The following is a 57671-nucleotide window of genomic DNA, read 5'->3' on the forward strand; positions in this document are numbered from 1 at the left end:
TTGCCGGCCGGTGAGCGTCGGCGCTCGATCAGGACGCTCGAGCTTGTGCTCGACGCGGCCGGCGGAGTGCCGGACGGATTTGTCTTCACCGTTCCCAAACTGCGCGCGGTGGAGCAGGTCACGGCGACGGTGTTGCTCTGCGAAGAGCTGGAGAAGGCGCACGGACTCGAGCTCGGTTCGCTTCGGTTCGAGTTGCAGATCGAGAGCCCGCAGGCGGTCATCGCGGCCGACGGAACGGTGGCAGTTGCTCAGGCCATCCATCGCGGTGCCGGTCGTCTGACCGGTTTGCATTACGGCACTTACGATTACAGTGCAGCTTGCGGAATTGCATCGCGTCATCAGTCGCTCGAACATCCGGTGGCAGACCACGCAAAGGCTGTCATGTTGGCTGCTGCCGCGCAGACCGGCGTCTGGGTGTGCGACGGGTCGACTCAGGTCGCGCCTGTCGGGAGCGCCACGGCGATCCGCGACGCGATCACTCGGCACCATCGCCTCGTCACGCGGTCCCTGGAACGCGGTTACTACCAGGGGTGGGACATGCACCCCGGGCATCTGGTCACCCGCTGGCTCGCCACGTTCGGCTTCTATCGCAATGCGCTCGGCGCCGCTGCCCCGCGCATCCAGTCGTACTTGGGGCGCCAAGGTGGCGACGTGATGGACGAACCTGCAACCGCCCAGGCGCTCGCAGCGGTGGTACTGCGCGGGCTCGACGCGGGGGCTTATCCGGAATCCGAAGTTCTCCGGCTCGCCCCGAGCGCCGACACCAACGCACTCCGTCACCTCGTAGGACGCACCACACCGATCACAGGAGAACACTGACCGATGAGCACCACCGAATTCACCTTGCTGCCCGATCTCGCACTGCGCACCCTCGGCGGAGCCGTCATCTGGGCGAACGACGAGGCGTTTGCCGAGCGTGAGGCCCTGATCCGCCCAGGCAAGGCCGGGTACCAGCCGGCGACGTTCGGTCACAAGGGGCAGGTGTACGACGGTTGGGAGACGCGTCGCCGCCGGGTGGCAGGCCATGACGAGGCGATCGTTCGACTCGGTGTTCCCGGAGTGGTGCGAGGCGTCGTGGTCGACACCGCGTGGTTCAAGGGCAATTACCCGCCCGAGATCTCGGTGGAAGCAATCTCGGTCGACGGGTATCCGGATCCCGCCGACCTGGCCGGATCCGGCGAGTGGACAACCATCGTCGAGCGCTCGACCGTGCACGGTGACTCGGAGAATCCGTTCTCGGTGGCGTCGGAGGAGCGGTGGACGCACGTCAAGCTGACCATTTACCCGGACGGCGGCGTGGCGAGATTCCGTGTTCACGGCGAAGCGCGGCCGGACCCGCGTTTCCTCGATGCCGGGCCGTTGGACCTCGCAGCACTCGAAAACGGTGGCCGCGTGACCGATTGCTCCAACATGTTTTACAGCTCACCGCAGAACATCCTGTTTCCCGGACGCGCTGCTTCGATGGGTGACGGGTGGGAGACCGCCAGGCGCCGCGACAACGGAAACGACTGGGTGCAAGTACAACTCGCGGGTGAAGGCGTGCTGAGTTTCGTCGAGATCGACACCTCGTACTTCCTCGGAAACAGTCCAGGTGAGGGCGCTCTGACCGGGCGGACGTCGGAGGGGGAGTGGATCGAACTGTTGCCGCGCACGACGCTGCGTCCGGATACGCGCCATCGCTTTCCGATCGATTCCGAAGTCCAGGTCACCGATGTTCGTCTGGACATCTTCCCGGACGGTGGCCTGGCGCGGCTGAGAGTCTTCGGCGTACTCACCGACGCTGCTCGCGCTGTGATCTCCGGGCGCTGACGGTAAAGTTGTTGGCATGAGCGACTATCCGCGCGACGACTATCCCCGGGACATGGTGGGGTACGGCCCTCATCCGCCGCATCCGCACTGGCCCGGCGACGCGCGGATAGCGGTTCAGTTCGTGCTCAACTACGAAGAGGGAGCCGAGAACAACGTCCTGGACGGGGACGCGGCTTCGGAAACATTTCTGTCGGAAATGACTCCGGCAGAGGCATTTCCGAATCGACACATGAGCATGGAATCGCTGTACGAGTACGGCTCACGGGCCGGGTTGTGGCGTGTACTGCGAACCTTCGAGCGGCGAAACCTGCCTCTCACGGTCTTTGCGGTGGCGCGGGCGATGCAGCGTAACCCCGAAGCAGTCAGTGCTTTTCAGGAGTTGGGCCACGAGATCGCGTGCCACGGATTACGTTGGAAGTCTTACCAATCCGTGGACATCGAGCGCGAACGCGCTGACATGGCCGAGGCGGTGCAGATTCTGCGAGATCTGACGGGTTCGGCGCCTCTCGGTTGGTACACCGGGCGCGATTCACCGAACACCCGCGAATTGGTCGTCGAGCACGGCGGCTTCGTCTACGACTCCGATTCATACGCCGACGATCTGCCGTACTGGGTCGACGTTCCGCGTGGCGCAGAATCGGTGAAGCACCTGGTCGTTCCGTACACCCTTGACACCAACGACATGCGTTTCGCCTCTCCCGCAGGATTTCCCAGCGGTGATCAGTTCTTTGCGCACCTACGCGATGCCTTCGACGTGCTGTATGCGGAGGGGACGGCCGGATCGCCCAAGATGCTCTCGATCGGGTTGCACTGCCGCATAGTCGGCCGCCCTGCCCGTGCGGCCGCTCTCGAGCGATTTCTGGACCACGTGCAGTCACACGAGAAGGTCTGGATCGCGCGGCGCATCGACATCGCCGAGCACTGGAAGACCGCGCACCCCGTTTAGATCACGGTCGGTCGACAAAAGACTTCATTCGAGCAGTCCGGGTACTGGTTCGACTGCCGCGTATTCCGCCATCGAATTCTAGGCCATTGACAACTGGCACGGTTGTGGATGACTCTTTGGAGATGGAGAAACACACAGCAGTCGAAGCGTCTTCGAGGTGAGCCGACCGGTGCCGACCAAGAAACCGACCAAGAACCGCGGATCGAAGTTGTCCCACAATGCCCGCGCAGTGGTGACCGGCGCCGGCAGCGGAATCGGCCGTGCCTTTTCGTTGGAGTTGGCGCGCAGAGGCGGTGAGGTGATCTGCGCGGATATCTCGCTGGAACGGGCCAAGGACACAGTGGCACTCATCGATGAGATCGGTGGTACCGCGCACGCCGTCAAATGCGATGTGTCAATTCGTGAGCAGGTTCAGGACCTGGCGTTGTTCGCGGAACTCGAACTTGCGGGTCCGCTTTCGTTGGTGATCAACAATGCCGGGGTGGGTATCGGTGGAAAACCGGTGGGCGAGATCGGTTTCGACGATTGGGAGTGGGCACTCGGGATCAATCTGTGGGGTGTCGTGCACGGCTGTGAGATATTTGCTCCACAACTGCGTGCGAGCGGCGCCGGGGGATTCATCAACGTGGCCTCGGCTGCTGGGTTTGCGGCTGCGCCGCTGATGGCGCCCTACAACGTCGGTAAAGCCGCCGTGATGTCGCTCTCGGAGACCTTGTCCGCTGAACTTGCCGGTACGGGAGTGCGGGTGACGGTGCTGTGTCCGACCTTCGTCAAGACAAATGTTGCTCTCGACGGCCGAATCACCGCGGAAGCAACACAATTGGCGCAAGCGTTGATGCGGCGAACCGGCTTTTCGCCGGAGCGCATCGCCGTCACCACTCTCGACGCCTACGACAAGGGTCGACTCTACGTGGTGCCGCAGTTCGATGCGAAGGTGATCTGGCGACTCAAACGGTATCTACCCGTTGCATACACGTGGGGCTGTGGAGTTCTCAATCGCTTTGCACCGAAACAGAAGTCGGGATCATCTGGAACTTCGGCGGCGCCGGAGACGAACTCGCCGAGCACGAAAGGAGCGTGACATGTCCTTCGATTTCGACGGCATGCTGCACAAGATCAAGGACCGCCAATGGGCTCTGGTGGACATCGACTGGGATGCTCCGGGCGCCGAGACGATCAGTCCAGAGCTTCATGCGAAGCTGAAACCGTTCATGTCGGACCTGATGTGGATCGAGAACGTCGGTGCCCGTGGCTTCGCTGCGATGGCTCTCAAGGCGCCGACTGAAACTCTCCGAGACATCTATCGGCATTTCCACGCCGAGGAACAGAAGCACGCCAACGCCGAACTCGCGCTGATGCGTCGGTGGGGAATGCTGGACGGCGACGAGATGCCCGAGCCCAACATCAACGTCAAGCTCGTCATCGACTGGCTGGACAAGCATTCCGACGGTTTGTCGCTCTCGATTCTCGGGACCGTCATACCGATGCTCGAGGTGGCGCTCGACGGAGCCCTGGTCAAGTTCATCATGGACGAGATCGAGGATCCGGTCTGTCAGGCTGTGTTCAAGAAGATCAATGCAGACGAGTCCAGGCATCTGGCGGTCGATTTTGCGGTGATCGAGATGCTCGGGCACTCGACGACGCGCAAGCTCGTTGTCGAAACCGTCGGCGCCTGGTTGAATCCGGCGTTGATCATCGGGACACTTCGCTACATCCCGCTGCTGAACAAGATGCGCGACAACATCGTCGACATGGGAGTGAACGAGGAACGGCTCTACACCGCGATGAAGCGATTCAGGAACGTAGGCGAACGGAGTCCGGCCGCGCTCCGCGTCCCGATGTATCGGGTGGTGAAGTGGCACGGCAACATGGTCATCAATCGCAACCATCCCTACCATCTGCTTGCCGATCGGATGGTCAAGGTCACTGGCCGACTTTCCGGCAGCAGGCTCAATTCCGAGCCGACCTGGGCCAAGGAACTTACGTACGAGCCACTCGCATGAGTACTGCCGAGCCACTGTCAGTGGCGATCATCGGTGGAGGTTTCGCAGGAATCGGAGCGGCGATTCGGTTGAAGCAGAACGGTATCGAGGACTTCGTCGTTCTCGAACGCGGCACGGAGGTCGGCGGGACGTGGCGCGACAACACGTATCCGGGAGCTGCGTGCGACATTCCGTCCCGTCTGTACTCGTACAGTTTCGCCCCGAACCCGGACTGGTCGCACACCTACTCGGCCAGCGCGGAGATCCTCGGCTACATCCGAACGATGGTGAAAGAGTTCGGCCTCGAGCCGAAGATTCGGTTTCGGTGCAACGTCACGGGCGTCGAGTGGGACGAGCAGACAGGTGTCTGGGCGATCGCGCTCGAGGGCCGTGAAGCGGTCATTGCCCGGACCGTCGTCATGGCGTCCGGTCCGCTGGCGAACGTCAGCTTTCCTGCTGTTCCGGGTTTGGAGAGCTACGAAGGACACAAGATTCACAGTGCTCGCTGGGACCATGACTACGACTTCACCGACAAGCGGGTCGCAGTGATCGGAACCGGGGCCAGTGGCGTCCAGATCGTCCCTGAACTCGTGAAAACTGCACGATCAGTGAAGGTTTTCCAACGAACACCGGGATGGGCATTGCCGCGAGCAAACCTACGCACCCGATCTCGCACGAAGGATCTGTACCGTCGTCATCCGGTCGTCCAGACTCTGGCGCGTCGGGCTTGGTACTGGGGACACGAATCGGTAGCTCTCGGGGTGGTGTGGGAATCCCCGTTGACGAGGGTGGTGGAAACAGTCGGGCGTCTTCATCTGCGCATGCAGGTGAAGGACCCGTGGTTGCGGCGACAACTCACTCCCGACTTTCGGGCAGGGTGCAAGCGGTTGCTGATGACCAGCGAGTATTACCCGGCTCTCCAGCAAGACAATTGCACACTCGTGACCTGGCCGATCGCGAGATTGGCGCCACATGGCATTCGCACGGTCGAAGGGATCGAGCATCAATTCGACTGCATCGTCTTCGCCACCGGCTTCGACGTTTGCAAGACCGGAACACCGGTCCCGATCATCGGCCGGGACGGACGTGTGCTCGCTCAGGAGTGGAAATCCGGGGCGCGTGCGTACAAGAGCATTGCGGTATCCGGTTATCCCAACCTGTATTTCACCTTCGGACCCAACTCGGGTCCGGGGCACAGCTCCGCCCTTGTGTACATGGAAGCGCAACTCGACTATCTCGCCCAAGCGATCAAGATCGTTCTCGAGCGCGACCTCAAGGCACTCGATGTTCGTCAAGATGTCGAAGATGCGTACAACGTCGAGTTGCAGCGTCGGCTGTCGAAGACCACGTGGAACTCGGGATGTTCGAGTTGGTATCTCACCGACGAAGGATTCAATGCCACTATGTTTCCCGGTTTCGCGACCCAGTACGTGAACCAATTGAAATCGGTGGATCTTCGGGACTACACGAGCACGGTGCGCGAGAAAGACACCGCGCAGACCTGATCCCGGGTTCTGATCGGCCTGGTGTTGCCACTAAGTTGGAATCGTGACGACCGACGCGGCAGAGGAGACGAGGCGGTGACCGAGTACCGCATCGACGATCTAGCGCGCGCTGCGGGCACCACCTCGCGGAATGTACGGGCATATCAGGAACGTGGATTGCTTCCTCCGCCGGAGAAGCGTGGGCGGGTAGGCATCTACGGCGACGCGCACCTCGAACGCCTCAAGCTGATCGACACGCTTCTTCAACGAGGTTTCACCACTGCGCATATCGACGACTTCATCACCGGGTGGGAAAGCGGGAAAGACCTGACAGAGGTGCTGGGTCTGCAGCACGCGGTCACCGAACCATGGTCCCGCAGCGACACCGTGAGTATCGAGATGGCCGTCGTACGCGAGTTTCTCGGGGGAGATGCAGATGGTCAACTGCATCGTCTCGTAGATCTCGGACTGGTACAGATCGAAGGAGAGAACTGCGTTTTCACCGATCCTGCTTTGCTCAGCGGATTTTCGAGTCTCCTCGACTACGGTTTCACTCTCGATCAACTGGTCGATGTGCACGAAAAGCTTCACAACGCTGTGGACGGGATCGCCAAAGACCTGATTCAGGCGGCAAAGGATCGCATCGTCGATCAGCACGGGGTCGGTTGGCTCCCGGAGGGCGACGAGGTTGCCGGAACAGCCGAGATGCTCCAGACGATGCGTGAACTCGGTGTGGCGTCGGTACATTCGGCACTGGCCCGGGCACTCGACGCGAACCTTCAGCGTGAACTCGGCGACTATCTTGCCGCTGCGATCGGCTCGCGGAGCGACGCCGACGAGTCCGACTAGCAGCATCGATCACGTTCGGGATGTGCGGCCCGTCGCGGTGCGCTCAGCTCTTGCGTGCCTCGATCAGGAATCGACTCGAGTGCGCGACAAAAGATCCGTCGCGACGGATCTGCTGATCGAGTTCGCGGAGCCGGTCCCGATACTGCGCGACGGTGAATCCCGGAACCATCCAGATCACCTTGCGTAAGAAGTAGACAACGGCGCCGATGTCGAAGAATTCCATGCGCAGACGCTCGAAACGCAGGTCGACGACGGTGAGCCCGGCCTCAATCGCGTCGGCAGTTTCGTCCTCGTGGTGCCGTCCGCGACGAGCCTGCGGCTGAGGACCGAGAAAGTACTCGACCAGTTCGAACACGCTGGCGTGACCCACATGTTGAGCGAAGTACGTTCCTCCCGGTTCGAGTACCCGCGCGATTTCGGTCCACCACACCGTCGCTGGGTGTCGGCTGGTCACCAGGTCGAAAGCCGAATCGGCGAACGGTAGCGGCGGCTCGTCCGGATCGGCGACCACCACCACACCTCGAGGACGCAGAAGGGCGGTGGCCTTGGCGATGTTCGGTGGCCAGGATTCGGTTGCTGCCATCACCGGCGGGAGTGACGGTCCAGCGGCGAGGACTTCGCCGCCGCCGGTCTGGATGTCCAATGCGGCGCCGGCGCGGCCGAGACGTTCACCCATCAGCCTCTGGTACCCCCACGACGGACGCTGCTCCGTGGCGCGTCCGTCGAGCCACGAGAAATCCCACCCGTCGACGGAGGCGGATTCCGCTTCGGCGACAAGTTCGTCGAAACCTCGTGACATGCTCTGTGACTCGCCTTCAGGCGTTCCTTCCGACATCACATCATCATCGTCGCGGAGGGTCGACGGTGCCAGTTGTTTACGGCTACTTCGGGGTGGCGCCGAGCATCGGTGCGAGTTGAGTGGCAATCGGGTTCAGGTTGAGCTTGTCCGGGTCCACCTTGGGCTTGCCGTCCCACGGTTGCGAGGTGTTCGGGTCGGCGAACGCGATGCGGTTGGCGCTACGAACCCCCGTTTCGCTGCCCTGAGGTGCCTGGCAGTTGGCGGCAGTGTTCAACGGGAAGTTCTGCGTCGTGTCGTCGAAGTTCGGGTCCTTGCGCTTCATCTCGTCGAGGATCGCCATGGTCCCTTCGTAACCGACGGTGCACGAGAGCGGGTTGTTGGTCTCGAGTACCAAGCCCAGATGTACTGTGCCGTCTCCCGGTGCAACGGTGGGCGCCGCCCCGGCGAGCGCAGGCAGGAAGAGCAGGAATGGCTGCAGCGAGGGCAGTGTCGGTGCGGCTGCCGCTGCAACGGCGGAGAGGTTGGAGAGGTTGGTCGTGAGCGCGGGGCCGGCTTCGGTGACGAGAGAGCCGACTTGTTCGCTGGCCGGTATGCCGTTGTCGATCACGCGTCGGATGTCGGGGTCGCTGGTGCGCAATTGCGCCGTCAGTGCGTCGAGGTCGGTGCTGAACTGCTTGATCGCCGACGATTGATCGGACTGGGTCGTGAGCACCGTCTGGCTGTCGCGGATCAGTCCGAGGGTCTGGGGAAGGGTGTCGAGGCCCGACTGGGAGATCCCCGACAGCGAGTCGGCAAGTACCTGCAGATCTTCGCCCTTGCCGTTGAATGCCGCGCCGAGTTCTTTCGCGACGGTGTGGAGTGCGTCGACCGGAACGGAGTGCACCAGACCGTTGGCGCTGGTCAAGACATTCTCGATCGGGATCGGCGTGGTTGTGTCGCCCACGGCGATCACCGAGCCGTCTTCGAGGAACGGGCCCTGGTCGGTATCGGGCTGAAGGTCGACGTACTGCTCGCCGATGGCTGAGCGATTGGCCACCACGGCCCGCGCGGATGCGGGAATCTGCGGAGCACTGCTGTCGATCAACAGGTCGACTTCGATTCCGTCGGACGTGAGCGACATGTCACCGACGCGTCCGACGGGTACACCGCGATAGGTCACTTCGGCGTTGGTGAAGATGCCACCGGACGTCGCCAGTTCGGTTTTGACCGTGTATTGGCCGAATCCCAGAAGATTGTCCAGCCGTACGTATTTCGCTCCGACATAGATCAAGCCCAGGAGTGCAACCACGACGAGGGCGACCAGCTGCCATTTGGCGAGCTTCGACATCACCATGAGGTGACGACCCTGAACTGATGCGGTGTGTTCATGGTTCGACTCCCGAATGACAAGCCGGGTACGGCTGGTGTTGAGCGAATTGTGTTCACCCACGGACGTTCTGAGGTGAACCGGAAACTTCCGGCAATTCGTTGTTGGCGATAACTATAAACAAGTCGTCACAGATAGAAAGTCGACGCTGAGATTTCCGCAGGTCGTCGAAACGTAAGTGTCGCAGCTCACTTCGAATGCTTCGATGTGATGCAGACGGCTTTCGGTCTGAATCGGGCTTGACTTCGCCCAACATATCCATAAAAGTAGATGCGTTCCGGTTGTCGTGCAGAGGGGTGTGGTCCATGGATGCTTTGGCGATCTTCAAGGCGCTGTCCAACCCGACTCGCCTGCAGATCATGGAGTGGCTCGCGCACCCGGCGAAGTATTTCGACGAGGACTCGTATACGCAGCAGGATCTCGGGTTTCACATCGGAGTCTGTGTCGGTGACATCCAGGGGCGATCGGGACTTGCCCAGTCGGTGATCTCGGGGTATCTGCAGGGCATGAAAGACGTGGGTCTGCTCGAGTCCGAGCGCATCGGGAAGTGGACGTATTACCGACGAAACGAATCCGTGATCGGCGAGTTCAGGGAATTCGTTCGCGAAAAGCTGTAGCGGCCGAATTGCCCTCGTCGGTCGGGTTGTTCAACCCAATATATCTACATATATAGATATGTAACTGTCTTGTGTGGCGAAGTAGTGAGGAGTGTGTCGTGAAGTCGAAATTGTTGATACCGGTTCTGGCGTTGGGTGTATTCGGAATCATCACTACGGAGATGGGCATTATCGGGGTTCTGCCTCAGATCAGCGAAAAGTTCGGTATCACCGCGTCGACTGCCGGATGGTTGGTCGGTGTGTTTGCACTCGTCGTGGCGGTGACCGGTCCGTTCACAACGCTGATCACCTCGGGAATCAACAGGAGAACCGTTCTGTTGGTAGCGATTGCAGTCTTTGCGGTCTCCAATGTGGTGTATGCGACCACATCGAGTTTCGAGGTGATGTTTGCATTTCGGATCATCCCCGCCGTGGTTCATCCGGTCTTCTTCGCTGTCGCGCTTGCAAGTGCGGTTCGTCTGGTATCGCCGGAACAGGCGACCGCCGCGGTGACCAAGGTATTTGCAGGCGTCACAGTCGGATTCGCGTTCGGCGTGCCCTTGACGTCCTATTTGGCCGAGAACTTTTCGGTGTCGACAGCATTCGTGTTCGGCGCCGTGGTCAACGTTCTCGCGTTTCTCGGGATTGTCGTACTTCTGCCCTCGGCTCCTGTGACACAACGCCTGTCGTACGGTGCACAGGTCGGGATACTTCGCCGGCCGCGCGTGTGGTTGACCATTCTTTCCGTCACCTTCGTCTTCGCAGCCATGTTCTCGGTGTACGGATACTTTGCCGAATACCTCGGCGAAGTGACCGGCATGAGCGGATCGTGGATCAGCGCGATGCTATTGGCTTTCGGTGTCGTGATGATCTTCGGCAACTTCGTCTTCGGGGCTCTGCTCGCCAAGGGGGTGGTGCGCACGGTTGTGGCTTTTCCCTTGCTGTACATCGTCGTCTACGTGATGCTCTATCTGGCGGGCCCGTACTTCGGCGCGATGGTTGTAGCCGTGTTGGTTTGGGGTGTAGTGCATTCCGGTGGACTGGTGGTTTCGCAGAGCTGGATGGGGCGAGATGCAGTCGACGCGCCTGAATTCGGCAACAGCCTTTTCATCTCGTTCTCCAACCTGGGGATCACGCTCGGCACTGCGGTCGGTGGACTGTTTCTCGCGCATTTCGAAACCCGCCAATTAGTCTGTGCTGGAGTATTGTTCGCGATCCTGGCGCTGCTGGTGACAGGTGTTCGACTCTCGCTCAGGCACGCTCACAGCGAGAACGGTGTCAGTGTACCGGTGTAGTTCTTGGGAAGTGGGCGTGCGAACTCGCCGCGCGAACTGGTCGACAGTCCGAGGGTGACCAACGACTGAACCATCGTGACCCCAGCGGCAACGCCGTCGACTACCGGGACACCCAGTTCGTCGGACAAGTCCTGGCACAGGTCCGCCATGCCGGCGCAACCCAGCACGAGGACGTCCGAGTCGTCTTGCTCCAATGCGTCGAAACAGGCTTCCAAGATCACCTTTCGCGCGTCGGGATCACGATCGAGTTCCAGAACCGGAATCTCGCAGGAGTGGATACCCCGGCACCGAGCCTGCATGCCGTACCGGTCCACCAGATCGGCTGCGCGGCCGCGGGTTCGACCGAGAGTGGTCACGATGCTGAATCCGCGACCCAGGAAACTTGCGTAGTTCATGGCCGCTTCGGCAACAGCTACGACGGGGCCCTTGGCCAACTCTCGGGCTGCATCAAGACCTGGGTCACCGAAGCAAGCGATGACGTAGCCGTCGACTTCGTTCTTTTCTCCGGCGGCGATCTCGGTCAGGATTCCGGGGACGCTGAGAGCTTCGTCGTAGTGGCTTTCGATCGACGCGGGACCCATGGCAGGGCTGACAGCCTCGACGAATGTGCCCGAGCCTGCGACGGTCCGGGCACATTCCTCGATCTTGGCGGTCATCGCCCACGTGGTGTTGGGGTTGATCACCTTGATTCTCATGACGATCAGTCGACCGTCACAGTGTCGGGAGAGGAAGCATTCCGGACAGCTGAGGAAGAGCGCGCGGCGAGTAGGTAATAGACGGTGAATCCGAGCCCACAACCGATGAACCAGCTGTACTGCGCTGCGGTGTACATCCCGGTGAGGTCCTTGCCCAGGACCGGGACCATCGCGACGACGGCTCCCACCACGGTGGCGGTCACTGCAGCAGGGTTGTATCCCTTGCTGTACCAGTAGGTTCCGGTCGGCGACATGCTGAACAGTTCGTCGACGATCACCTTCTGCTTGCGCACGAGGTAGTAGTCGGCAATCAGAATTCCGAACAGCGGACCGATGAAGGCTCCGAGGGTTTCGAGTGTGTAGTGAATGACGTCCGGATTGTTGTACAAGTTCCACGGCGTGATGAGGATCGAGCCGATCGCTGCGATCATTCCGCCGGCGCGCCAGCTGATCTTCTGCGGACTCACGTTAGAGAAGTCGAAGGCCGGGGAAATGAAGTTGGCCACGATGTTGATGCCGATCGTGGCGATGGTGAAGGTGAGTGCGCCGAGAACGATGGCGAAGGTGCTGTCGATTCGTGCAACGGTCGCAACGGGATCGGTGATCAGTTCGCCGTACACCGGCAGCGTCAACGATGCAGTGACGACGACCAACACCGAGAATACGAGGAAGTTCAACGGCAAACCGAGGAAGTTGCCCTTCTTGACGGCAGCGAACGACTTTCCGTAGCGGGAGAAGTCGCCGAAGTTGAGCATCGGTCCGGAGAAGTACGAGACAACCAGAGCGATCGCACCGAGCATGACCGGCACGGCGTCGAAACCCGAGTACTTGACGTCGCCGAGCGTGAGATCGATGGCGCTCCAGCCTGCCTTGTAGATCAGGTAGCCGCACAGCATGAACATCACGACATACACAGCCGGCCCGCAGAAGTCGATGAAGCGGCGGATCGATTCCATGCCTCGCCAGAAGACACAGGCCTGAAGTACCCACAGGAGCATGAAACTTCCCCAGCCCAGTGCGGAGAGTCCGGCGAATCCGTAGTCTTCGACGACGGCATAGGGCGCGAGTGACGGAAAGAGTTTGATCAGTACGACATCGAGGGCTGCTGAAGCGAGGAAGGTTTGAATTCCATACCAAGCCACGGCAATCAGGCCACGAATGATTGCCGGGATGTTCGCGCCGAGGACGCCGAACACGCTGCGGCAGATCACCGGATACGGCACGCCGGTAACTTGGCTGGGCTTGGCGACGAGATTGCAGAAGAAGTAGACGATCGTGATACCGACCAGCAGGGCGACGAGTACTTGCCAACTGGCCAATCCCAGTGCGAAAAGACTACCGGCAGTGACATATCCGCCGACGCTGTGTACGTCGGACATCCAGAAGGCGAAGATGTTGTACGACGACCAGGTCTGCTTGCGAAGCGGCGCCAAGTCCTCGTTGGTCAAACGAGGGTCGTAGCCCGGCTTGATCAGGCCGCTTCCGACAGGGTGACCCGCGGCTTCGACAAGGTCACCCGATCCGGTTTCCTTTGGGGGAGTGGGGGTAGTGGTCGTTCGGGACGGAAGAATGTCGGTCATGACAGCTCCTGTGCATCAGTGCAGGAAATCAGCGGACGGTGCCACGAGCTCTCAGCGTCAGTGATGAAAACTGTGTTGAGAGAAAGGTATCGATGCTGTGTTGCACGACTATTGCGTGATCGGTATATCTTTTTCGGCCAATAGACCGGTGTCTGTCGGTAGAGTCGCGATCACGGTATCGAGTCGGCGATGATGGATTTCGGAAGCGCTCAGAAGTGCGGATGCGTCCCGACGCAGGAATGCGTCCAGCATCGCGGTGTGATCCGAGTGCAGAACCCGGCGATCGACGCCGGCAACATGGACCATCGGCTGTACTGGTTCGGTGATGTTCCAGGCAGCTTCGAACATGTGCAGCAGTCGAAGCATCTGAGACGGTCGGGTCAGTGCGAGATGAAAGTTTCGGCTCTCGCAGTGATAGGACTGAGAGTCGTCGTAGCGCAATGCGATCTCCAAACGGGAGTTCACCTCGACGGCGTGTTCGTGATCCTCTTCGGTTGCCTGCTCGACGGCGACGGCCAATGCAGCTGATTCGAGAGTTTCGCGGACGATGTACATCTCTCGCAGTTCTGCCGGCGTCAGCTGAGCAACGGTGTAGCCGAATTGATGTCGATGGTCGACCAAGGACTCTCCGACCAGTGTTTTCAGTGATTCCCGCACAGGTATTCGACTGACACCGAACACATCAGCCACGTCGCCGAGAGGAATCGGGGTACCCGGAGGCGCCGAACCCGACAGAATCACTCGCCGCAGTTCGTCGAGGATCGTTTGTTGTGGACTTCCGGGAGCATCGATTACCAGTTGCGTCAGCAGTACCGATCTACGGCGCGGCGGCATGTCGCTCTCCCTTCGTCTGTCTGCCAGAGTAGGAATACGTTGTTTCGTCTGCGTGACACCGGTGTGGCCGTCGTGCATCTCGCACTCGGGGGAGAACAAGTGGGCTCCGATCACATGCTCGCGTGAGTGCTGCTCGGGAGGCCGATCGTGGGGGTAGCGTTGTTGTGTAGTGGTATGGCAGAAAGCGAGTCGGTCGATGGCATCCGCTGTGCGCTCAGAAGCCGACCAGCGAGTTGTCGGCAACCTGCCCTTGGAGCTGACGAGTTTCGTCGGTCGTCGGCGTGAGTTGGCCGACGCCAGGAGATTGTTCGAGACGTCCCGTTTGTTGACACTCACCGGGATCGGTGGCGTGGGCAAGACACGGCTCGCGATCCGACTTGCGGGCGCGTTGCAAAGGGTGTTTCGAGACGGTGCCTGGTTGGTGGAACTGGGGGAGCAGACAGATTCGGATCTCCTCGAAGATCATGTCGCCGTGACCCTTGGTGTCCGGTCGGTCTCGTCGGCGGACCCGCTGCAGGCATTGATCGACTACTGCGCCGATCGGAGTCTGCTGTTGGTGCTCGACAACTGTGAACATCTGGTCGATGCCGTCGCTGTGTTCGTAGGCGCGATCCTACGGCGATGTGCCGGCGTCAAGATCCTGGCGACGAGCCGCGAATCGCTGGGCCTGGGCGGTGAGGTGACGATGCGCGTTCCCTCACTCACCACACCGCAGCAACAGCCGCCCGAATTCGAGGGAATTGCCCAGTACGAATCGGTGTCGTTGTTCACCGAGCGTGCGGCTTCCGTCGTACCTGGTTTCACCCTCACCGAGGAGAACAAGCGCGCCGTTGCGCATATCTGTCACGACTTGGATGGACTCCCACTTCCGATCGAACTGGCGGCAGCTCGCCTGCGTGGTATGTCTGCTGAGCAGATCATGAACAGGCTCTCGGATCGATACCGACTTCTTACAACGGGTGGACGCGACGTTCCGAGTCGTCAACAGACGCTGCGATTGTCGATCGATTGGAGTTACGACCTCTGCTCGCCAACCGAACAGCAGTTGTGGGGGAGGTTGTCGGTGTTCTCGGGTGGGTTCGATCTCGATGCCGCTGAGGGCGTGTGTGGGCAGGACATGAATTCGACCGAAGTGCTCGATCTCGTCACCGCGTTGGTCGAGAAGTCCATCCTGATTCGTGAGGAAACCGACGGGGATGTTCGGTACCACCTCCTCGACCTACTCCGGGAGTACGGACATGAAAAGTTGGAGTCCGCCGGTGAGTATTCCGCTCTGCGTCGAAGCCATCGTGATTGGTTCGAGGCACTGGTCGTTCATGCGGAAGCCGAGTGGATCAGTGGCCGGCAAGCTGCCTGGATCGCAAGGCTCGGTCGTGAACAGCGCAACGTCAACGATGCGTTGGAGTACTCGATTTCCACTGCCGGAGAGGCGCGATCTGCAACGCGAATGGTCGGTGCGTTGTACAGATTCTGGCTTGCAGGTGGATTACTTGTGCAGGCGCGTTACTGGACGGATCGAGCCTTGAATGCAGAGGATCGAGAGCTGGATCCGTTCCGAGTGGATGTCTTGGCCATCGACGCCGTGAATCACGCGATGCAGGGGGAACTCGAACGGGCAGAAGAGTTGGTCGACGAGAGTTGGCGCCTGGCAAACGACTTGGCGGATGTGCGCTCGCGCGGCTTGGCGACGTGGGGAGACGGATACGTCGATACCTTCAGAGGTAACTTCGATACCGCTACAGCCAAGCTGGAATCCGCGTTGACGCTGTTTCGACTCGACAAGAATCTGCTGCATGTTGTGATCGGCCTGGACACCTTGGGAGTCGCGTACTTCCTGTCCGGCGCTCTTGATCGCTCTGTGGAGTGCAACGAAGAGATTCTCGCGATCACCGTGCCCGCCGACGAGATGATGTTCCAGGCATTTGCGCTGGGAACTCTCGGGCTCGTGAGCTGGCTCCGAGGTGAATTGGATGCCGCAAGTGACTATTTGACTCGAAGTCTGAGAATTCTCGATGCCCCGATGAACTCGGCGTGGTGTATCGAGCCGTTGGCGTGGATTGCTGCAGCGCAACGTGATTGGAAGCATGCAGCGGTTCTGCTCGGCGCGGCAGCCATGTATTGGCAGAAGGTCGGGGGACGGCTGGCGGGCCTGCCGGGTTTGTCAGCTCATCACGACACTGCTGCAGAGACTGCTCGCAAAGCCATGGGTGACGATGCTTTCGACAAGTCGTTTCGCAGCGGGTTTGCGATGTCCGAGGGTGAAGCTGTCGCATATGCGCTCGACAAGCGCTCCAGTGTCACGACTGCGTCGTCGGCTGAAGGGCCTCACCTCACTCCTCGTGAGCAGCAAGTTGCGGAACTGGTTGCCCAAGGGTTGACCAATCGCGCGATTGCGGAGCACTTGGTAATCTCGCTGCGCACCGCTCAGGGACACGTGGAACACGTACTGACAAAACTGGGATTCAGTTCCAGAGCGCAGATCGCAGCGTGGTACGTCTCGACCGCGCAGGAGCGTGACTCGCGTGAGGTCAATGGCTCAGCAGGCCGGAGTTGACGTCCGATAGCAGTTCACCACGGTCGTCGCCGCACAAGCAGAACACCGGGTAGCGCTTACCTTCTTCACGCCCCTGAAACGACACTCGTAGCGGTCCAGGCGCATCCGCGCGAGGGGATTCGGTGAGGAAAGTGTACAGCCACGGCCCCTCGTCCAATTCCACGATGGCGAGAACGGTCGAGGGGTCGCCGTGAACCGTTCGCCAGGACACGACAGTGCCGTCTCCGCAACACCGCGTCACGTCCAACCGCGCCCCACGGCACCTGGCGCAGACCGCGCTCGCGGGCGAGAGGATGACATCACATTCCGCGCAATGGGGGAGTGTCAATCGTTCGGCTCGCGACGAGCGATTCGAATATCGCCGCGATACACGCTGTTTCATCGAGCTTGCGGGATTCATGTCAGTAACGTCGGGCGAGGTAGTACGGCATCGAGTCCACGGGTGCGCGTTCGACCGACTCCCCGGACGTCGGGGCATGAACGATCTCACCGCCTCCGGTGTAGATCCCCACATGCTCCCCGCCGTAGTACAGGACCACGTCACCCGGCTGTAGATCGTCCCGGGAAACTGGAGTGCCGCCAACCGCCTGGTCGTAGCTGGTTCGCGGAATCGAAACGCCCGCTTGTGCATAGGCCCATTGAACGAGACCGGAGCAGTCGAACGAGTCCGGCCCGGTCGCGCCCCAGACGTACGGAGCGCCGATCTTGGACTCTGCGGCTGCCAATACGCGGCCTGTATCCGAGGAAGCGAAAGCTGACACCTTCGCCGGATTCGTGTCGACGGAAACTGCGGCGATGTTCCAGTCCCGAAGCACGGGGGCCTGAGCGTTCGCGGTGTCGATACTCACGGCAAGGGTTGTCAGGGAAAGAACGCCGACGACAAGCGCTCTTCCGAGTGCATGCTTCCTCGTGCGGGGGTCGGTGAATCGGTGGTGCGACATTTCTCGTGTTGCCTTTGCGTCGATGCGTCCCGAAGCAGGTGTCCAGCTGGGTGTGATCGGGCTTCGGCTTGCGACACTCAGCCTGGTTGCGCCTCGACGTGTTCGCATCGGTCAGTTGGACGGGGTGCATACCTGTTTCGAGCGGCATTGTGGGTGCAAGGCCTGTTGATCGATCGCGAGAACTTCGACGGACTTTCGTGATCCGAATCAAGGAGGGCACGGCGGCCGGCCTCACCCCGGCTCCGGTCAGGCGATTCGCAGCGGGAGCGCCGAACGCTCAACAGTGGCACGGTCGGATGGACCACGATCCTGCGCACAAATGGCTGCGCGAACAAGTACGTGAGGCAAGCGTCTGGCTGGATTCGGCGGACGTTCTGTACTCTCGCAGTCATGCAACAGCGGAGCACAGGAACGGTGACACGGTCACTGTTGCTGCTTCTGCTGCCGTTCATCGCTCTTCTCGCAGTGCCTCCGCTTGGTTCCTCGGGTAGCGCCGCGGTGCTGGGAACTGCGATTGCCGTCTTCGTGGTCGCTGCGCTCGCAACTTCCTCGAAGTACGAACTTCTGCAACTGTGCGCGGTTTCGACCACTGGCCCGTCTGATGACGAACGCTGCCTGCGTGGTGCTTTCCGCAGGCAGAGCAGCCCGGACGCGCCCGGTCGTCCGCAACCTCGAGCTCCGGGAATCGGTCTGTAGATCGGCAGTCGGCGGGTGTGAACTCGTCGTAGGTCGGTCAGACGTCTTGCGTCCACGACCATTCCCGCGCTCTCATCTCTCTGAGCGTGCCTTTCGGTGAGGTTCATTCGTCATGCTCGATTTTGTCTACTACCCCGTGTCCGGAATCCTCTGGTTCTGGCACAAGGTCTTCTCACTGGTCTCCGGATCACCCGACAACGGCGTCGTGTGGGCGTTGTCGGTCGTATTTCTCGTCTTCACGCTCAAAGCCCTGCTGTTCAAACCCTTCGTCAAGCAGGTCCGCACTCAACTGGTGATGCAGAAGCTGCAACCTCAGATCAAGGCGTTGCAGAAGAAGTATTCGGGTGACCGGCAGAAACTCACTGTAGAGATGGCCAAGCTGCAGAAAGAACATAATTACAGTCCGTTGCTCGGCTGTCTGCCGATGCTGGTTCAGGCACCGGTGTTCATTGGTCTCTATCACGTCCTGCGATCGTTCAATCGGACCGGAGCGGCATCGCACGTCCCGTTTCTGAGCCCGACCGAACCGATGTCGGTGGCGGACAACGCGAACACGGCCAACTACTTCTTCAGTGCCTCGGACGTGCAGTCTTTTCTCGACGCCAAACTGTTCGGCGCACCGTTGTCCGCCATGATTTCGAGCCCGGCAGCACAACTGGAAGCATTCGGCGACGTAAGCCGTATCTCCATCATTCTGGTAGCGGTACCGCTGATGATATTCGCCGCCGTCGCTACACATTTCACATCGCGGGCATCCATCGCGCGCCAAGTGGACACCGGAACCGTCAACCCTCAAACAGCGATCATGAACAAGCTCGCATTGTGGGTGTTTCCGGTGGGGGTGATCGCTTTCGGTGCGTTCGCGCCCGTGGCGATCCTGCTGTATTTCGTGAGTAACAACTGCTGGACGCTGGGACAACAGCATTTTGTGTACGGACGCATCGCTGCGGAGCAGAAGGAAGCCGAATCGTCGCCGACTCCCGGAATGACCGCGCCCCCGTCGCCCAGAGTGGCTGCACCGCCGCTGCCGGGCGCCAAGCCCATCCGCGCCAAGCGCAGGCGATGACGGAAGGCGACCCCTCCCTACCGGCGAGTAAGGCACGTACGCTGGAAAGCATGACCAAATGGACCGCAGAAGACGTAGTCGATCAGACCGGCCGCACATTTGTCGTCACGGGGGCGAACAGCGGACTGGGTGAGGTAGTCGCACGAGCGCTGGGCAAAGCCGGGGCCGACGTCGTCCTCGCCTGTCGTGACACTACGAAGGCCGACGCCGTAGCCGCCGAGATCGGGCCCAACGCGGTTGTCCGCAAATTGGACCTCTCGGATCTGTCGTCGGTACGAGCCTTCGCCGACGCAACGGAGAAGGTCGACGTCCTGGTGAACAACGCCGGCGTGATGGCGGTTCCGTTCCGCCGGACGGTCGACGGATTCGAAATGCAGATCGGCACAAACCATCTCGGACACTTCGCATTGACCGGATTGCTGAAGGACAAGCTCACCGATCGTGTCGTGACGATGTCCAGTGCCCTGCATCAGCTCGGAACTGTCGATCTGGACGATCTCAATTTCGAGCGTCGGAAGTACAACCGATGGTTGGCCTACGGGCAGTCCAAGCTTGCCAATCTGTTGTTCACGTACGAACTTCAACGCAGGTTCGCGGCGTCGGGATCTTCGCTCAAAGCGCTCGCTTCGCATCCGGGATACGCGTCGACGAACCTGCAGGGGCACACCGAGTCGATCCAGGACAAGCTGATGGGAATCGGCAATTCGATCTTCGCGCAGTCCGCGGAGATGGGCGCCCTTCCCGAACTGTGGGCGGCAACCGCGCCGGATGCCTTTGGCGGCAGTTACATCGGACCGGACGGTCCGTTCGAGCAGCGAGGGTATCCGAAGGTCGTGGGGTCGAACAAGAAATCACACGATACGAATACAGCCTCGGGTTTGTGGACACTGTCGGAGAAGTTGACCGGAGTCTCGTTCGGGATTTGATTCAGATATGAAGGTGGCCGCGAACTTCGAGAAGTTCGCGGCCACCTTCATATCCGTTCGAGCTAGATGTTGTTCGGGTTACAGCGTGACAACCATCTTGCCGGTGTTCGCGCCGCGCATCAGGTCGATGAACGCTTGCGGTGCATTCTCCAGGCCTTCGACGATGGTCTCGTCCCACTGAATCTTGTTGTCGGCGAGCCACCCTGCCATGTGGGTGCGGAATTCGCCACCGAGGTGACGGTAGCCGCCCACGAGGAATCCGCGCAGTGTGAGCTGCTTGCCGATCACCAGTGCCAGGTTGTGGGGAGCGGTGGGCTTCTCGGTGGTGTTGTACTGAGCGATGGCTCCGCACAGGGCAATCCGGCCACCCTGGTTCATGGCATCGATGGCGGCTTCGAGATGCTCGCCACCGACGTTGTCGAAGTACACGTCGATGCCGTCAGGGGCGGCAGCGGCGAGTAGTTCGGTGATCGGGCCGTCGTGATAGTCGAATGCCGCATCGAATCCGAGTTCGAGAAGTCGGGCAACCTTCGCCGGTGAACCGGCGCTACCGATTACTCGCTTCGCTCCGAGCAACTTGGCGATCTGACCGACGAGCGATCCGACGGCACCTGCTGCGCCGGAGACGAATACGGTATCGCCTTCCTTGAACTCCGCAACCGCGGTGAGGCCGGCATACGCGGTGAGGCCAGTCATGCCGAGGGCACCCAGGTAGGCCGTCGCCGGCGCGATGGACGTGTCGGCCGGAGTCACTGCGGATCCGTCGAGGATGGCGTATTCACGCCATCCGAGGCCGTGGACGACAACGTCGCCCACGGCGCGATCAGCCGACTTGGATTCGACGACCTCGCCGATGGCACCACCGTCGAGCGGCGCACCGACCTGGAACGGCGGAAGGTAGGACTTCACGTCGTTCATTCGGCCGCGCATGTACGGGTCGACGGAGATGGCGATGTTGCGGACCAGGATCTGGCCGTCTTCGAGTTCGGGGAGTTCTACTTCGGCGGTGGCGAAGTTCTCCGACGTGGGCCAACCGTTCGGGCGTGAAGCGAGACGGATTTCCCGGCTGACAGTGGTAGTGCTCATTCGTCGTCCTTACTTACTTCGAGGGTGACCTCGATGTTGCCGCGAGTTGCATTGGAGTACGGGCACACCTGGTGTGCCTTCTCCGTCAGCTCGACGGCCTGATCATGAGGTAGATGGGGGAGTGAAACCTCCAGCGTCACAGCGAGTCCGAAGCCTCCTGCACCGTTGGGGCCGATGCCGACCCGCGCGCCGACTGCGGAATCAGCCACGTTGGCCTTCTCGGCACGGGCGACCATCTGCAGAGCGGAGTGGAAGCATGCTGCGTATCCGGCGGCAAAGAGCTGCTCGGGGTTGGTGCCTTCGCCGCTGCCACCCATTTCCTTGGGAATGGCGAGGCCGAGATCGAGGCGTCCGTCCGAGGTGCGAGCGTGACCGTTGCGGCCTTCGCCGGTGGCAAGTGCTTCTGCGGTGTAGACGATGTTCATGACTTCTTCTTTCCGTCGGAGTGGGCATTGGATGCTTGGAGCGACTCGCCGAGACGAGTGAGAACGTCTCGAAGTTCGGTGAGTTCGTCGGTGCTCAGACCAGTGGCACCTGCGAGTTTGGCTGGGATGTCCTCGGCCTTGCTGCGCAGGGTGGAACCCGCCTCGGTCAGGTGAATCTCGACGCGACGCTCGTCGGTGGTGAGGCGTCGGCGCTCGATGAATCCCAGACCCTCGAGCCTCTTGAGCAGCGGCGACAGAGTTCCGGTATCGAGATCGAGTGCCTCACAGATCTCACGCACCCCGCGGCCGTCTCGTTCCCAGAGTGTCAACAGGACGAGGTACTGGGGATACGTGATTCCCAGGTCGTCGAGCATCGCCCGGTACGCGGCCGTCGTGGCCCGCGACGCCGAATAGAGGGCGAAGCAGACCTGGCGTTCGAGAGCGAGTGGGTTGGTCACGAGAACAACTGTAGCGCACAGTTAAGTTGTGCACAACAAAGAAGTGTCAAATAGATCTACGGATAGGCGGCCGTTCGTCTACGGCGTCGACAGGATCTCGGAGACATGCGAGAGGAAGGTGTGCACTGTCCGGGCAGCGGGCGCAGGAAACCTGGTCCGCACTGCCAATCCGTCGTGAGTTCGTGAGAACCAGAACTGAACGTCGTCGGCGTTCGAGACGCGACTGAGTTGCTGCGGATTGATCGGCGCAGGCTGTGATTCGCTGGACTTTGATTTACGGGGGCGAGATCCACCGGGCATGGTTCGGTAGTCGGCGTAGGACACCGAGAAGATGTCTCTGCGAGTGGGCGAAACCTCGGGCCCCAAGCTCCGCAACACCTGCCTCGACGAGACGGACGACAGTGAAAGTGACTCGTGGAAAGCGAGATTGACTGCCCGGGCAGTGCTGTGAAGATTGTCCATGCTCGTCACGGTGATGGGCGCATTGGCTACCAGCCATCCGAAGGTGTGGTTGTGTCGCGGTTCCCGACGCGTGTGAACAGGGAACAGTAGGTGCGTGTCCCTCTTGCCGGTCAATTGTGTTGTGGCCAAACCGATCGACGCAAGAATTGCACCGAACGACGAGTGCCGATGATCGGCGCAGTTCTGGTCGAACAGCTCGGCTTCGTCGGCGTCGAGGAGCATTCGGGTGTCTGTGCCCTGGGGCGACATCGCCCCGGCGGGCAGTCCCAGATCTACGGGAAAATGGGGAGTGTCACCCCCGCATGCTCGGAGGAAGGACCGCCAACCCGCAATCCGGTGGTCGCCGGGCTCTGGATCCGCGGTTGCCGATTCCCGGAAGCAGTAGTTGAGGAAACTCCCGGGCTCCGGAAGGAGATCAGACGCGATCGGATCACGGTCCGCCCGCGTGTATTCGCGATACAGAGTGCTGATCTCGGTAATTGCGATGCTCATGGACCAGCCGTCGCAGATGGCATGGTCGAACCCGCAGATCACTGTCGACTGGTCCTCGCGGGTGATGGCACCGAGAAAGTACGCGGGAAACGCGAAAGGATTGCACCATCGATCCAAGCGCTCGCCCAAGAGTTCTCGCACCTGCTCCGGTGTTCTCGCGTCAGCCACTGTTTCCTCACGCAGGCGCAGATCGCCGACGTCGGCGACGTCGACGAACAGTGCCGAGGATTCACCCGATTCTTCGGCCTGGGAGAACGAGCACGACAGGGCGTCGTGACGGGACGTCCATTCCTCGAAGCTGGCCTTGAGTGCGTCCGTGTCGATGGGGCCGGGAACGTCGAAAGTAGCAGCGAGCCAAGTCGTATCGCCGCGGCTGCCGGCAAGATGCAGCTGCTGATTGGAGGTCGGGGGAACCGGATACGTCGTTCCGGTGGAGATTTCGCTCGGCGTCCACTGCAGAATGCGGCCCGGCCGTGCCTCGAACCTGTCGAGAAACGTGATGTGCATCAGGCGGTCTCCACTTCCTGACGTGCATCCGCCTGACGCACGACACGGTAGTCGCCGGTATCAGCGACCGTTCTCAGGACGTTGCGAAGGTGTCGTAGGTACCGATTCACCGATGTGTGCGCCTGCTCGGTGTCCGGAAAACTGACCATCACGTACGTACGGTCTTCCTTCCGGTTGATCCACATCGACAGATCACCCGTCGTTCCTGGCCCACCCAGTGCCCGCGCCTCGAGTTCGTCATGGTGCTCGGCACCTGGAATCAGGCGCATGTCGATGTACGACACCATCGGCGGGACCGAGGTTCCACCGATGTCGGATCCGGTCAACTTCGACACCTGGGCGATCACCGAGTGAATGGACACGTCCGCGACTCCCTTCACCGCAGCGCGAGCAGCGTGGGCAAGGGGGAGTGCATCGGTAAAGTTCGTGACACCGCTCAGCGTGAACGAGACCGGGACGAGATTGATGAACCAGCCTTGGGAATAGAGGTATCTCGGATCGGAGCGAGTGCCGACTGCGTTGAGCGCGAAGTAGTTCGCTCGATCCGCAACTTCGATCTCGGTGAGGGCGAGGGCTGCGAAGATCCCCGTGGAGAAGCCGACGCCATTGGACTTGCACAGCGCTGCGAACGCGGCTGACTCGTCGCTGTCGAGAACGTCGATGTGTGTGCGGGTCGACCGGGCCTGTTCGCCCCGCGCGACACCGAGGTCGAGGGGGAACGTCGGGAGTTGGCCGGCGTTGGCGGCGAGAATCGAAATCCACTGCTGCACAGGCGCCGCGGCCAGGTCGAGGTTCCCCGCGGATGTCCGTTCCTCGCCGCTGTACTCGACGTAGCTGCCGGGAGAGGGAAGTTGAGCCTCGATGCCGGCGCTTTCGGCGATGTACAGCGCACGAAGTTCTTCGACGCCCAGCATCAACGACAGGCCGTCGGTGTGCGAGTGATCGACGCCGTAGTAGACGGTGAAGCCGGCGCCGTGCTCGACGACGCCACTGATGAACGAGGGCCATTGCAATGGGCTGGTATCGCCGGCGAAACTTCGGCTCACATGCTCGCGAACCGCATCTGTCGTGTTCAGAGAACCGACGCTGTGCGGCGTGAGTTCGATCGTCGACGCATCCACCACGTGACGGTCGATGACCCCGCTACCGTCGGGATCTTCGGATGATCTCACCTCGAACCAACTGTGCAGTGTGTTGTGCCGCAGGACAAACGCCTGGACCGCCCGACGCAGTGCCTCCCGATCGAGATCACCGGGCAGAGTGAACGTGAATCCGATCCACGGTGACCAGTCGACGCCTTGTGCGCGCTTGTGATCGGCGGTACGAATGTGTCCTTCCTGTAGGAACGAGAGCGGTTGGTCGCTCCGTGGTGCCCCGGATGCCGCCGCCAGGGATTGTTCAGTAGGCCTGAACTCGGTGAGCGTCCCGGCTTTCGGTGCCCAGAGATCGATGGGTGTCATTTCCATGAGAGTTCTCCTCGATCGGTACAGCGGTATTGATCGGTACGGCGGTGTTGGTCGGAGGTGCGAAAGTGTCGGTCGAGAAGGCAAAGTCCTCCATTTCGCGGCGTAGGAGTCCCGCGAACTGATGGATGTGGCGGCTCGTGCGCGCGTTGCCCGGGTGGCGTATGGCCAGATTGAGCCCTTCGGGAGTCCGCGTGAGCCAGATGTAGACGTCGGTTCCCGAATGATCTCGACTACGAAGGCCCCTGGTCTGCCAGCTCGTCCATTGCTCGGCACCAGGAACGTGACGAACGTCCATGTACGAGAGCACGAACGGCAGGTGCTGCGGGGAGTCGATCAGCTCGCACACTTTCGAATACGGCAGTGCCGCGGCGGGGCGGACGCGCCGTATCTCCGTGCCGGCAACCTTGGCCAGATCGCTCACGGTTGCGGCGGGGGCAATCGGAATCCTCACCGGCACAACACCGATGAACCATCCCAGCGACGCGGCCCATCGAAGCTCCGAACGGGTGTGTTGCGGCACGACGACGCGGAATTCGTCTGCACCGGTGAGATCGCCGGTCACCTTGGCCGCGCACGCGAGTATCGCGGCCAGGAATCCTTGGTTGCTGCGCTTGCTCGCTTCTGCCAGGCGTTCGGCTCCCCGGGCGCTCAGAAGCCAGGCAGACAGGCTCTGCTGAGGGACTCGGCGTCCGGTGACCGGTTCGGGTAGCGCTGGAAAGTACGGAGCCTCGCCCTGCGCGTAGAACTCGCGCCACGTCTGCACTGCCGGGTGAGAGCGGTCCGCGTGTCCCACGAGATCTCGTTCCTTGGTGCCGAAGTCGATGTAGCTTCCGGTCTCCGGCGGCGAGGGAGGGCTTCCCTCGCTCAACGATCGGTAGATCGTCTGCAGTTCGTGCGCGGTCAACGCCACCGAATATCCGTCCAGCAGAGCATGATCAGCGGCAAAAACCACGGTGAAGTGGTTGGGGCCTTCGATCGTCGCGAACTGATACGCAGGCCAGACAAGTGGATCGGTCGATCGGTCGAGCAGTTGCTGCAGATGCGTGAAGACAGACATCGAGGACGCAAGGTGTCCGACCTCGGTGCCCAGAATCCGGACGTCTCCAGACGCCGCGGTGCGTCGGACTATCGTTTCGCCCTCCACGGCGACGTGTGTTCGGAGCACTTCGTGGCGATCGATCCAGTGATCGAGAGCGGCCGCCCAGGTCCTTCGGTCGAGTCGGTCGTGGATGCGAAACGAGGTACCCAGCCACGACGGAGTGCACACGTCGGTCTGATGGTGCACCTGCCGTTTCGCCTGCTGGGCATGTTTCAAGTGTGCCTCGTGTATGTAGCTGGCGGGACGCTGGTCGACAGGCCACAGCTCGGGCGGATTCACCGCGGCGGGAGTCCACTCGGTGACGGTCCCTGGAGGTAGGGGATAGTCGGCAAGTTCCGTGAATTCCATTGGGAAACCTGATCTCTCGAGATGGCGAAAGGTGGGGATCGTGAACGGGGCGGATGTTTGTAACCGAGAGTGACAGATGATTAGTCAAGGCAAGTAGAACGCGGCCCGAGGCTCCGCGCAACTGCTTCGGTGCGGGATGTGACGAGGAACATTCCGCTCGTTATTTCGGACAATTCGAATACTGGACATCCGGTTTACGGCCCTGGTCACCTGTCAGTTGATCGATCAATCACTCTGTGGTGAAACAAATTTCAACAGACCGTTGTGAATTCCGCCGGCGACGAAGCATGTGCGCATGCGAACGTCGGAATATGTTTATGTGTAGCAAGTTTCGTATGGATTCGGCTGTATCTCTTTTAATTGCAACAGGGTTCGTGTACTGCCGTCGTGTCGTTTCGGCGCGCGGATTGTTCACCGAGTATTGACATGCTCGGCATCTGCCGGTCGTATGCAGACGGTATTTCTAAGCGATGACTGATCCGATGGAATACGACCTGGTTGTGATCGGCTCCGGCCCGGGTGGGCAGAAGGCTGCCATCGCGGCGGCCAAGCTGGGTAAACGGGTAGCGATGGTCGAGAAGGGCAACATGCTCGGGGGAGTGTGCGTCAACACCGGCACCATTCCGTCGAAGACGTTGCGTGAGGCGGTTCTCTACCTCACCGGGATGAACCAACGCGAACTGTACGGCGCGAGTTACCGCGTCAAGGAGAACATCACTCCGGCCGACCTGCTGGCGCGAACCCAGCATGTCATCACCAAAGAAATCGAAGTCGTTCGATCTCAGCTCCTGCGCAACCGCGTCGAATTGTTGATAGGGGTCGGCTCGTTCGTCGACGAGCACACCATCCTCGTCGAGGACGCCTCGCGCGGAGACAAGATGACGATCACGGCGAAGTTCGTCGTGATCGCGACCGGAACGTTGCCTGCTCGCCCGGCGGGGGTGTCCTTCGACAGTCACCGGGTGCTCGACTCCGACGGAATCCTCGATCTGACCTCCATCCCGACCACCATGGTCGTCGTGGGCGCGGGAGTGATCGGTATCGAGTACGCATCGATGTTCGCGGCACTCGGCACCAAGGTCACCGTCGTCGAGAAGAGGACGTCGATGCTGGACTTCTGCGACCCCGAGGTCATCGAATCGCTTCGATTCCATCTACGCGATCTGGCGGTCACTTTCCGATTCGGTGAAGAAGTGACGGCCGTCGACGTCGGAGCGAACGGAACGCTCACGACGCTGCGCAGCGGCAAGCAGATTCCAGCCGAGACCGTGATGTACTCGGCTGGACGGCAAGGCCTCACGGCGCCACTCGCGCTGGAGAACGCCGGGCTCGAAGCCGACGAACGTGGCCGTATCTACGTCGACGACAATTTCCGCACCAAGGTCGAACACATCTACGCCGTCGGTGACGTCATCGGATTCCCGGCGTTGGCGGCGACGTCGATGGATCAAGGTCGACTCGCGGCCTATCATGCCTTCGACGAACCAGGCGCGAAGCTGATGGATCTGCAGCCGATCGGCATCTACTCGATTCCCGAGGTGTCGTACGTGGGCGCCACCGAGGTCGATTTGACCAAGGAATCGGTGCCGTACGAGGTCGGGGTTTCCCGATACCGCGAACTCGCACGCGGGCAGATCGCAGGCGACACCTACGGGATGCTCAAGATCCTGGTGTCGACGGATGACCTGAAACTGCTCGGTGTTCATATCTTCGGCTCGGGTGCAACGGATCTCGTGCATATCGGCCAGGCGGTGATGGGGTGCGGCGGGACCGTCGAATACCTTGTCGACGCCGTCTTCAACTATCCGACACTGTCCGAGGCGTACAAGGTGGCGGCGCTCGACGTCATGAACAAGATCAGGGCTCTCAAGCAATTCCACTAGGGGTCGGGGTGTCCCCAGGTACCGGTCAGGGTCGGTCGGTGTACTTCTCGGGTAGCACTTGTTCGAATACCTGAGGGTGATGTCAGGCCTGGGGAAATAGGGCAGGGTCTATCTCTATGACCATTGCCCAGGAACTTCGTGTGGAATTTCGATGCTGATCGGACTGATTGCCGCGATCGTGGCATGCGTCGGGTACGGCGTTGCATCCGTGCTGCAAGCCTACGGCGCGCGCAAGTCGGCAGCTGCCGCCGAGCAGCGTGGCGAGGCCGGACACGTGACGGCGTCGGGTGGCCCGACCTTGCGTTCGACGTTCGCGGCCGCGCTGACGGCGTCGTTCATCCTGGGCACCGTGCTCGATGCGGTCGGATTCGCCGGAAGTGCCATCTCCGCGAGGCTCATTCCACTGTTCTTGTCGCAGACAGTGGTCAGTGCCAATCTCGTCATCACGGCAGTGCTGGGGACCGTGGTCCTCGGCATCCAGTTGCATCGTCGCGACTGGTTCGCGATCGCTGCGGTGATCGGATCGCTCCTGCTGCTCGGATTGTCGTCAGGTCACGCGGGCGGTGGGAGTTCCAACGACGTCGTCCATTGGGGTGTCCTCGTGGGCTCGGCGTTGATCTTGCTGATCGGCATCGGTTTGATCCGATGGTTGGGCTCACGCGCAGCAGTTGTCGCCGGGTTGATCTCGGGTGTGCTGTTCGGCTGTCTGGCCATTGCCGTACGCGTGGTCTACGGAATCGATCCGTTCGAAATCGGCACCATGCTCCGCGATCCGGCAGGCTGGGCGATCCTCGTCTCGGGCCTGGGCGGCTTCTATCTGCATACGGTGGCGCTGCAACTGGGATCCGTCAACGGAGCGACAGCGGCTCTGGTTGTCGGCGAGACGGTGGTTCCGGGAATCGTTGGCGTCGTGGTGCTCGGCGACGCGTCGAGACCGGGCCTGGAATGGCTTGCCGTCGTCGGCTTCGTCGGGGCAATCGCGGGTGCCGTCGCCGTGGCCGTCTTCGGCGCGGCGAGCCACGAGGAGAAACCGGTCGAAGAAGTTACCTTCTGATCCGGTAGACGAAAGTGTCCTCGAAGACACGACGGCGAACACGACTACAGACGTGTTAGAAAGGCAGTTCAGGCCGATCTCGGAGGGGTAGTCATGCAAGGGGCAGCAGCGAAGCACGAGGCCGAAGCCATCGCCGGAAATAAGGCAAATTGGGACGATCGCGCCGATGTGCATGTGCGCTCCGAAATGTATGACGTCGGCGGGTTTCTCGCCAACAGAGCGACCATTTCCACAGTTGTGCAGAACGACTTGTCGATTCTGGCCCCGCATCTGCCACAGTCAGGAGTGCAAGGTCACTCGCTCCTGCATTTGCAGTGCCACATCGGGATCGACACGATCTCCTGGGCGCGTCTTGGTGCGATCGACGTACACGGGCTTGATCTGTCACCCAACTCTCTGCACCACGCTGCTCGTATCGCAAAGGCAGACAACCGCGAGATCACCTGGGTGGAAGGTGATGCGCGATTCGCCTCGACGCTGATCGACCGACGTTTCGACGCGATCGTCACCAGTGCCGGAACAATCGTCTGGTTGCCGGAACTCACCGCTTGGGCTCAGTCGATCCACGACCTCCTCGAGCCTGGTGGGGTGTTTCAGATCCGGGACGATCATCCGATCCTCGGCGCAATGGCGTTCGAGCCGTGGATGATCACCGACGACTACCTCTCCGGAGGCGGCATGCGATCGTACGAAGACTCGGCGACTTACACCGGGACCTCCGATGGGCAGATAGCGCACACTGCCAACCACGAATGGCGCCACGACCTAGGCGAGGTCGTTGGTTCCTTGCTGGATGCGGGTCTTCATATCGAATCAGTTTCGGAACTTCCCTATATGGACTGGCCGGCCTTCCCCGAACTCGTTCCATGCGCCAACGGATGGACTCTGCCGAGCCACTCTCCGCGGATACCGTTGAACTTCGCCATCGTCGCCAGGCGAAATCAGCGAAGTGAGTGAGCAGAGCCGATCCCTTGGAAGACTTCGAATTATTCCTCGAGCGGCGTGGCCGTATTTCGTGCATGATCGTCGGATGGCTTTGTCCCGGTTGTTGCCTGTCAGCTCGCCCTTATCGCAAGTCGGCGCGTCTGGTGTGGTGCGTCCAGGAATCGAGTTAATCGTAGTTCTTTCGAGCTAATACTTCTGGTGGATAGTGCTTTTCGCTCGAACTCTGCTCGGCGTTGTTGCAACCGTTCGGCGAAGTTGCAGTATCAGGTTCGAATGAACCTGCGTCGCTGTTCGATCGGTCAATTGGTAACGGAAACCGCGTTCTCGCAGATAGTTCCAATGCGCCCCAATGTCCCGCTTACGTTGTGCGTCACGGGCAGCGGGACGAAGAACGGAGGAAAGTGATGAGCAGCTTGGATATTCAACGCTGGTCGAACGACTTCACCGCGCTGACCAAGGTCATATCGGAAGGCATCGAGCAGTTTGTTCTCCGGTTCATTTCCAGCTGAAGTGATCTGAGCTCGTTGCCGGGTGCGGATAGTTCAGTCGTCGCTTCCGCGGTTCGAGTGATGAATTGCGATGAAATAGAGGTTCTTACGGCGTCTGGGAGACCTGGGCGGGGGCGAGCAGGTAGGAGAACACGTACGTAACTGCGGCGATGACCGCCAGTACGATCAAGGACATCGGGAACCCTGCGGAATCTCGCACCGGGTCACCAGTAGCGACGACAGCCGCCATGGACACTCCGATTACCAGCAATGTCACCGCCAAGGCAGAGCACGCAGCGAACCGATGCTTCCAGCAGCAGACTGTGCGCGCCGGCCATGTGTGGCTTGTTCTCAGGGCGCAGCGCCCACCTGCAACAGCGCTCGAGCCGACAATCAGCCCTGCCAGCGCTCCGATGAAGGCGGGTATGAACAGTCCTACCCAGGACCAGGCTCCATCGCCGACTATCGGGATCATCACGGCGACACCTGTGACCGCACCTGTGAGCGCAGCCAGACTCAGTTCCTTGTCGACCCAGCTCATGGATCAACTAGAACACAGGCACGCTCCCGAGGCTGTGGAGTATCTCGGATTCAGGGGCTGAAGAACTCGAGTCGGCGGTGCAGGCGTGCGATCGACGGGTCCCCGATCGTGCGTCTGCCGTCGGTTCGGGCTTGGCTCGGGGTCATCCCGTAGAAGTCCTTGAACGCTCGCGCCAACTGGGATTTCGAGGTGAAGCCGCATCGCAGGGCCAACGCTTCGATCGTTTCGTTCGGCATCTCGGTTCTGGTCAATTCGCGGTAGACGAGTTCGAGACGCTTCCGCCGAATGACAAGAGCTATTCCGCCGTCGGATGCGAATGCGCGATAGAGCTGTGCCCGGGAGACGGACAATGCTGCGCACATGCTCGTCGGGCCGAGCCAGGTCTCCGAGAGATGCTCGGCGATGTGGGCGTGCGCACGATCGCGGAGAGAGTGATCGGGCCGCGGCGACAGATCAGGTTCGGCGATACCCAAACTGACACGAAGGAGGGACGCGACGACGTCCTCGTAGCCGGCCGCAGCATCGGGATCGAGATGCGGTAGCGCGAGTACGACCGATTGCATGCACTGAGCGAGCAAGACGGCAGGAACTCCGCGCAGTACCGTCCCGTGTAGAGAACGACCCTTCGACTCGGCCTCGACGAGGGAACGCGGTGCGAGGAGCGTGATGGTGCGCCCTGTCGATTCCGCCTCCGCGTCGGCGGTCCAGGTACGCCCGAGGTCGAAGAATGTGACATCGCCTGGACGTGCGACGAAATCGACTCCGTCGGCGTTGCCGCTCAACTGCCCGTCGAGGACGACCTGGACCATGTATTCATCGTCGAGTCCGCTCTCGGCGATCAGCCGATTGTTTCGGGTGTACTTCTGTGTGTTGAAGGTAGTTTGACCGATCAACGAGGTTCCGATGGAAAGCGCTGTGATCGAGCCTTCGAGAGATGTGTCAGGGTCAATTCGGTCGGTGACGAAGAACGGACGTGTGACACTGCGCCAGAAGTCGTCGGCGTCCGCAGGATCGACCGATCGGGTCGACACGCGGATGCGGGCGGATTTCATCGACACGCGGGCATGATATGTCAGATCCCGCAGGTCGCAGTCACTCTCCCGCAAATAGACGTCAATAGTGACCGAGCCCACATAATGAGACAAATCGGGCGTATTTGTGAGACGGCCAGTGCTCGCGTGTCGCGGCGAAGCTGTCTATGTTGTTCGTTATGGGTGGACAGGTTGGGAGTTCGATGCTCGAACGAAATCTCGAGTTCGGCGGGGATCGACTGCTCGTTCGTCGGCCATCATGAGGTCCACTTCGAATCGATCGCAGCTATCTCGAGCAAAGCGAAATCCTCGAGGAAGGGGCACGCTGCAAAGGCGGCTTGCCGGGCGTGGAGCCACGGCGATTCGTCCCCGCCTCCTCGGATTGATGGAACGCTCGGCGGGATTGACTGTCATCGATTCGCCGCTTGGGTTCGGCAAGACGGAACTCGCCGCGTTGTGGCTCACGACTCTCGGGCAGGTGCCGAGCAGACCGGTTGTCTGGGTGCCGGCGCCATCGCATCGGATGACCCCCCTCGAGTACTGGAACACCGCGCTCGCAGTAATTCAGGATTCGCTGGAATCACTCGAGGCCCCGCCACGAATGCGCGAGGATCCAGTGGGCGCGATCGAATCACTCCTCGACTCGTCGCCCGCACCATTCGTGTTGGTGTTCAACCGCATCGACCTGGTTGAGGGTGACGAGGTGGGACGCCGAATCGTGGATCTGATCGTGCGGCTTCCCGGATTGAAAGTAGTCGTCACGCTGCAGGATCGGTCTGCGACGGACTTGCTCGAAGACGTCCGCGTGGACGAGTACCTGTGCGCGAACGACCTCAGATACACACTCGACGAGTCCACCGTTCTGTTCGCGGAGGCAGGGATCCACCTTCCCTCGGGCATCGTCCATTCGATCTGTGAACGCGTTGCCGGCGTTCCCGTGCTGATGAAGGTTGCTCTGAGTGCGGTTGCGGGGCTGAGTGAACCGAGCCGTGGACGCGAACGCGTTCAGCAGCGAGTGGACCAGGCGATCCACGCGTACGTCAGTCGGACCGCTCCTCGGTCGGGCAAGTCGCTCGAGTTGTTCGACTTCGCGACTACGATCGCCGCTGCCCGCACGGTGACACCAGAGATCGCTCGTGTCTTGTCCGACGATCTTGACGTGGAGGGCAAACTGGACTTGCTCGAGTCTTTCGGTCTGATCTTCCGGAATGGTTTCGAGGGAGAACCGTCCTGGTACTTCGCGCCGTCAGTTCGACTGGCATTCATACAGATACGGGCCGAACAAGGGGATGGATTCGAAGATCCCTTCCAGGTACTCGTCGATCACGCTCTCGGGACTTCGGATATAGCCGGTGCCGTTCACTACGCCTTGGACGGACGCAAGTGGACCAGGGTGCTCGACATACTCGAGCGCCACTGGGCTGATCTTCTGGTCGATCACACCGGATTGGTCCGGACTGCGTTGCAATCCATACCCGATGACGTACTCAGTTCGAACCCTTCGATTCTGGTGGGTCGTGACCTGCTCGAATCACGTCTGCGGCCGCAGTTGATCAACGGCGATTCATTACCGACGGAACCGGCGGAATTGCGTGCGATAGGTGGTAGTCCGCATGCGCACAGCTTGTTGAACGTCGGAACTGTCCAATCGGTGGTGCTGAGAACATCCGGTAAGTACCAACGCTCTACCGAGATCACGCGCAAATTGGCGCACGTCGTGTACGGACTCGGCGACGAGTCGTTGGGCGCGTTGGGGTCTCAACTGCCCGCCCTGCGGCTGATCTGGGGGGTCTCGCATCAATTGACCGGTGACCTCGGTGATGCCGCGGTGGAATTGCGACTCGCCTATCAAGGTGCGGTGCAACATGGTCCGGAGTTCGTCCTGCGTCACGCCGCAGGCAATGCCGCGCTCAACTCCGCGCTGATCGGGGACGTCGCGCACGCGACGGACTGGCTGCACCTGGAAAGCACACACCCGGACGTTTCGGGATGGTTGGGACCGCCCTCGCACATGGGGGGAGCGATCGCGCGGGCACTGGTGGCGTGCGACAGCGTGGACCTGCACGCCGGAGCTGCCGCGATGGACGCACTCGCCGAGGTCACACCGCCGGGCGACCTGTGGGCGTTCGCGGCCTACACTTACACCAGATTTGCACTGCTGCAATCGGACCCGTTCTGGGGGCTGATTTCCCTCCAGCGCGCAGTGGCAACGCACGGGCACGTGAATCCGTGTGAACGATCGCTCGGTGACGCGCTTCTCACCGCGGCACGTATCGATCTTCTGTTGGCGTCCGGGGAGGGTACCAAGGCGCTGGAAGAATCAGTCGCTGCGCCACATACGTTTGCAGTTGTCACGGTCTCCGTGGCGCGGGCGCATCTCCTGACCGGGTCGCCGTCCCAGGCATTGGAATTGTGCCGCGAAATCGACTGGAGCGGGCAGTATCTCACGAGGTTTCGGCTCGAATCCCTGCTGATCGAATGCGCTGCTCTGTGTGAACTGGGCAGGATCCCCGCTGCCGCGAGTACATGGGAGGAAGCTCGCAGACTGCTCGAAACCTCCGGTGTCCTGTCGGCCCTGGCGACGATACCGCGTGATCTGATCAGGCAACTCGAAGATCGGGCCGAGGGCTCGAGCAGTGCCGTCGCGACCTTTCTCGAATCCGAAGCGGCGCAGATGTATCCGGCGGCCATCGTTCGGGTCCAATTGACGAAACGGGAGATGGACGTTCTCGTGGAACTGGGTCTCGGCATTCCGATCGGTGAGATCGCGCGGCGGTTGTTCGTATCCAACAACACGCTGAAGAGTCACCTCCGAGCCTTGTATCGCAAACTCGGTGCGCATTCCCGGGAAGAGGCTGTCGCGGCAGCGCACCGACACAACCTCCTCGGCAGTGGGCAGGACTGATCGACGTCAGTGCAGATTGCGCTCGGCGTAGACCTTCATCGCGTCACGGACCAGCGAAGCAGTGCCTTCTCCGTACTTGTCGTAGTTTGCAGTGAAGCGGGGATCGTCGACGTACATCTGGCCGAGCCCGGTGAAGGCGTCGGCGCTGGGAGTCCTTCCCTGCCAACCGATCTTTATCCACTCGAACTGTCTTCGGGTAATCGTCTGGACGTCGTCGCTTTCCGCGGACAGCCCCGCTGTCAGTGCTTTTCCGAATGCCGCTGCGATGTCGGCTTGAGATTGCAGATGAGCTTTACGGTCCTGCTCCGACATCGACCGCCACCAGTTGTCGCCGCTGGTGTAGGCGTCCTTGCCCCAACGCTCGATGACCTCGTCCTTGTATCGGGTGTGGTCGAACCCGTCGAAAACATCTTCCGGCATGAGTGATTCACCATTCTTCGTCTTGTTCAAGGTCCTGTTGACCGATTCGATCTGTCTCGAGATCCGCGTGCGCTCTTGCTCGAGGAGTTCGAGGTGCGTACGCAGTGCGGCGGCCGTATCGCGTTCGCCGGTGAGGACTTCGGCGATGGCCGGCAATCCGAGTCCGAGTTCCCGAAGTAGAAGGATGCGTTGCAGTCGCACCAGGGCGTCTTCGTCGTAGAAGCGGTAGCCGTTGGCGCCGATGCGACTCGGTTCCAGGAGTCCCAAATCGCCGTAGTGACGCAGCGTTCTGCTGGTGGTACCTGCGGATTTGGCGAGTTCTTGGATGGACCATTCGCTCACGTGGAGTTCCTACTCTCGGATCGGTTGTGCTCATTCAGCATGCAAGTTGACGTTGCGTCAATGTCAAGAAAGTTCTCGGTGTGCATTGTCGGGAACGTTTTATGTCCGTTTCGCCGTATCGCCACGAACGGGTCTCCAACTGATTGATTCGATGACCTAGGTCACGTGATTTGGCTCACAAATTGTCAATTTGAATAGTTGAACAAGCCTCTGTTGACGCTTTCACATACCTCGACCACGATCATCTGAACAGATCGAGTTACGCGGTTGTTGAAAATGCACGGTAGTTGAAATGCACTGCAGACGGAACGGTGGTCCACGATGACTGAACTGGTGTCGGGCGTAGCCCAGGCCAAGCCCTATGACCTCGATGATCGGTACCGGTCGGGATCGGGACCGGTGTTGCTGACCGGTGTTCAGGCAATTGCACGCGGCTTCGTCGAGCAGCACGTTCGCGACATTCGGGCAGGTAAGCGTATTGCCACCTTCGTCTCCGGTTACCAGGGCAGCCCCCTCGGTGGCGTCGACAAGATGCTTCACGGCATGCCCAAGGTTCTCGCCGAGCACGACATCACCTTCATCCCTGGCTTCAACGAGGAGCTCGCCGCCACGGCGGTATGGGGAAGCCAGACGGATCTCCCTGCCGGAACCGCGACCCACGACGGCGTGACCGGCGTCTGGTACGGCAAGGGCCCCGGCGTCGACCGCGCTACCGACACCATTCGCCACGCCAACATGTACGGCGTGAACCCCAAGGGCGGCGTCGTCCTCCTGGTGGGCGACGACCCCGCGTCGAAGTCCTCCACGGTTCCGGCCGTCAGCGAGCGCTCGCTTGCCGCGATGGGCGTGCCGGTTCTCTTCCCACGCAATGCCGAAGAGATCATCACGATGGGTATGCACGCCGTTGCTCTCTCGCGTGTCTCCGGTTGCGTCGTAGCGCTGAAGATCGTCGCCGACGTCGCAGACGGTGCCTGGACGATCGACGGCAGCATCGCGGACTTCGACATCGTGGTTCCGGAAGTGCAGTTCGAGGGCAAGCCCTTCGTCTACAAGCAGCGTCAGATGGCCGCGCCGCCGGACAGTGTCATCGCCGAGGCCGATCTGTACGGCCCGCGATGGGATCTTGTGCACGCGTACGGAACTGCCAACAACCTCGATGTGATCGAGGTCAACCCCTCCGGTGCGAAGATCGGTATCGCCGCCACCGGTACAACTTTCGACTCCGTCCGACAAGCTCTGGCAGACCTCGGCGTCGATGATGCCGCGCTGCACCGCGCCGGGATCCGTCTCCTTCGCATCGGAATGTGCTACCCCGTCGTGGGCGAGAAGATCAAGGAGTTCGCCGAAGGTCTCGAGCAGATCGTCGTGGTCGAGGACAAGACCGCGTTCATCGAAGCTCAGATCCGGGAAGTCCTGTACGGCACCGACGATGCCCCTCGCATCATCGGCAAGCGTGACGGCCAGGGCCGTCTGCTCATGCCTGCCAGTGGTGAACTGACCGCAGGCCGGCTGCTCGCCCCGTTGCGCCGCGTACTGAAGCCGCACGTCGAACTCAAGCGCACCCTCCCGGCCCCGCTGTCGCTCAACGTGCTCTCCGCCAAGCGAACCGCGTACTTCTGCAGCGGGTGCCCCCACAACCGTTCCACCGCTATTCCCGAGGGTTCCATCGGCGGCGGCGGAATCGGTTGCCACACACTCGTCACCATGTCCGGCCGTGAGGACAGCGCTGTCACCGGCCTGACGCAAATGGGCGGCGAGGGCAGCCAGTGGATCGGGCAGGCACCGTTCACCGACGTGCCTCACCTGTTCCAGAACATCGGCGACGGCACCTTCTTCCACTCCGGTCAGTTGGCTGTCCAGGCATGCATCGCCGCAGGCGTGAACATCACCTACAAGTTGCTCTACAACGAAGTAGTAGCGATGACCGGTGCACAGGACGCGGAAGGTGCCCTCTCCGTTGCTCAGCTCAGCCACAAGCTGACCACCGAGGGCGTCAAGCAGATCATCATCTGCGCCGACGAGCCTTCGCGTCACAACAAGCGCGCTCTGGCCAAGGGCACCAAGCTCTGGCACCGCGATCGCCTCGACGAGGCCCAGAAGGAGCTTCGCGAGATCAAGGGCGTCACAGTGTTGATCTACGACCAGCACTGTGCGGCCGACGCTCGTCGCCAGCGCAAGCGTGGCACGCTGCCCACTCGCAACACTCGCGTCGTCATCAACGAGGCAGTGTGCGAAGGCTGCGGTGACTGCGGTGTGAAGTCGAACTGCCTCTCGGTCCAGCCCGTGGACACCGAGTACGGCCGCAAGACGAAGATCGACCAGACGTCCTGCAACACCGATTACACCTGCATGGACGGCGATTGCCCGTCGTTCGTGACCGTCGAATTGGTACCGGGCAAGAAGGCTCCGAAGGCCGCACGTCCCGTCCCGCCCGTCGTCGCAGACCCCGATTTCGGACCGCTCACCAGCACGCAGAACGTTTTCCTCGCGGGCATCGGCGGCACCGGCATCGTGACCGTCAACCAGGTGCTCGCAACGGCTGCACTGCGCGCCGGCCTCGAGGTGGAGAGCCTTGACCAGATCGGACTGAGCCAGAAGGCCGGACCGGTTGTCTCGCACCTGCGTTTCAGCTCCAGCGCGCTCGAGCCGTCCAACCGCCTCACTCCGGGCAGCGCGGATTGCATCGTCGCCTTCGACCTGCTGACCGCGACGGACAACAAGAACCTCGACTACGGCAACGCCGAGAAGACGGTCTCCATCGCCTCGACGTCTCAGACGCCGACCGGAGACATGGTCTACGACAAGGCTGTTCGCTACCCCGAGGAGACGTCACTCCTCGCCCGTCTCGACAAGGTGTCGCGCACCCTGCGTTCGTTCGACGCACTCGCCGCGGCACAGGAGTTGTTCGGTAACACCGCAGCAGCCAACTTCCTGCTGATCGGTGCGGCCTACCAGAGCGGCGGACTTCGTCTGCCGGCAGAGGCCATCGAAGAAGCGATCGGCATCAACGGCGTTGCCGTGGACGCGAACATCGCGGCATTCCGTTGGGGTCGTGCAGCAATTGCCGACACCGCAGCGTTCTCGGCCGTCACCACGCCGGCCAAGTCCGTCCGCGAACCCGTTGTCGCACCGGCTCACATGTTCGCCGGAACCACCTTCACCGGTGAAACCCTGCGACTGGTGGAACTGCGTGCGGCGCAGCTCATCGAGTTCCAGTCCGTCAAGATCGCCCAGCGTTACATCGATCAGGTTCAGGCAGTCTGGACCGCCGAACGTGCCGCAACCGAGCGGACCGATTTCAGCGAGGCTGTTGCCCGCGGCCTGTTCAAGTTCACCGCGTACAAGGACGAGTACGAAGTTGCTCGTATGCTGGTCGACCCCGCATTCCTCGAGGACGTCAAGTCTCAGGTGCCGGCCGGGGAGAACCTGACCTACAAGCTCCACCCGCCGATCCTTCGAGTGATGGGCCGCAAGAAGAAGATCGGTCTCGGACCCAAGTCGCATGTTGCACTGAAGGTTCTGGCCAAGGGTAAGAAGCTTCGCGGTACCAAGCTCGACCCCTTCGGCTACATGCACGTCCGCAAGGTCGAGCGTGAACTGCTCGCCGAGTACGAGGCCATGATCGCTGACCTCTCTCGTACGCTCGCAACCGACGGATACGATCGCGCCGTCGAGATCGCGGCACTGCCGGACGTGGTTCGCGGTTACGAAGACATCAAGCTCGGCAACATCGAGCTGTACAAGACTCGCCTGCGCGAACTCGGTGTCGGTGAGTAGGAGCGCCGGCGAGTAGATCGAACAAGACTGTGCCCCAGTGACCGTCGTCGCTGGGGCACAGTTGCATTCAGGGCATACTCGGACCCAGGCAGGTTCAGGAGGGCGGGAACTGGCCGTCGGCAACCACGGCGCTGCCGTTCCACGTGAAGTTCACTATGTTCGGTCCGCCTTGGGGACAGCAGAATGCATCGTCGTCCAGCAGCCAACGGTATTGGACGGATACCGAATCCTTGTTGCTGTCGATGACGTGTGTGTACGAGTACGGCTCACTGGTAGCCGTGCCCAGGTATGTTCCGTCGTGGAAGAACAGGACGTGTGACTGGTAAGTCGCATCGCCGACGCCGTCGCCGTCCACCGAAACCCAGAGCAGGTCAGGACAATTCCCGATCTGTTCTTCGCTCGCGGATCTCGGTATCCAATTGCCCCCGTTGATGTCGGTGCCCAGCGTGCCGATGGCGTCGGTGACGAGCGAGGAGCCGACGTCGAGACAGGGACCCGAAGCGGGGATTGCTGTCGTAGTCGCCGTCGTGGATGCATTTGTGCGGGTGTTCGATTGTGGCGGGGGAGAGCTCGCTACCGTCGTCTCGGTTTCGTTTGCCGTCGATGTCGCCGACGCCGTTGAACTGGCTGCCGTGGAACTCGCCGCCGCTTCAGGTGTTCCTTCGGTCGACCCACAACCGGCGACCGTCAGGGCAGTGGCCGTCACCAGTGCAGCGGCTGCGACGGCGGCCGAAATCGGAGCTTTCCTGCGCATGCGTCCTCCAGAGTGTATGGGTTCACGTGTTCAAGTCCCTCCTTCGTTCTGTCGCCGGGCCGCATGCGTGCGTTATCGAACAACCGGTAACGATCAGCTATCGGACTCGGTGTTCCGTGCTTCGGTGCTCTTGGCCCCGGCCGCGTCGTATCGCACGGATCCAGCAACGACGGTCATCGCAATCTCTGTGGTCAGGAGAGAATCGACCCCTTCGGTGAACGGATCTTGTTTCAGTACGACAAAATCGGCTGCTTTACCCCGAACCAGCTGGCCGGTCACATGTTCCCACCGGCACGAGTAAGCAGCGTCGCGAGTTGCGTGAGCCAGCGCATCCGCGAGAGGTAGAGCGTACTTCGGCAGATTGGGTGCCAGCGACGGATCGATTGCGGATCGACGGGTGGTGGCTGTGAACATGTTCGGCAGCGGCGGGTGGGGAGCGGTCGGAGCGTCCGAACCCAAGGCCAGAACCGCTCCGGCCTCGGTGAATTCAGGCCAGGGGTACGCGCGATTCACCCGGTAGTCGCCGAGCATCGCCTGCCAGTTCTCCTGGATTGCAGGGTCAGCGTGAACCGGTTGCATCGAGGCGATGATTCCCAGGCGGGCAAGCCTTTCGACGTTGTCCCGGGTGATGGACTCCAAGTGTTCCATTCGGTGCCTGCGGGGAATGTCTCCGTTGGCGGCGATCGCGTACTCGAGTGCCGTCAAACCGATCTCCGACGCCTCGTCGCCGATCGCGTGCATCGCGATCTGCAGGCCTGCGGCGTCAGCGGCTGTCACGACGGGGATCAAGGACTCGAGATCCCAGATGGGCTCGGCGTTGGTGCCGTCCGAGTACGGCTCTTTCATTGCGGCAGTGCAGCTGTCGATCACACCGTCGATGATGATCTTGATTCCGGCGATACGGAGCCACGGACCTTGGACGCGCTCGTGGAGTTCGATCACGTCGTGAACTTGTCCGACGTTGTCGGCCTCGTTGTCCTCGCGGGTCATCAGCCAGTGAGCCGCGACACGCAGCGGCAGTGTTCCGTCTCCTGCGTCCAATGCTCTTTCCAGCGAGGCTAATTCGTCCGCGCCGAGTGCCATGTCGACCGCACCGGTCACTCCGTCCTCGAGATAGTGGCGGAAGGCGAGAGCGAGGGCGGCGTCCCGGTCTTCGTCGGATGCGAGCTCCGCCAGTTTCGGCCAGACGTAGAGCATCATGGCGGTCTCGTACAGCATTCCGGTGGCTTCTCCGGTGTCCGGATCCCGGCCGATACGACCGCCGATCGGATCGGGAGTGTCCGCGTCGATGCCGAGTTCTCGCAGTGCTGCAGTGTTCACCCAGACCGAATGTACGTCGTTGGCGTCGAGGTACACCGGGCGATCGGGTACGACGGCGTCGATCATCTCTCGCGTCGGGTGCCCTCCATCCAGCGCGGAGAACAACCAACTGCGACCCAGCAGTCGTGGTGCGTCCGGGTTCGATTCCGCGAATTGCTTGATGCTGGACTGAATGTCGGCGAGATCGGCGGCATCACGCAGATCCAACTTCTGCAGCGCGAATCCCATCATCACCAAATGCGTATGGGCGTCGACGAAACCGGGTAGCACGACGGCACCTTCGAGATCGATCACCTCGGCGTCTGGAGCCAGGATATCGGCATAGACGGTTTCGCCCACGAATCTGAGCTTGTGGTCCTCGACGACTATCGACTCGGCCCATCCGTCGTCGGCAGCCGTGAAGATCTTTCCGTTGCGGTAGTGAGTGATGCTGTCATTCATGACTTCTACGTGATCCTTACGCGATGACGGTAGTAGTGATGGCGGCGCTGTGGTGACGATACGCACCTTCGGTACGTGCGGAGAGTCGGGAAACCAAGGCGAACGGGACCAGTAGAACGAAGCTGATCCCCGAGATGATGACTCCGAAGGTCGGATACCCGAGGCCGGCCGTCACCGAAGTTCCGAACAGCGGCGCGAACGCGGAGCCGATGAGGTAGGTGCCCAGTAGTGGCGCCGACCATCGGCCGGCCGCGTCGAGCGCGGCCGAGATGGCAACCAGGACGATGAACGTGGCCGCGTAGATCGTGTTCCAAGCAATGATCACTACCAGGTAGATCGTGGGATCGGTGGTGAGGCCGGCAGACAGCTTCAGAATTGCCCCGAGTATCAGTAGCACGGAGATCGATACTGTCCGACTGACCCGAGAACCCAACGCGGTCAAGGTAACAGCCGCGAGCACACCACCCGCCGTTGATGCGCTCAGTGCGAGACTCATTTGTTGATCCGAGAGCCCGGCGTGCTCGGAACCCATGATGCCGAGTACTGCCCACAACGAGTCCTCGCTGATCGCCCAGACTGCAAGCATCGCGAGAAATGCGGTTCCGGCAAAAGTGAGTCGTTTCGCGCTGACCCCGGCGGGGAGAGCTGTGGTCGTATTGGCGGACTTCGCCGTCTCCGGCGACTCTTTCACCGGGGACGACGGCAACCAGGTGACCGTTGCTGCGGTAGCCAGTGCCAGGACTGCGACGATGCCGAATGCGTTGGTCATGTGTGTGCCGAGGATGGGTATGAGAGCGAGGACGGCTGTGACGACGACACGGTTCACGAGGCCGCTGATGCTTGACGCCCGGTCCGGGTTCGTGAGCGCGGCCAGTGCCGCTCCGCCAACGGATGCGGATCCACCAGCGCCGATACCGCCGACGATGATCGCGGCGCATGCGATCGTCGTGGACGGTGCGATGGCCGCAACGCCGAATGCGGCTGCCATCGCGATCAGGCTGACGCGGCCGAGGAGATGGCGATGCCGGCCCGAGGCGATTCGGGTGGTGGCGAGGCAGGTGACGGCGCAGACCAGCAGCGATGCGGTCAGAACGGCACCGGCAGCGGATTCGGTGACACCGAGGTCCTCGACCATTGCCACGATCATCAGGGGGGTGAGGTTCGCGGTGATGAACCCCATGACGCCGATACTGAAGACGGCAATACCGCGGTTGGCGGTGAGTGGAACCCGGTCGGACTGCGTATTCGTCGAAGCGTTGATCGGCACTAGGGCAACCCCATGTCCTGAAGGGGGTGGCTGAACCGACCCCTGGTGGCGTGATGCGAGTCACTTAATGAATGTGATTCGTTAAGTATGGGGATGGGCTCCGCCACGGTCAAGAGATCTAACGAATTTGATTCGTTAATTGTATGTTTCCGGATACGTGCTTCCGTAAAGTGGCGTCGCCGGTCTGTTTCCTGTTGTGAGGCTTATGCTTCCGCAATGGCTGAGATTGCGGAACGCACCCGCTACTTCGAGCGCTACGTCACTTTCATCGACGCGATTGTCGCCATTGCGATCACGCTGCTCGTACTGCCGCTGGTCGAACTCACCAGTGACCACCACGGCACCACGTCGGAACTGCTGCGCGATCACGCTGCGCAGTTCTACTCGTTCGCCCTGAGCTTTCTGGTGATCTTCCGGCTCTGGTGGTCGCAGCATCGGCTGCTTCGTTTTGTGGTCGACGCGGACAAGGTGGTCGTTCGCGGACTGGGGTTGTGGGTGATGACCATCGTGTTCCTGCCCTTCCCGACAGCGCTCGTTGCGGCGCCGTCGCAGGATCTCGGAACCAGGGCTCTCTACATCGGGACAATGGCAGCCAGTGCTGCGTGCCTGGCGGTGGTCGCGTGGGGTCTGGTTCGCAACCCGTCGTTGAGTGAAGAGAATGCGAAGCCGCATTTCACCGCTGAAATCGTCACTTTCCTGATCATGGTGGTGGCGCTGCTCGTCAGTGTGCTCGTTCCGGTGACGTCGTACTTCCCGCTGTTTCTTCTCCTGCTGTCGACGCCGATCGAGAAGCTGTGGAACCGAGTGGCGGCGAAATGGAGTCGCGGTGAAGGTGAGATGAGCTAGTCGGTGCGAGCGGTCATCGCGGATTTCTTGGCTTTGTTTCCGCAGATGTTCATCGAGCACCAGCGTCGGTTGTTGCCGCGACTGGTGTCGACGTAGAGGCCGGTGCACCCGTCGCCCTGGCAGGCTTTGACGCGGTCCCGGTCGGCTCCACCGAGCACCGCGATCGCGTCGGCAGCCACTATCGACAAAGCGTCACGGATCGGATTGTCTCCGGCTGATTTCCAGAGGGCCCGGCCACTCTCGAGGACGAGGTGGGCATCACCGAGCTCGGATGCGGTGTTGACGATCCCGACATCGGTGCGTGAGGTACGGCGGTTCTCGCATACGGCGGTTCCGATGCGATGAATGGCCTCACGTAAATCCTGCGCGCCGCGGAGGTCGTCTTCTGTCGCGGTTGCGGGGGCGCCCATCAGATCGTTGGCGCGTAACCATAATTCGAGTCGCTGCGGGCTCGTGAGTCGTTCGAACCTCGAGCCGTTCCGATTGGTGAGGGTGGCGGTGAAGCGGAAGGCGAGCGTGTCGTTGTCGAGTCGAAACACGTCCCGAGCGGATTGATCAGCTCCTGCTTCGTTCACTTTCGTCCTCCTTCGTGGCGAACCATCTCAACCGGTTCGACAGCAACTGTACCCGTATGAGAGTCTTGAACCGTCTTAGATGGTTCAGCACTTTCGAGAGGGAAATCCATGACTTCTGTTTCCGTGGTCGGCTTGGGCGCGATGGGCCGTCCCATCGCTCGAAATCTACTGGGCGCAGGCTTCGACGTGACGGTGTGGAATCGCAGCCCTGAAGCGGTAGCCGAACTGGTCGAGGAAGGGGCGATCGGCGCGAAAACCGTTGCCGAGGCATTCCAGTCCGGTGTTGTGCTGTCGATGTTGGCAGATGATTCGGCCGTGTCTTCGGCCATTCTGGATCCCGCCGTCCTCGCATCCGTTCCGAGTGGAACCGTGCACGTCAACATGGCCACCGTCAGCGTCGACCTTGCCAAGCGCGCCGCCGCACTGCACGCCGAGTACGGTATCGGGTACATCGCGGCGCCGGTGTTCGGACGCGTTTCTGTTGCTCAGGCTGGCCAGTTGAACATCATCGCCGCCGGCGACAGTTCCCTCCTCGAGCGAGTGCAACCCTTCCTCGACGTCATCGGTGCTCGCACGTGGCCACAAGGTGAGCGTCCGGAGCAGGCCAACATCGTCAAGATCATCGGCAATTACCTCATCCTCGCCGCGATTCAATCCTTGGGCGAGGCAATCACATTGGGGGAGAGGTCCGGTGTAGACGGAAGCCAACTCGTAGAACTGCTGACCTCGACGATCTTCCCGGGGCCGGTCTACTCCAGCTACGGAAACCTCGTCGCGACGCGTCAGTACGAGCCTGCAGGATTCACCACAGCTCTGGGCCTCAAGGATTTGAGGCTTGCGCTCGACGCCGCCGACAGCGTCGATCTGGATTTGCCGTTCGGTGGCGTACTTCGAGGCGTGCTCGCTCAGGCTCTGGCGAACGGTCAGGGCGAGATGGACTGGGCGTCTATTGCAGAACTGGTCCGTTCCGGCCAGTCGGGTGAAGGCAGTCCCGAAACACCGACGAGGTGAGCTCGAACTCGGACGGGACGGCGACTTCGGCACTGGCGGAGACCGATTCCGTCCGGACACTACCGCTGGCCGGGTTGTCGGCACTCGCAATGGCAGGCTTCATAGCGATCACAACCGAAACCATGCCGGCCGGACTACTGGTGCAGATCGGGTCAGGGTTGTCCGTATCAGTCTCCGGCGCAGGGCAATTGGTCACCGCATACGCATTGGGTTCCGTCGTCGGGGCGGTACCACTGATCGCATTGACCCGAGGATTGCGACGGCGTGCTGTCCTGGTGTCGGCGATTCTGGGGTTCGGTGTCTTCAATCTGGTGACAGCGCTTTCGTCGAATCTTGTTCTCACCTTGGGTGTTCGGTTTCTGGCCGGTATGGCGGCAGGTGTGGTGTGGGGGTTGCTTGCCGGGTACGCACGCAGGATGTCGCCCCCTCACCTGCAGGGGCGGGCCGTTGCGGTTGCCTCCGTCGGACAGCCGATCGCGTTGGCAATCGGCGTTCCGATGGGGGCGTGGCTCGGGACCCTGGCCGATTGGCGCGTCGTCTTCGCCGTGATGTCGGTTGCTGCGCTACTTCTGGTCGCGTGGATACTCACGGTGATGCCGGACTTTCCCGGGCAACAAGCGGATCGGCAGCTGCCGGTGCGGAAAGTCCTGGTCCTGCCTGGCGTACGACCGATTCTGTTTGTCGCGTTCTTGTGGATCCTCGCGCACAACATCGTGTACACGTATCTGGCGGCGTTTCTGGATCGCATCGGTTTCGGCGATCGGTTGGGAATCGTCTTGTTCGTGTTCGGACTTTTCGCCTTCGTGGGCATCGGTGTGGTCGGGGTGTTTGTCGACCGGGCCCTTCGAAGTCTCACCGTGCTGAGCTTGGTGGTCTTTGCCGCAGCTTTGACGGCGTTGGGCGTCGGCGGTGACAGCTTCGCTGTGATCGCACTCAGCGTTGCGGCGTGGGGTGTGGCATTCGGAGGCGCTCCCACTCTCCTTCAGACGGCGCTCGCGGATACGACGGGCGACGCTGTGGACACTGCGCAATCGGTTTTCGTGACGATCTTCAATGCGGCGATCGCAGCGGGCGGCGTCGTGGGCGGGCTGATCTTGGCGGACAGGGGTGCGGGAGCGTTGCCGTTGGTTTCGCTGGTGCTGATCGTCGTCGGTGTTCTTGTGGCCAGTATCCGACAATTCGGACATAGCTTGTGATTCACTTCACGCATGCGAAAGTCATTGCTGGTGGTTGCGCTCGTTGCTACGTGGTTTGTCGCCGGAGCGATGCCCGCGGGGGCTGCGGATGCGAATTGGTCCGGTGATTACTCGCTCAAGCGTTTCGCCGCGACCAAGACGGGCACAAGTCTGGCCGCCAGCCAGTGGGAGCCGGATTTCTCCGATACATACACGTTCGAGACGGACTGCTCGAGCGGAGTCTGTATCGCCACAGTGGTCGGCGGTCCGGCTCCCGCCAATCCGACGTTGCCGCAGCCTGCGCGATACACCTGGGACGGAACCAGTTGGGTGCACCCCTATGACTGGGAGTGGGATTGCTACCAGGGGGAAGGCGTGCCCAAGGTGTGGGCACCGGCGCACTCCGAGGCGTATTACACACCTCAGCCCGATGGCAGTCTGAAAGGTTCGTGGCGTACCGACATCAAGAGTGGTCCCTGCGGGGGATCGGTGATCATGCACGTCGAGGCGTACCCGGTCGGTCGATCTACCGGATCCTTCGGTAGTTGAGAACGATCTGTGGCCCGAAGGTGTTGAAACAAATCTGAGCCCGCGGGAATTGATCGAGCCCCATGCACGTTAATTGAGTCAGTAACGCTCAACTTTCTGCAAGGAGGCTTCGGAATGCCAGCATTCTTCGGGCCCGAGGGTCCCGGTCGCATCGATATTTCCCGGCTCATGAGCAGGGCCACCCAGCAACTCATGGCTGACGCTGCACGTGTAGCGGCTGCTCGCGGTGATTCGGATCTCGATGCACTGCACGTTCTCCGCGTCATGGCGGAGCAGGATCCGGTCCGCACGCTCATGCAGCGCGCCGGAGCCGACCCGAAATCCGTGGTCGACGCCGTCGACCTGCGGCTGCCACAAGGCCGTGAGCAGGGGGGCTACTCTGCTCCTGCGCTCAGCAGTGCCGTGAAAACCGCTCTACTCGAGGCTCATCAACTGGCCCGAGCCCTGGGATCGACGTACATCGACCCCGAACATCTCTTCATCGCCCTGGCCGGTGACCCCGATCATGTTCCGGGTCGTCTGCTCGCTTCGGCCGGCATCACGCCGGAGAAGCTGCAGGCAGCAGCGGTTCAGAATCCCGCAGCCGGTCCAGTCGAAGACGAGTCCACCACACCGACGCTCGACAAGTACGGCATCGATCTCACCGATCGCGCCCGCAACGGCGGCGTCGATCCGGTGATCGGCCGCGCCGACGAGATCGAACAGACCATCGAGATCCTCTCCCGCCGCACCAAGAACAACCCGGTCCTGGTGGGTGAGGCCGGCGTCGGCAAGACTGCCATCGTCGAAGGTCTCGCCCAACGCATCGTCGACGGGGATGTCCCGGAATCGTTGGTGGGCAAGAAGATCGTCCAGCTCGAACTCTCGAGCATGGTCTCGGGTACCCGTTACCGCGGAGACTTCGAGGAACGGCTGACCAAGGTGATCGACGAGATCACCGCACACAAGGACGAGCTGATCGTCTTCATCGACGAGATGCACACCATCGCCGGTGCCGGAGGCGGCGCAGACGGTGCGATGGATGCCGGAAACATCCTCAAGCCCAAGCTCGCTCGCGGTGAACTGCACATCGTCGGCGCCACCACGCTCGACGAATACCGCAAGAACATCGAGAAGGATCCCGCGCTCGAGCGGCGCTTCCAGCCCGTACAGGTCGGAGAGCCGTCGATCGAGGACGCAATCGCGATCTTGAGCGGACTGCGCAGTCGGTACGAGGATCACCACAAGGTGCACTACACCGACGAGGCGATCACCGCTGCGGTGGAGCTGTCGGCACGTTACATCGGCGACAGGTTCTTGCCGGACAAGGCAATCGACCTGATCGACCAGGCCGGCGCCAGGCTTCGCTTGAAGACGGCCACGGTAGACACCGCTGCGCTGCAGCAGCGTCTCGAGCAGCTCGAGAGCGACAAGGAGAAAGCCGTCGCCGACGAGTTGTACGAGAAGGCGTCGACCCTGCGTGACGAGATCAACGGCGTCGCAAAGCGTCTCGAGAAGGCAGGATCCTCGGTTCCTTCCGAGGAAACGCCGGACGTGACCGCTGAACAAATCGCCGAAGTTGTCGCTCGCGCAACGGGTATTCCGGCAAGCCAGATGACTCAGGCAGAGAAAGATCGCCTGCGCCGTCTGGAAGAGGAACTGCACGGTCGTGTCATCGGGCAAGATGACGCCGTTCGCGCCATCGCGCGTGCCGTGCGTCGTAGCCGTACCGGTATGAGCGATCCGGATCGTCCCGTCGGTAGCTTCCTGTTCCTCGGACCCACTGGCGTCGGCAAGACGGAGCTCGCAAAAGCTCTGGCTGCCACACTCTTCGGTGACGAGAACAAGATGCTGCGCTTCGACATGAGTGAGTTCGGTGAGAGGCACACGGTCAGCAGGTTGGTCGGTGCTCCTCCCGGATACGTCGGCTACGGCGAGGCCGGACAGCTCACGGAACAGGTGCGTCGTAACCCGTACTCGGTGATCCTGCTCGACGAGATCGAGAAGGCACACCCGGACGTGTTCAACACCTTGCTCCAGGTGCTCGACGACGGGCGTCTGACCGACGGTCAGGGTCGGACGGTGGACTTCAAGAACACCGTCGTGATCATGACCAGCAACCTCGGCTCGGACATCATCTCGAGCAAGTCCGGTGGACTCGGCTTCACCACGGGTGACGCAGAGTCGGCGGAGAAGCCACTGCGCGACCGCGTGATGGCCAGGTTGCGCGAATCGATGCGGCCGGAGTTCCTCAACCGTATCGACGAGATCGTGATCTTCCGCAAGCTCGACACCGAGCAACTGCACCGGATTACTGATCTGCTGCTCGACGACAGCCGGAAGCGGCTGCAGTCCAAGGGCATCGAGATCGAGTTCACCGCCGACGCAGTGGACTGGATCGCCGAGCACGGGCATCAACCCGAGTTCGGGGCTCGCCCGTTGCGTCGTTCGATTCAGCGTGTGGTCGACGACAAGATCGCCGACATGCTGCTCGACGATCTCCTCGAAGAGGGCGGCAGTATCACCGTCGCGGTTGACGAGGGTGAGTTGGTGTTCAGCTAGGGGACAGCCCCCTGTGAGCGGTTAGGGAGTCCCAGGACTCCCTAACCGCTCACAGGCGCGTAGCGCCCAAAATCTCCGCCGCCAGGGCATCGTTATGCCGGAAGAACCCTGCATTGGTACGGGGACGAGGGAAAGCCGCCGACCAGTTGTGGCCTGCAACCCACGGCCCTGCGGCGAAGCGGCGAGGATGAGCAGTGTTGTCCTGAAGAAGAATTCGTGACGTGCCGTCGACCGCGAGCTTCGCCGAACTGTCGGCGGTGGCACGTAGTTCGACTGCCTCGCCCCGACGGTGAAGCGTCCGCAGGAGCAAGTCACCGCTCGCGCTGATGGACGCAACCGGCAAGCGTGCTTCGACGAGGATGTTCGCGGCCACGATGTCGGTGTGCGACGCACTGCGCGCGACAAAGATCCCAGCCCCCGTTGCCGGGTCGATCTCGGTGGAGAACACCGAATCCGGCCCGAGGAACTGGACGATGCCCGCCTCGTTGAGGGCGATCAACTGTTCCAGTCGCTCGGGTGGCGGACCACTGGCGATGAAGCTGAAGAACGAATGAAGCCAACCCTCGACGTCCTTGGCGACGGATTCGGCCGGGATTCTGCCGCGCCGCAACAATTCTCCGACGGTCATGTACGTCGACAGCAGCGCTGAGAAGACAGCCGCGTCGGCGCTGAAATACGGGTCCGACCTCCGCGCGACATCTGCCGAGATGTATTCGGTGATCCGGGATTGGACCTCGGCAAGCCCGTCGTAGCGCTCACCGCCGAGTGGGCGGTTCAGCCGCTCGAGATCGATACGGTCTTCCGGCTTCGGGACTGCGTTCTCGACCAGTTCATGCAATCGAGGCGATCCCCAGGCCAGCGAGGCGAATTCGGCGTCGAACTCCTCCCAGGTGCCCACTGTCCGATCCGGGTGAGATGCGAACAGCTCGTGATAGTGGGCGCCTGCCAGTTCTTTCGACGCCAAGGGCCAGATGTCGTTTCGGAAATCCAACGGTCCGTCGCCGGGAACGAGATCAGCGGTGAAGAACCGCGGTAGCGGTGGCCGTGCGTCAGCGATCGAGTACGAAATCTTGGAGTGATACGGCACTCCGCGACGAGATCCGGCATACAACAGGGGTTCCCGACCCGAGGGAGCGTAAGTGAGGATGCCGTCTTCACCGCGTTCGAAGATGCCGCCACGGCTCTCGGCGAGGAGAACCATCCAGTCGACGAAAGCCAGCCCGAGTCCGGCGATCAGAACCGGTTCGCCTTCGGGAATGACATCGGCGTCGAGGTCGGCAGTGTAGCCCGGACCCACATACGTCAACCCGTGATCGGACGCGAAGCTGGTCAGCGCGGTTTCACGTGGGGCAGGCAACGCATCGGGGTGCCCTTGTGCGAGAAGGACGGTCGTCGCGTCGATGACAGCTCCGTCGTCCAGATGAACCGTCTGTGTCTCGCCGACGTTCACGATGTCGACCACGGATCGTCGATGAACTCGAACGTCGACGTGCGCTGGCGCGGAGTCGACTGCAGTCTCGAACACCCAGTTCAGGTATCGGCTCTGCAGTGACCTCGATGCAAACGACGACGGGGTGATCGTCGGAACTTCTGCTGCGATTTCTGGGAATTCGGCAAGCTCAGCCGAGCGCTCGGCGACCCATTCCGCGAGGGTCGGACCCGGCAGCACCGGGCCGATCACGGCGGTGGTCTCGTCGGTGAACATCGTGACGTCCGCTGTTGTCGAATTCATCCACAGAAGCGGCGCCTGGCTGCCTCGCCAAATACGGCCGGCGCCTGCCGGATACGGGTCGACAACGTGAATGTCGATCGGTGTGGGATCGGCGTTCACCGATTCGTGAGCGAGGATCCGCTCGAGTACGCCGGTCCCGCGGGGTCCACCACCCACGATCACGATGACAGCTGCTGTCCCCACTGAGGTACGGGGTCGATCGCCTGGCACGAGTCCTCCATCGGACCTGGCAGAAAGCACCCGCACCTCAGCAGAGGGGGTTGCTGCGACGTCACGGAGCCAGGACTCTCGATCGCTCTGGATGGTTAGTCCAGCTTATCTTCGGAGAATCGTGAGGCAAGGAATTCCGGACATCAGATCAGCGTGAATCAAACAGTTGTCAATCACTATCTTTCGGTTTGCGTTGCAGGCAGGATCCGAGCGTGAACATCCCCGAAGCCGATTCGTGATCCGCCGGCGCCGGGAGCGGTGGCTGAGATGGCGATGGTGTCGCCGTCTTCGAGAAAGGTACGGGTCTCGGAGCCCACAGCTACGGGTTCCTTGCCGCCCCACGTCAGCTCGATGAAGGCGCCGCGCTGATCTTTGTCCGGTCCGGAAATGGTTCCGGACGCGAAGAGATCGCCGGTGCTCGCTGCTGCGCCGTTGATGGTGGTGTGCGCGAGCATCTGCGCAGGCGACCAGTACATCTGGGCGTAGGGCGGCCGGGAGACGACGTGACCGTTCCATTCGACGGCCAGGTCGATGTCCAGCCCCCACTTCTCTTCACCACGCAGATAGGAAAGCGGTTCGGGATCCTGCACCGGAGTGTCGATTCGGGCTGCTTCGAGAGCGAGCAAGGGTACGACCCACGGTGAGATGGAGGTCGCGAAACTCTTCCCCAGGTTCGGACCGAGGGGCACGTACTCCCACGCCTGGATGTCTCGGGCAGACCAGTCGTTCACGACGACGGCGCCGAAGACGTACTCGGCAAATTCGTCCGGGGTGATGGAATCGCCCATCTTCGAGGGAGTTCCGACGATGAACCCCATCTCGGCTTCGATGTCGAGGCGCCGGGACGGTCCGAAGTCCGGGCTTTCCTGATCGGGTGCCTTCCGCTGTCCGCAGGGACGAACGATGTCGGTGCCGGAGACGACGACGGTGCTCGAGCGCCCGTGGTATCCGACGGGAAGATGCTTCCAGTTCGGCATCAAGGGGGCTGCGTCCGGGCGGAACAACCGCCCGAGGTTGGTTGCGTGATTCTCCGAGGCGTAGAAGTCGACGTAATCGGCCACTGCGATCGGCAAATGCATTGTCACCGAATCAACGGAAAACACTGCATTCGAGTCTATTTCGCTAGTCACGAGCTCCGTGATCCGGTTTCGCACCGATACCCACTGATCTCGTCCCTGAGCCATGAACGCGTTCAGAGTCGGTTCGGAGAAGACGGAATCACCTAGTGTCGCTGCGAGATCGACCACCGATTCGGCGACGCGCACACCGACACGCGGTAACCCTCCCGCGGGGGAGAAGACCCCGTACGGCAGATTGTCGAGACCGAACAGTGAGTCGGCGGGAATGTCGATGGTCGTGACAGTCATACGAGAGTTCCTTCGGTTTTGTCGGAGCGGACGATCAACCCGAGGCCTTCCAGCTCGGTCAGAGGGTCCGAGATGCTGCAGGTACCGAACGAGAGGAATCGGCGACGCACCTCGCCGGCCTCGTCCTCGGTGAGGTCGGCCAGGGCTTGCGCGATCGATTTTCCATCGCGCTGAGACAGTGCAGCAACAATTTCCGAACGATCGGCGCCCCGCCTCGCCGCGTCGACGGCCACCATGATGTTGAGGAAGCCGTGTTGCTCGAAGCCTGTTTCCGGATCGGTGTTGCGCACACCGTGGTGCAGTCCCGCAGTCGCCTTGAACGGGATATTCGCTCGGACAACGGATATCACCGCATCGGCGAGCTCTTCCTCGTTCGGGTACGCCTCGGCGACAATCCCGCCGGTGCGAAACTTTGCGGAATGCCCGGCAGTTTCGAGAGCTGTGAGATAGCCCGCGCGCCGATCACCTCGAGGCACCTCGACAAAAATGTCGACGTCGGGATGAGCGGCATGGACACGAGAGAGTTCCTCGAAGGCCGCATCGGCGTCCAACCCGTCAGGAATTCCCACCTCGACGGCGGCGACGTGAACACCAGGGATGGCGAGCGCGTTCGAGAGTGCGGCCGCCGTTTCGGATGGGCCGGCCGGCACGGTCAGACTCAGCGTCACCGGGCTGTCCGCTGAAACGTACGCAGCCAGTTCGCTCAGTCGCGGCGCGGGAAAAACGAAAGGCCCGACCAGTGCGTCGTAATCTGCCTGCAGGTAGGCGGCGTGGGCCGGAATTGCCTCGGCGAGAGGAGCATTGCCGGGTGGGAAAAGTGCTGCGTCGTCGCACAGGCCGCGCAGGAGTGGGGAGATGATCGTCATTGCCGAGGCCCCCGCCCTGCCCAACTCCAGGCGTACGCTTCGTCCTCGCAGGCAAGGGCTCCCTCACCCAATTCGAGGGGCCGGAACGTATCGACCATCACGGCGAGCTCGTCGAAGAACTCGGCGCCGATGCTCCGCTCGTAGGCGCCGGGTTGTGGTCCGTGGGCGTGGCCGCCGGGATGAATCGATATCGAACCCTGACCGATGCCGGAACCCTTGCGCGCCTCGTAGTCACCGCCGCAGTAGAACATGATCTCGTCCGAGTCGACGTTCGAGTGGTAGTACGGCACCGGGATCGACAGGGGGTGGTAGTCGACCTTGCGCGGAACGAAGTTGCAGATCACGAAGTTGTTTCCCTCGAACGCCTGGTGGGCCGGCGGCGGTTGGTGAACACGGCCCGTGATCGGCTCGTAGTCGGAGATGTTGAAGGTGTACGGGTACAGGCAGCCGTCCCAGCCGACGACATCGAAAGGGTGCGTGGGATAAACCATTCGGGTGCCGACGATGCCCGCCGACGTTCGGTGCTTGACCAGTACCTCGACGTCGGTTCCTTCGGCGATCATGGGCGCGATCGGTCCGTGCAGGTCTCGTTCACAGAACGGTGCGTTCTCGAGCAGCTGGCCGAAGCGGGAAAGATAGCGCTTGGGCGGGACGATGTGACTGTTCGCCTCGATGGCGTAGGCACGAAGTGGCTTGTCACCCTTGGGGATCCATCGATGCGTTGTGGACATCGGGATCAGGACGTAGTCACCTTCACTGGCCTCGAGTGCACCGAAGACGGTCTCGACGGTCGCCTCGCCAGATTCGATGTAGACCATCTCGTCGCCGATTGCGTTGCGATACAGGGGAGATGGCGCTGCCGCAACGACGTAGGACAATCGCACGTCGGCATTTCCGAGGATGAGACGACGGCCGGTTGCCACGTCGGTCTCGTTCCAGGTGCTTTCGGGAAACAGCGTGTGGAGTTTCAGATGGCGCGGTTTGAGGGGATGGTTGGGGGTTGTGCTCTGATCGCGCAGTTCCCAGACCGTTGCGTCGACGATGGCCGACGGGATCTCGCGGTGGTACAGCAACGAAGAATCCGAGGAGAAACCTTCCTCTCCCATCAGTTCTTCGTAGTAGAGGTTGCCGGACTCGTCACGGTGTTGGGTGTGACGCTTCGGTGGGATGTTGCCGAGTTGTCGATAGAACGCCATGACGGGGCTCCTTCTGTGCTGTTCTGCCTGGCTCACCTCCACCAGATAGTAAACATATTAACTAAAATGATGTGATGAGCGCAACCCTCCAAGGGGGTTGGGGTCTATGTCAGTTACGTCCGCGTACGTCGAACTGGCTGCGGTTGGTGATCAGTTTGTCCAGGAGCATGACAAGAATTCGCTGTTCGGCCTCGCTCAGGACGCTTACCCAGGCGTGTTCGCGTTCGTTCTGCTCGCGAAAGGCTTCGACCATGGCTTCTCGGCCCTTGTCGGTCAGGTACAGCTGGACGGAACGGCCGTCGTTCTCGGTGGGCCGACGATCGATCAATCCGTCTGCCAGCAGCGACTTGGACAGATTGGAGACCGCTGCCCTACTCATGCCGGTGAGCTCGGCGGCAGCCTTCGGCTCGATCGGACCGGCCAGCCAGGTGACGAACAACAGCCTGAAGGAGGACCATGACCAGCCGCGAGGGCGGTGGATCGACGACTCGAGATCGTAGGTGACCACGTTGGAAGCCCGATTGAGTGTCAGTAGTACCTCGGTGGCCAGCTGGTCGCGAAAGCCGTGTTCGGTGGCCAGTCGCTTGTTGGCCAGTTCGATGAACGACCAGAAGTTCAGCACGCCGACGGTTGGCTGGTCATCGGTTGTCCGGTCAGTCATGGACTAACCCTAGCGCGATCTGCAGTTGATTAATCCGTGTATTAAATCTCGGGGTTACGATGAAACTTCGCAACCCGGCACTGCGGTCAGGATTCTGAACTATCGTGACGCGCGTGACTGCGCGCAGCGACGAGTTTCCCTTGGACGTCGACCTCATGTCGGTGGGGCAACTCGAGCGGAGAGGACGACTGACCACGGCGGTGGTCGAGATGCTGGCCGAGATGCCGTCGGATCGAATCCAGATGAAAGACGTCTCGGAGCGTTCAGGCGTCGCACTCGGAACGCTGTATCGCTACTTTCCGACCAAACAGCAACTTCTGGCTGCGGCGATGACGGCGTGGAGCGGTCTCGAATCGGTCCGTCGTCCTGAGAAGTTGCGGGCAGACGGTGGTGAGAACAACGCGTACGAGCGGGTTCTGGCACTTCATCGCCGCGAGATGAAGGCATTCGAGCGTAGGCCCTACTTCGCTCGGTTGGAGATCGAACTCCATTCGTCCTCGGATCAGTTCGTGATCGAGTCGTTGGATCTGCGCGCAGCGGCACATCGGAGAATGCTGTTCGAGTTGATGGACGGCGTCCCGGCCGAGACGGCGAGGGTTGCGGCCGTGGCAATAGGCGGCACGATGTTGACGGCCCTTGCGCTGTGGACCAGTGGCCGGATCGGATTCGCAGAGGCCCAGCGGAACGTCGAAGACGTCATCGGACTGGTAATTCGCTGAACGGTTGCAACCTAGAATTCAGTTCTTGTTTCTGCTGTCATGAACGCGAATTATCGCTTCGGCTTTGTGAAAACGAAGACGCAGGACGAGACCTTACCTAGAATTCACTTACAAATATGTCGGGTGTCCGATCCAGGGATCGACGTATCCGTGAACTGTGAAAGTGAGTCGCAATGAAGCGCTCGTACCGAGTCCGCGCTCGAATCTGGATGGTTGTCCTGGCGTCGGCGACGCTGGTGGTGACGGGGTGCGCCGGTAGCAGCCAAGGTACGACCACGGATGCATCGGACGTGA

At 61.3% G+C, this 57671-nt stretch carries 50 protein-coding genes (2 of these 50 running past the window's edge); 25 read left to right on the forward strand and 25 right to left on the reverse strand.

The window, feature by feature from the left end; all coding sequences use genetic code 11:
• The 7 genes from ATN37_RS27515 to ATN37_RS27545 form a co-directional block, all read left to right on the forward strand.
• A protein-coding gene (locus tag ATN37_RS27515; protein WP_007733914.1) for an aldolase/citrate lyase family protein crosses the window boundary here: on the forward strand, positions 1 to 819 show its 3' portion. The gene continues 426 nt to the left of window position 1, outside the view; 819 of the gene's 1245 nt are visible here — the last part of the coding sequence; the start codon falls outside the window, past its left edge; the stop codon is at positions 817 to 819.
• A gap of 3 nt (positions 820 to 822) precedes the next feature.
• Complete coding sequence (gene alc, locus ATN37_RS27520) at positions 823 to 1809, forward strand: allantoicase (RefSeq protein WP_030535271.1); 987 nt, start codon at positions 823 to 825, stop codon at positions 1807 to 1809.
• Between the two features lie 16 nt (positions 1810 to 1825).
• On the forward strand, positions 1826 to 2755 hold the full coding sequence (gene puuE, locus ATN37_RS27525) for an allantoinase PuuE (protein ID WP_003940421.1): 930 nt from the start codon (positions 1826 to 1828) through the stop codon (positions 2753 to 2755).
• A gap of 169 nt (positions 2756 to 2924) precedes the next feature.
• Positions 2925 to 3836 (forward strand): SDR family NAD(P)-dependent oxidoreductase, encoded by a 912-nt coding sequence (locus ATN37_RS27530; RefSeq protein WP_050654767.1) that lies wholly within the window; start codon positions 2925 to 2927, stop codon positions 3834 to 3836.
• Position 3837: 1 nt separating this feature from the next.
• Complete coding sequence (locus ATN37_RS27535) at positions 3838 to 4758, forward strand: hypothetical protein (RefSeq protein WP_030535274.1); 921 nt, start codon at positions 3838 to 3840, stop codon at positions 4756 to 4758.
• Positions 4755 to 6242 carry an NAD(P)/FAD-dependent oxidoreductase gene (locus ATN37_RS27540; protein ID WP_007733920.1) on the forward strand — a complete coding sequence of 496 codons (1488 nt, stop codon included), beginning with the start codon at positions 4755 to 4757 and terminating at the stop codon, positions 6240 to 6242. The genes ATN37_RS27535 and ATN37_RS27540 overlap by 4 nt, the downstream gene beginning before the upstream one ends.
• A gap of 75 nt (positions 6243 to 6317) precedes the next feature.
• Entirely contained in the window at positions 6318 to 7070 is a 753-nt protein-coding gene (locus ATN37_RS27545; RefSeq protein ID WP_007733922.1) for a MerR family transcriptional regulator, read from the forward strand.
• Between the two features lie 43 nt (positions 7071 to 7113).
• On the opposite strand, the gene ATN37_RS27550 is transcribed toward ATN37_RS27545, so the two are convergent.
• Entirely contained in the window at positions 7114 to 7869 is a 756-nt protein-coding gene (locus ATN37_RS27550) for a methyltransferase domain-containing protein (protein ID WP_165639131.1), read from the reverse strand.
• Positions 7870 to 7951: 82 nt separating this feature from the next.
• Positions 7952 to 9202, reverse strand: coding sequence for an MCE family protein (locus ATN37_RS27555; protein ID WP_202425829.1), 1251 nt, complete (start codon positions 9200 to 9202; stop codon positions 7952 to 7954).
• 338 nt (positions 9203 to 9540) lie between these two features.
• Between ATN37_RS27555 and ATN37_RS27560 the strand changes: the two genes are divergently transcribed.
• Positions 9541 to 9852 (forward strand): helix-turn-helix transcriptional regulator, encoded by a 312-nt coding sequence (locus ATN37_RS27560; protein ID WP_007733929.1) that lies wholly within the window; start codon positions 9541 to 9543, stop codon positions 9850 to 9852.
• Positions 9853 to 9950: 98 nt separating this feature from the next.
• A complete protein-coding gene (locus tag ATN37_RS27565) occupies positions 9951 to 11126 on the forward strand; it encodes an MFS transporter (protein ID WP_165639056.1) in 1176 nt (391 codons plus the stop codon).
• Here the strand turns inward: ATN37_RS27565 and ATN37_RS27570 are convergent.
• The 3 genes from ATN37_RS27570 to ATN37_RS27580 all read right to left on the reverse strand — a co-directional run bounded on the left by ATN37_RS27570 (position 11093) and on the right by ATN37_RS27580 (position 14235).
• Entirely contained in the window at positions 11093 to 11821 is a 729-nt protein-coding gene (locus ATN37_RS27570; protein ID WP_007733934.1) for an aspartate/glutamate racemase family protein, read from the reverse strand. The two genes, ATN37_RS27565 and ATN37_RS27570, sit on opposite strands and share 34 nt — an antisense overlap.
• Before the next feature lie 5 nt (positions 11822 to 11826).
• The gene (locus tag ATN37_RS27575) at positions 11827 to 13401 is read right to left on the reverse strand and encodes an NCS1 family nucleobase:cation symporter-1 (protein ID WP_050654766.1); all 1575 of its coding nucleotides are present in this window, start codon (positions 13399 to 13401) and stop codon (positions 11827 to 11829) included.
• Positions 13402 to 13509: 108 nt separating this feature from the next.
• The gene (locus ATN37_RS27580; protein WP_042451513.1) at positions 13510 to 14235 is read right to left on the reverse strand and encodes a GntR family transcriptional regulator; all 726 of its coding nucleotides are present in this window, start codon (positions 14233 to 14235) and stop codon (positions 13510 to 13512) included.
• A 196-nt stretch (positions 14236 to 14431) separates the two neighbouring features.
• Here ATN37_RS27580 and ATN37_RS27585 point away from each other — a divergent pair, with 196 nt between their 5' ends.
• Positions 14432 to 16789: a LuxR C-terminal-related transcriptional regulator gene (locus tag ATN37_RS27585; protein ID WP_058226164.1), complete on the forward strand. Its 2358-nt coding sequence runs from the start codon at positions 14432 to 14434 to the stop codon at positions 16787 to 16789.
• On the opposite strand, the gene ATN37_RS27590 is transcribed toward ATN37_RS27585, so the two are convergent.
• Positions 16764 to 17000, reverse strand: a complete 237-nt coding sequence (locus ATN37_RS27590; protein ID WP_007733940.1) for a hypothetical protein — start codon at positions 16998 to 17000, stop codon at positions 16764 to 16766. The genes ATN37_RS27585 and ATN37_RS27590 overlap by 26 nt on opposite strands.
• Positions 17001 to 17190: 190 nt before the next feature.
• A complete protein-coding gene (locus tag ATN37_RS27595; protein ID WP_030535282.1) occupies positions 17191 to 17730 on the reverse strand; it encodes a C40 family peptidase in 540 nt (179 codons plus the stop codon).
• Between the two features lie 390 nt (positions 17731 to 18120).
• On the opposite strand from ATN37_RS27595, the gene ATN37_RS27600 reads away from it, so the two are divergent.
• From ATN37_RS27600 to ATN37_RS27610, 3 genes are all read left to right on the forward strand, one after another.
• Positions 18121 to 18426 (forward strand): DUF6412 domain-containing protein, encoded by a 306-nt coding sequence (locus ATN37_RS27600; RefSeq protein WP_065455270.1) that lies wholly within the window; start codon positions 18121 to 18123, stop codon positions 18424 to 18426.
• 112 nt (positions 18427 to 18538) lie between these two features.
• Positions 18539 to 19492 carry a membrane protein insertase YidC gene (yidC, locus tag ATN37_RS27605; protein ID WP_003939695.1) on the forward strand — a complete coding sequence of 318 codons (954 nt, stop codon included), beginning with the start codon at positions 18539 to 18541 and terminating at the stop codon, positions 19490 to 19492.
• 50 nt (positions 19493 to 19542) lie between these two features.
• Entirely contained in the window at positions 19543 to 20418 is an 876-nt protein-coding gene (locus ATN37_RS27610; protein WP_007733943.1) for an oxidoreductase, read from the forward strand.
• A 78-nt stretch (positions 20419 to 20496) separates the two neighbouring features.
• Here ATN37_RS27610 and ATN37_RS27615 read toward each other — a convergent pair whose 3' ends face one another.
• The 6 genes from ATN37_RS27615 to ATN37_RS27640 all read right to left on the reverse strand — a co-directional run bounded on the left by ATN37_RS27615 (position 20497) and on the right by ATN37_RS27640 (position 26761).
• The gene (locus ATN37_RS27615) at positions 20497 to 21504 is read right to left on the reverse strand and encodes an NADP-dependent oxidoreductase (RefSeq protein WP_047271041.1); all 1008 of its coding nucleotides are present in this window, start codon (positions 21502 to 21504) and stop codon (positions 20497 to 20499) included.
• Positions 21501 to 21929 (reverse strand): organic hydroperoxide resistance protein, encoded by a 429-nt coding sequence (locus tag ATN37_RS27620; protein WP_003939720.1) that lies wholly within the window; start codon positions 21927 to 21929, stop codon positions 21501 to 21503. Before ATN37_RS27620 ends, ATN37_RS27615 begins: the two co-directional genes overlap by 4 nt.
• Positions 21926 to 22387 carry a MarR family winged helix-turn-helix transcriptional regulator gene (locus ATN37_RS27625; protein WP_042451335.1) on the reverse strand — a complete coding sequence of 154 codons (462 nt, stop codon included), beginning with the start codon at positions 22385 to 22387 and terminating at the stop codon, positions 21926 to 21928. Before ATN37_RS27625 ends, ATN37_RS27620 begins: the two co-directional genes overlap by 4 nt.
• 78 nt (positions 22388 to 22465) lie before the next feature.
• Complete coding sequence (locus ATN37_RS27630) at positions 22466 to 23848, reverse strand: condensation domain-containing protein (protein ID WP_118603241.1); 1383 nt, start codon at positions 23846 to 23848, stop codon at positions 22466 to 22468.
• Positions 23848 to 25314, reverse strand: coding sequence for a condensation domain-containing protein (locus ATN37_RS27635; protein WP_165639057.1), 1467 nt, complete (start codon positions 25312 to 25314; stop codon positions 23848 to 23850). The genes ATN37_RS27630 and ATN37_RS27635 overlap by 1 nt, the downstream gene beginning before the upstream one ends.
• On the reverse strand, positions 25247 to 26761 hold the full coding sequence (locus tag ATN37_RS27640; protein ID WP_165639058.1) for a condensation domain-containing protein: 1515 nt from the start codon (positions 26759 to 26761) through the stop codon (positions 25247 to 25249). The genes ATN37_RS27635 and ATN37_RS27640 overlap by 68 nt, the downstream gene beginning before the upstream one ends.
• Before the next feature lie 470 nt (positions 26762 to 27231).
• On the opposite strand from ATN37_RS27640, the gene sthA reads away from it, so the two are divergent.
• The 3 genes from sthA to ATN37_RS27655 all read left to right on the forward strand — a co-directional run bounded on the left by sthA (position 27232) and on the right by ATN37_RS27655 (position 30655).
• Positions 27232 to 28644 carry a Si-specific NAD(P)(+) transhydrogenase gene (sthA, locus tag ATN37_RS27645; RefSeq protein ID WP_050654762.1) on the forward strand — a complete coding sequence of 471 codons (1413 nt, stop codon included), beginning with the start codon at positions 27232 to 27234 and terminating at the stop codon, positions 28642 to 28644.
• A gap of 151 nt (positions 28645 to 28795) precedes the next feature.
• On the forward strand, positions 28796 to 29698 hold the full coding sequence (locus tag ATN37_RS27650; RefSeq protein WP_054188915.1) for a hypothetical protein: 903 nt from the start codon (positions 28796 to 28798) through the stop codon (positions 29696 to 29698).
• 93 nt (positions 29699 to 29791) lie between these two features.
• Positions 29792 to 30655, forward strand: coding sequence for a bifunctional 2-polyprenyl-6-hydroxyphenol methylase/3-demethylubiquinol 3-O-methyltransferase UbiG (locus ATN37_RS27655; RefSeq protein ID WP_165639059.1), 864 nt, complete (start codon positions 29792 to 29794; stop codon positions 30653 to 30655).
• A 582-nt stretch (positions 30656 to 31237) separates the two neighbouring features.
• On the opposite strand, the gene ATN37_RS27660 is transcribed toward ATN37_RS27655, so the two are convergent.
• Positions 31238 to 31672, reverse strand: a complete 435-nt coding sequence (locus tag ATN37_RS27660) for a hypothetical protein (protein ID WP_165639060.1) — start codon at positions 31670 to 31672, stop codon at positions 31238 to 31240.
• Positions 31673 to 31722: 50 nt separating this feature from the next.
• On the reverse strand, positions 31723 to 32724 hold the full coding sequence (locus ATN37_RS27665; protein ID WP_256933550.1) for a helix-turn-helix domain-containing protein: 1002 nt from the start codon (positions 32722 to 32724) through the stop codon (positions 31723 to 31725).
• 364 nt (positions 32725 to 33088) lie between these two features.
• Here ATN37_RS27665 and ATN37_RS27670 point away from each other — a divergent pair, with 364 nt between their 5' ends.
• On the forward strand, positions 33089 to 35608 hold the full coding sequence (locus tag ATN37_RS27670) for a LuxR C-terminal-related transcriptional regulator (RefSeq protein WP_165639062.1): 2520 nt from the start codon (positions 33089 to 33091) through the stop codon (positions 35606 to 35608).
• A 6-nt stretch (positions 35609 to 35614) separates the two neighbouring features.
• Here ATN37_RS27670 and ATN37_RS27675 read toward each other — a convergent pair whose 3' ends face one another.
• Positions 35615 to 36370 (reverse strand): MerR family transcriptional regulator, encoded by a 756-nt coding sequence (locus ATN37_RS27675; protein WP_003940632.1) that lies wholly within the window; start codon positions 36368 to 36370, stop codon positions 35615 to 35617.
• A gap of 321 nt (positions 36371 to 36691) precedes the next feature.
• Here ATN37_RS27675 and ATN37_RS27680 point away from each other — a divergent pair, with 321 nt between their 5' ends.
• Positions 36692 to 40147: an indolepyruvate ferredoxin oxidoreductase family protein gene (locus ATN37_RS27680; protein ID WP_165639063.1), complete on the forward strand. Its 3456-nt coding sequence runs from the start codon at positions 36692 to 36694 to the stop codon at positions 40145 to 40147.
• A 94-nt stretch (positions 40148 to 40241) separates the two neighbouring features.
• Here ATN37_RS27680 and ATN37_RS27685 read toward each other — a convergent pair whose 3' ends face one another.
• From ATN37_RS27685 to ATN37_RS27695, 3 genes are all read right to left on the reverse strand, one after another.
• Complete coding sequence (locus ATN37_RS27685) at positions 40242 to 40901, reverse strand: LppP/LprE family lipoprotein (RefSeq protein WP_003940243.1); 660 nt, start codon at positions 40899 to 40901, stop codon at positions 40242 to 40244.
• Between the two features lie 93 nt (positions 40902 to 40994).
• On the reverse strand, positions 40995 to 42662 hold the full coding sequence (locus tag ATN37_RS27690; RefSeq protein ID WP_165639064.1) for an amidohydrolase: 1668 nt from the start codon (positions 42660 to 42662) through the stop codon (positions 40995 to 40997).
• A 16-nt stretch (positions 42663 to 42678) separates the two neighbouring features.
• Positions 42679 to 43929 (reverse strand): MFS transporter, encoded by a 1251-nt coding sequence (locus ATN37_RS27695; RefSeq protein ID WP_165639065.1) that lies wholly within the window; start codon positions 43927 to 43929, stop codon positions 42679 to 42681.
• Between the two features lie 216 nt (positions 43930 to 44145).
• On the opposite strand from ATN37_RS27695, the gene ATN37_RS27700 reads away from it, so the two are divergent.
• Complete coding sequence (locus ATN37_RS27700) at positions 44146 to 44775, forward strand: TMEM175 family protein (protein WP_030535295.1); 630 nt, start codon at positions 44146 to 44148, stop codon at positions 44773 to 44775.
• Here the strand turns inward: ATN37_RS27700 and ATN37_RS27705 are convergent.
• Positions 44772 to 45350 (reverse strand): CGNR zinc finger domain-containing protein, encoded by a 579-nt coding sequence (locus tag ATN37_RS27705; protein WP_165639066.1) that lies wholly within the window; start codon positions 45348 to 45350, stop codon positions 44772 to 44774. The genes ATN37_RS27700 and ATN37_RS27705 overlap by 4 nt on opposite strands.
• Positions 45351 to 45458: 108 nt before the next feature.
• Between ATN37_RS27705 and ATN37_RS27710 the strand changes: the two genes are divergently transcribed.
• From ATN37_RS27710 to ATN37_RS27725, 4 genes are all read left to right on the forward strand, one after another.
• Positions 45459 to 46361 carry an NAD(P)-dependent oxidoreductase gene (locus ATN37_RS27710; RefSeq protein WP_003939725.1) on the forward strand — a complete coding sequence of 301 codons (903 nt, stop codon included), beginning with the start codon at positions 45459 to 45461 and terminating at the stop codon, positions 46359 to 46361.
• Positions 46358 to 47557: an MFS transporter gene (locus tag ATN37_RS27715; RefSeq protein ID WP_118603263.1), complete on the forward strand. Its 1200-nt coding sequence runs from the start codon at positions 46358 to 46360 to the stop codon at positions 47555 to 47557. The genes ATN37_RS27710 and ATN37_RS27715 overlap by 4 nt, the downstream gene beginning before the upstream one ends.
• A gap of 12 nt (positions 47558 to 47569) precedes the next feature.
• Complete coding sequence (locus ATN37_RS27720; protein WP_118603266.1) at positions 47570 to 48085, forward strand: hypothetical protein; 516 nt, start codon at positions 47570 to 47572, stop codon at positions 48083 to 48085.
• A 114-nt stretch (positions 48086 to 48199) separates the two neighbouring features.
• Positions 48200 to 50626 (forward strand): ATP-dependent Clp protease ATP-binding subunit, encoded by a 2427-nt coding sequence (locus tag ATN37_RS27725; RefSeq protein ID WP_118603269.1) that lies wholly within the window; start codon positions 48200 to 48202, stop codon positions 50624 to 50626.
• A 49-nt stretch (positions 50627 to 50675) separates the two neighbouring features.
• Here the strand turns inward: ATN37_RS27725 and ATN37_RS27730 are convergent, their stop codons facing one another.
• The 5 genes from ATN37_RS27730 to ATN37_RS27750 all read right to left on the reverse strand — a co-directional run bounded on the left by ATN37_RS27730 (position 50676) and on the right by ATN37_RS27750 (position 56658).
• Complete coding sequence (locus ATN37_RS27730) at positions 50676 to 52568, reverse strand: FAD/NAD(P)-binding domain-containing protein (protein ID WP_232329908.1); 1893 nt, start codon at positions 52566 to 52568, stop codon at positions 50676 to 50678.
• Positions 52569 to 52744: 176 nt separating this feature from the next.
• Positions 52745 to 53935, reverse strand: a complete 1191-nt coding sequence (gene fahA, locus ATN37_RS27735) for a fumarylacetoacetase (RefSeq protein WP_030535302.1) — start codon at positions 53933 to 53935, stop codon at positions 52745 to 52747.
• Positions 53932 to 54801, reverse strand: a complete 870-nt coding sequence (locus ATN37_RS27740; RefSeq protein WP_030535303.1) for a hypothetical protein — start codon at positions 54799 to 54801, stop codon at positions 53932 to 53934. The genes fahA and ATN37_RS27740 overlap by 4 nt, the downstream gene beginning before the upstream one ends.
• The gene (locus ATN37_RS27745) at positions 54798 to 55997 is read right to left on the reverse strand and encodes a homogentisate 1,2-dioxygenase (protein WP_218695869.1); all 1200 of its coding nucleotides are present in this window, start codon (positions 55995 to 55997) and stop codon (positions 54798 to 54800) included. Before ATN37_RS27745 ends, ATN37_RS27740 begins: the two co-directional genes overlap by 4 nt.
• A gap of 109 nt (positions 55998 to 56106) precedes the next feature.
• Positions 56107 to 56658 carry a MarR family winged helix-turn-helix transcriptional regulator gene (locus ATN37_RS27750; protein WP_003939926.1) on the reverse strand — a complete coding sequence of 184 codons (552 nt, stop codon included), beginning with the start codon at positions 56656 to 56658 and terminating at the stop codon, positions 56107 to 56109.
• 104 nt (positions 56659 to 56762) lie between these two features.
• On the opposite strand from ATN37_RS27750, the gene ATN37_RS27755 reads away from it, so the two are divergent.
• Complete coding sequence (locus tag ATN37_RS27755) at positions 56763 to 57377, forward strand: TetR/AcrR family transcriptional regulator (RefSeq protein ID WP_003939912.1); 615 nt, start codon at positions 56763 to 56765, stop codon at positions 57375 to 57377.
• A 173-nt stretch (positions 57378 to 57550) separates the two neighbouring features.
• Positions 57551 to 57671 carry the 5' end (the start) of an ABC transporter substrate-binding protein gene (locus ATN37_RS27760; RefSeq protein WP_063315878.1) on the forward strand. 1478 nt of this gene lie beyond the right edge of the window, so the window shows 121 of its 1599 coding nt (coding positions 1-121); the start codon lies at positions 57551 to 57553; the stop codon falls past the right edge of the window.

This window comes from Rhodococcus sp. MH15 (assembly GCF_019266045.1).
GTDB lineage: Bacteria > Actinomycetota > Actinomycetes > Mycobacteriales > Mycobacteriaceae > Rhodococcus_F > Rhodococcus_F qingshengii.

Bases quoted from the DNA above. Each gene is read 5' to 3' on its own strand.
- alc (WP_030535271.1), top strand. From the start codon at position 823: ATGAGCACCACCGAATTCACCTTGCTGCCCGATCTCGCACTGCGCACC.
- puuE (WP_003940421.1), top strand. From the start codon at position 1,826: ATGAGCGACTATCCGCGCGACGACTATCCCCGGGACATGGTGGGGTAC.
- ATN37_RS27535 (WP_030535274.1), top strand. From the start codon at position 3,838: ATGTCCTTCGATTTCGACGGCATGCTGCACAAGATCAAGGACCGCCAA.
- ATN37_RS27540 (WP_007733920.1), top strand. From the start codon at position 4,755: ATGAGTACTGCCGAGCCACTGTCAGTGGCGATCATCGGTGGAGGTTTC.
- ATN37_RS27550 (WP_165639131.1), bottom strand. From the start codon at position 7,869: ATGTCACGAGGTTTCGACGAACTTGTCGCCGAAGCGGAATCCGCCTCC.
- ATN37_RS27555 (WP_202425829.1), bottom strand. From the start codon at position 9,202: ATGGTGATGTCGAAGCTCGCCAAATGGCAGCTGGTCGCCCTCGTCGTG.
- ATN37_RS27560 (WP_007733929.1), top strand. From the start codon at position 9,541: ATGGATGCTTTGGCGATCTTCAAGGCGCTGTCCAACCCGACTCGCCTG.
- ATN37_RS27570 (WP_007733934.1), bottom strand. From the start codon at position 11,821: ATGAGAATCAAGGTGATCAACCCCAACACCACGTGGGCGATGACCGCC.
- ATN37_RS27575 (WP_050654766.1), bottom strand. From the start codon at position 13,401: ATGACCGACATTCTTCCGTCCCGAACGACCACTACCCCCACTCCCCCA.
- ATN37_RS27580 (WP_042451513.1), bottom strand. From the start codon at position 14,235: ATGCCGCCGCGCCGTAGATCGGTACTGCTGACGCAACTGGTAATCGAT.
- ATN37_RS27585 (WP_058226164.1), top strand. From the start codon at position 14,432: ATGGCATCCGCTGTGCGCTCAGAAGCCGACCAGCGAGTTGTCGGCAAC.
- ATN37_RS27595 (WP_030535282.1), bottom strand. From the start codon at position 17,730: ATGTCGCACCACCGATTCACCGACCCCCGCACGAGGAAGCATGCACTC.
- ATN37_RS27600 (WP_065455270.1), top strand. From the start codon at position 18,121: ATGCAACAGCGGAGCACAGGAACGGTGACACGGTCACTGTTGCTGCTT.
- yidC (WP_003939695.1), top strand. From the start codon at position 18,539: ATGCTCGATTTTGTCTACTACCCCGTGTCCGGAATCCTCTGGTTCTGG.
- ATN37_RS27610 (WP_007733943.1), top strand. From the start codon at position 19,543: ATGACCAAATGGACCGCAGAAGACGTAGTCGATCAGACCGGCCGCACA.
- ATN37_RS27615 (WP_047271041.1), bottom strand. From the start codon at position 21,504: ATGAGCACTACCACTGTCAGCCGGGAAATCCGTCTCGCTTCACGCCCG.
- ATN37_RS27620 (WP_003939720.1), bottom strand. From the start codon at position 21,929: ATGAACATCGTCTACACCGCAGAAGCACTTGCCACCGGCGAAGGCCGC.
- ATN37_RS27630 (WP_118603241.1), bottom strand. From the start codon at position 23,848: ATGCACATCACGTTTCTCGACAGGTTCGAGGCACGGCCGGGCCGCATT.
- ATN37_RS27635 (WP_165639057.1), bottom strand. From the start codon at position 25,314: ATGGAAATGACACCCATCGATCTCTGGGCACCGAAAGCCGGGACGCTC.
- ATN37_RS27640 (WP_165639058.1), bottom strand. From the start codon at position 26,761: ATGGAATTCACGGAACTTGCCGACTATCCCCTACCTCCAGGGACCGTC.
- sthA (WP_050654762.1), top strand. From the start codon at position 27,232: ATGACTGATCCGATGGAATACGACCTGGTTGTGATCGGCTCCGGCCCG.
- ATN37_RS27650 (WP_054188915.1), top strand. From the start codon at position 28,796: ATGCTGATCGGACTGATTGCCGCGATCGTGGCATGCGTCGGGTACGGC.
- ATN37_RS27655 (WP_165639059.1), top strand. From the start codon at position 29,792: ATGCAAGGGGCAGCAGCGAAGCACGAGGCCGAAGCCATCGCCGGAAAT.
- ATN37_RS27660 (WP_165639060.1), bottom strand. From the start codon at position 31,672: ATGAGCTGGGTCGACAAGGAACTGAGTCTGGCTGCGCTCACAGGTGCG.
- ATN37_RS27665 (WP_256933550.1), bottom strand. From the start codon at position 32,724: ATGAAATCCGCCCGCATCCGCGTGTCGACCCGATCGGTCGATCCTGCG.
- ATN37_RS27670 (WP_165639062.1), top strand. From the start codon at position 33,089: ATGGAACGCTCGGCGGGATTGACTGTCATCGATTCGCCGCTTGGGTTC.
- ATN37_RS27680 (WP_165639063.1), top strand. From the start codon at position 36,692: ATGACTGAACTGGTGTCGGGCGTAGCCCAGGCCAAGCCCTATGACCTC.
- ATN37_RS27685 (WP_003940243.1), bottom strand. From the start codon at position 40,901: ATGCGCAGGAAAGCTCCGATTTCGGCCGCCGTCGCAGCCGCTGCACTG.
- ATN37_RS27690 (WP_165639064.1), bottom strand. From the start codon at position 42,662: ATGAATGACAGCATCACTCACTACCGCAACGGAAAGATCTTCACGGCT.
- ATN37_RS27700 (WP_030535295.1), top strand. From the start codon at position 44,146: ATGGCTGAGATTGCGGAACGCACCCGCTACTTCGAGCGCTACGTCACT.
- ATN37_RS27710 (WP_003939725.1), top strand. From the start codon at position 45,459: ATGACTTCTGTTTCCGTGGTCGGCTTGGGCGCGATGGGCCGTCCCATC.
- ATN37_RS27720 (WP_118603266.1), top strand. From the start codon at position 47,570: ATGCGAAAGTCATTGCTGGTGGTTGCGCTCGTTGCTACGTGGTTTGTC.
- ATN37_RS27725 (WP_118603269.1), top strand. From the start codon at position 48,200: ATGCCAGCATTCTTCGGGCCCGAGGGTCCCGGTCGCATCGATATTTCC.
- fahA (WP_030535302.1), bottom strand. From the start codon at position 53,935: ATGACTGTCACGACCATCGACATTCCCGCCGACTCACTGTTCGGTCTC.
- ATN37_RS27740 (WP_030535303.1), bottom strand. From the start codon at position 54,801: ATGACGATCATCTCCCCACTCCTGCGCGGCCTGTGCGACGACGCAGCA.
- ATN37_RS27745 (WP_218695869.1), bottom strand. From the start codon at position 55,997: ATGGCGTTCTATCGACAACTCGGCAACATCCCACCGAAGCGTCACACC.
- ATN37_RS27750 (WP_003939926.1), bottom strand. From the start codon at position 56,658: ATGACTGACCGGACAACCGATGACCAGCCAACCGTCGGCGTGCTGAAC.